Source organism: Deinococcus carri (assembly GCF_039545055.1).
Taxonomy (GTDB): domain Bacteria; phylum Deinococcota; class Deinococci; order Deinococcales; family Deinococcaceae; genus Deinococcus; species Deinococcus carri.
The window spans coordinates 111,434-165,000 of record NZ_BAABRP010000007.1; the positions used below are offsets into that span (position 1 = coordinate 111,434).

The following is a 53,567-nucleotide window of genomic DNA, read 5'->3' on the forward strand; positions in this document are numbered from 1 at the left end:
CGAGAAACAGGGGGACCGGGCGCGCCAGGCCGCCCTCGCCGCCCGCGTGAAGCCCTTTATCCTGCGCCGCGAGAAACGCGACGTGGCGAAGGAACTCCCGCCCAAGACCGAGATGCCGGTGCGCGTCACGCTCGACGGCGACCAGCGCGACCTCTACGAGACGGTGCGCGTGACCATGCTGGAGCGGGTGCGCGAGGAACTGGATGCACGCGGTCTGGCCCGCTCCACCGTCGCCATCCTCGATGCGCTGCTCAAGCTGCGGCAGGCCGTCACCGACCCGCGCCTGGTGAAGCTGGAGGCCGCCCGCAAGGTGAAGGGCAGCGCCAAACTCGACTGGCTGACCCAGAACCTCCCGCAGATGGTGGAGGAAGGCCGCCGCATCCTGATCTTCTCTCAGTTCGCCACGCTGCTGGGGCTGCTGGAGGAGACGCTGAAGGAACTGGGCATCGGCTACGCCAAGCTGACTGGGCAGACGAAGGACCGCGCCGCGCCCGTCGCCCGCTTCCAGGGGGGGGAGGTCCCCGTCTTCCTGATCAGCCTCAAGGCCGGGGGCGTGGGCCTGAACCTCACCGCCGCCGATACCGTCATTCACCTCGATCCCTGGTGGAACCCTGCCGCCGAGGCGCAGGCCACCGACCGCGCCTACCGCATCGGGCAGGACAAGCCGGTGTTCGTCTACAAGCTCATCGCGGCGGGCAGCGTCGAGGAGCGCATCCTGGACCTCCAGAACCGCAAGGCGGCGCTGGCAAAGGGCGTGCTGGACGGCGGCCTCAGCAGCGCCACCCAACTCACCTCCTCCGACCTCGACCTGCTGTTCGCGCCGCTGGAGGAGGCAGAGGAACCCGCACCTGCCTGACCGCCCAACGCTCTAGACTGGGGGCATGGCCCGTTTTCCTCTCGCCGCCCTGGCCTGCCTGTCCCTGCTGACGCTGAGTGCCTGTTCCCTGACTTCCTCCCGCCCGACCACCTTTGCCGCCGGTCAGAACTGGCTGGCCCAGGGCTACGAGGGTGGGCAGCTTACCAGCGCCGAGGTGACCACCGGCCGCTTCAGCACTTATGATATGGACCGCAGCGACGTGCCCGCGGGCAGCGAAAAGGCCAGCGTCAAGGTCCGCAGCAACCTCAACCCCGTGATGACCCTGCGCCTGCTGTTTCCCGGTGGGACGCCGATGCTGGTGCAGACCGTGAGCACCGGCCAGACCGATTTCCTCTGGAACGCGGGCACGGCGGGCGTGATGTACCGCTGCCGTGTGCAGGCGCGTGAGGCCGGGATCAACTACGTGTCGGGCGACTTCACGCGCGTGGAGCAGGGCCGCGAGGTGCCGCTGGGCACGTGCGGGGTGCGGCGGCGGTAACCCTTTCGTCAGAGGGGCCGGGGCATCCTGAGCGGGTGCGCTTCCTGCTTCCCCTCCTCCTCGCGGGCCTGCTGGGCAGCGTGAGGGCGGCCCCGGCCTCCGCGCCGCCCGCCGGCTACGTGCTGTCCGGGATGCCGCTCGTCCGCCAGACGTACAACGCCTGCGGCCCGGCGAGCATCACGCAAGTTCTCGGGTACTTCGGCATCAACGTCAGCCTCGCGGACGTGAGCCGCCTCACCCGCCCCAGCGAGCGGGCGTATATGACCGCGCAGGCCATCGTGGACTTCGCGCCGCAGGTCGGCATGGAAGCCCGGCTGTACCGCGGCGGCTCGCTGGATACCGTCCGCTCGGCCATCCGCGCCCGCCTGCCGCTGATCGCCCTGCAATCTCACATCACGGCCACCCAGACCATCCCCCACTGGCGCGTCGTGACGGGCTACGACGACGCCCGGCAGCAGGTCTACCTGATGGACCCCCTGCTGGGGTACGTCCGGATGAGCTACGCCGACTTCACGCGCGTCTGGGCCGACCATCAGGGGCAGTTCGCGGTGATGTATCCGCCGGAGTGGCGGGCCACGGTGCGGAAGGTGGTGGGGTAGGGAGAAGAGCGTGGGGAAGGTCGCCGGGTTGCTTCCCCCAGGGCGAGGCCGGATGATGCACCCGTGCCGGATGTGATGATTCGTGATGCCCGTGAGGAAGACCTGCCCGCGTTGCTGGCCCTGTACCACCAGCTCAGTGCGCGTGACCCGGCTACGGTCTCAGAGCGGCATCGCGCCGCGTGGGCGGCTCTGGCGAGGCAGGACATCACGCGCATCCTGGTGGCCGAAAATGGGGGAGAGGTCGTCGGCACCCTCGCCCTCAGCATCATTCCCAACCTGACCCGAGATGCCCGGCCTTACGCCCTCATCGAGAACGTCGTGACCTGTGAGGAGCGGCGGGGCCAGGGCATCGGCCGGCGACTGCTGGAGGAAGCGGAGCGGCTCGCCAGGGACCGGGAGGCCTACAAGCTGATGCTGATGAGTGGCAACGTGCGCGGCGAGGCCCATGCGTTCTACCGGCGTTGTGGCTTCAACGGAGAGACGAAAACGGCCTTCGAGAAACGGCTGGCTTAGGGGCTGCCCCCACTGGGACCTTCCCCTCTTGCGTCACTTTGGGTTCAGGCTCAGCGCCCGCCCCCGGCGGCTCATCCCAGGAACTGTCCCCCCTCCTGCATCACTTCCCCATCCAGGCTGAGGCGGCCACCCTGCCGCAGGTCGGTGATCAGGTCCCAGTGAATCGCGCTGCTGTTCACCCCGCCCGTTTCCGGGTAGGAGCGGCCCAGGGCGAGGTGGACCGTGCCGCCGATCTTCTCGTCGAAGAGGATGTTGCCGGTCGGGGTCTGGATGCCGAAGTTGGTGCCGATGCCCAGTTCGCCCAGCCGCCGCGCGCCGGGGTCGGTGGCGAGGGCCGCGCGCAGCACGTCCTCGCCCTCCTCGGCGCTGGCCTCCACGACCTCGCCCGCGCGAAAGACGAGGCGCGCGCCGCGCACCACCACGCCGCCGTAACTCGCGGGGACGGTAAAGGTGACCACGCCCTCCGCGCTCGTTTCAAGCGGGCCAGTAAAGACCTCGCCGCTGGGCATGTTGCGCTTGCCGTCGCTGTTGGCCCAGCTCCGGCCACCCACACGCAGGGTGAGGTCGGTGCCGGGGGCCTCGATGCGCACGGTATCGGCGCGGCTCAGGCGCTCGATCAGCCGCGCCTGCGTCGCCCGCACCTCGCCCCAGGCGGCCACCGGGTCGGGGCGGTCGAGGAACATCGCCCGCATCACGAAGGCCCCGAACTCCGCCTCGGTCATGCCCGCCTGTGCGGCGGCGTGCGGGGTGGGGTAGAGGGTGAGACTCCACTTCTTCTGCGCGCGGGCGGCGGCGATGGCGGCGCGTGCGGCAGTAAGGCGGGCGCGCCGCGCGGCGTCCCCGTCGGCCCCCGGTTCCGGCGTCAGAATCCGCAGGCTGCCGTCCAGCGCCTCCACGTCCGCGAGGTCGGCGGGGTGAATGGTGTCCAGCACGGCGTCGGCGGCCAGGGCGGCAAAGTCGTCGTCCTGGCCGGGGTAATCCAGGCGCACCACGGGCCTGGCCCCCCGCGTCAGCAGGGCACGCGCGACCTCGCGCACCAGGGGCAGCGCCGCCGTGCCCCCCGCCACCAGCAACCGCTCGCCGGGCTGGGCGTTCAGGCAGTAGTCGGCCAGCAGGGCCGCGTGCCGGGCCGGGTCGTAGCTCAGGTCATGGCTCAGGTCGGGCTTCCGGGGGGAGGCCGCCGCTTGATTCGTCTGCACGCGCCTGAGCCTAGCACCGCCGGGGGCGGCTATCCTGCCGGGGCATGACGGCCCCTTCTCCGAAGCTCGACCCCCTGAATACCGCCGTCCTGACCATCGCCTGCCCGGACCGGGGCGGCATCGTGGCGGCGGTGTCGCAGTTTCTCTTCAGCCACGGCGCGAACATCATCCACTCGGACCAGCACTCCACCGACCCTGCGGGCGGCACCTTCTTCATGCGGATGGAGTTCCACCTGGAGGGCCTCGACCTCGCGCGCGAGCCGTTCGAGCGGGCCTTTGCGCAGGTGGTCGCCGTGCCCTTCGGCATGGACTGGCGGCTGAGCTACACAGCCCAGCCCAAGCGGATGGCGATTCTGGTCAGCCGCTACGACCACTGCTTTCTGGACCTGCTGTGGCGCATCCGGCGGGGCGAGCTGAACGTGGACATTCCCCTGGTGCTCAGCAACCACGAGGACCTGCGCCGCGACGCGGAGATGTTCGGCCTGCCCTTTCACGTCGTGCCCGTCACGCGGGAGAACAAGGCGGAGGCCGAGGCCGAGCAGGTGCGATTGCTGCGGGAAGCCGGGGTGGAGTTCGCGGTGCTGGCGCGCTACATGCAGATTCTCAGCGGCGACTTCCTGCGCGCCTTCGCGCGGCCCGTCATCAACATCCACCACTCGTTCCTGCCCGCCTTCGTGGGCGCGAACCCCTACCGCGCGGCCTTCGCGCGCGGCGTCAAGCTCATCGGCGCGACCAGCCACTACGTGACCGAGGAACTCGACGCCGGCCCCATCATCGCCCAGGACGTGATTCCCGTCACCCACCGCGAGACGCCCGACACCCTGATGCGCCTGGGCCGCGACGTGGAACGCCAGGTGCTCGCCCGCGCCGTCAAGGCCCACGTGGAGGACCGGGTGCTGGTGCAGGGGAACAAGACGGTGGTGTTCTAGCGGCCAGCTTCCAGCCGCCAGCGCTTCAAGGCTCTTGCTGGTCGCTGGAAGCTGATGACTGGAAGCTCAATGCAACACCCGCGCCTCCCCCGGCAGGAACCCCAGCAGCGTTTCCAGGCGCTCCAGGACCGTCGGGGCTTCCAGGGCCTGCTCGCGTTGCCCGGCGTCGAGGGGCAGCAGCGCGGCGGCGAAACTGGCGATCAGGAGGGGGTCTTGCGGGGCGGCCTCGCGGAGGGCTGGCGCGTCGGCGGGGCGCAGGCGCAGCAGGTCGGACAGCAGGCGGCGGGCGGCGGCCTCCTCGGCGGGGCGGTCCAGGGGGGCGGGGTGGAGCGGCCAGAGGGTCACGTCCGCCGACAGGTAGGCGTGGGTCAGGTCGAAGGCCTGCACCCGGAAGCGCTCGCCGCCGGCCACCTGAATGCTGCTGGTGCCGTCCTCGTGCGTCTCGGCGCGCAGCAGGTGGGCGAGGGTGCCCACCCCGGCGACCCGGTCGTGCAGGGGCAACGGCGAGGTGTCGCGGGGCTGCACGATCCGCACGATGCCGAACGGCTCGCCGCTCGCCTGCACGCGCGCCAGCAGTTCCCGGTAGCGCCGCTCGAACACGTACAGCGGCAGCACCTGTCCGGGAAACAGCACGACGTTCGGGAGGGGAAACAGCGGCACGGGCATCCCCGTCATGGTGCGCCGTTTCAGGGCGCGACAAGTGGGCAAGGCATACAGAAGTCGCGGCTGGGCGTGATTTCCGGATAGGCTTTCCGGGCCGGGAATGTTCGGCTCCCGGTTCAGGCGTTGTCGGAGGCGGGCCGGGGCTTGCGCCGCCGCTTCGGGGGGGGTGGAGGCGGCGCACCCCACGCTTCCAGTTGCCCCGGCGTCACGCCGAGCGTGAGCAGATAGGCGCTGTCCTGCGGCGTCAGGCCCGCGTCCGGGAGCAGGTCGGGCCGCCGCGCCAGCGTCCGGGCCAGGGCCTGTTCGCGCCGCCACTGGGCGACCGCGCCGTGGTTGCCGCCCCTGAGCACCTCCGGCACCTGCTCGCCGCGCCACTCGGGGGGGCGGGTGTACTCGGGGTAATCCAGCAGGCCGCTGGAAAAGCTGTCGGCCCGGTGCGAGTCCTCGTCGCCCAGCACTCCCGGCAGCAGGCGCGCGACCGCCTCCAGCACGCAGGCCGCCGCCGCCTCGCCGCCCATCATCACGAAGTCCCCGAGGCTGAGTTCGCGGGTCACCAGCCCCTCCACCCGCGCGTCGAAGCCCTCGTAGCGCCCGCACAGGAAGGCGAGGTGCGACCGCGTGGACAGTTCCTCCGCCGTGCGCTGCGTGAAGCGTTCCCCGGCGGGCGTGAACAGAATCACCTCGTCGGCGGGGGGCAGGCTGCTCAGCGCCCGTTCGGCCACATCCACCCGGATGACCATGCCCGCGCCGCCCCCGTAGGGCGTGTCGTCCACCTTGAGATGCTTGTTTTCCGCGAAGTCCCGCATATTCACGAGGTTCACGTCAAGCAGCCCCCGCGCCCGCGCCTTCCCCACGATGGCCTCTGCCGCAAAGGGGGCCAGCAGCTCGGGAAAGAGGGTGAGAAAGGAGAAGGTCAGCACTCGGCCTCCGGCCGGGCAGAAGGCGGAAGGCAGAAGGCGGAAGGCCAGAAAGCCATCTGCCTTCTGCCATTTGCCTTCTGCGCCCTCCAGCCCCTCACGCCTCCTCGCCCTCCTCGTCCAGCAGGCCAGAGGGGGCGTCTTCCGTCAGGGTGATGGCGTCGGGGCGGCCCGCCTCGCCGGTGCGGACGACCACGTAGGGGGCTTGCAGGGGCAGGAAGCTCTCGCCGCCCGCGTGCGTGACCACCAGCAGGTCCTGGTGTCCGGCGTCCACCACGTCCGTGACCTCGCCCACCTGCTCGCCGTCCGCGTCATGCACCGGCAGGCCGCGCAGGTCGTGGTAGTAGTAGCGGCCCTCGTCGAGGGGGGGGAGGTCGGCGTCGGCGGCGTAGAGGTTCGCGCCGCGCAGCGTCTCGGCCCCCTCGCGGCTGGTGAGGCCCGCGAGGTGCAGGGCCACCCCCGGCACCAGGGGTTCGGCGCGGCGCACGCGCAGCCAGCCCCGGCCCTCCACCCACACGCGCTCCAGCGTGAGCAGTTGCTCCGGGTCGCCCAGCACGTACACCTTCACGCCGCCCTGAACGCCGTGCGGCCCCAGAAAGTACCCCAGCCGGGTCGTGTCTGCCGGGGCCGTCACGGCTTGCGCGGCGCGTCGAGGTCCACGTTCACGCGCTCGCGGGGGTCGCTGGCTGCCCGGACCAGCGTGCGGATGGCCTGAATCACGCGCCCCTGCCGCCCGATCAGGCGGCCTTCCTCGCCCGGCCCGACGCGTACAATCACCGTCGGCCCCCGCCGGGAGGCGCGCACCAGCGACGGCTGATCCACCACGCTCTGCGCCAGAAACAGCGTCAGTTCTACAGGGTCGGTCTTCATGGGGGGCATTGTAGAGGAGGGGTTGTGGGATGTGGGATGTGGGTTGTAGGAGGAGCTTTTCCCACACCCTACAACCCACAGCCCACGACCAAAAAAGAGGCCCCCGCAGGAGCCTCCTTTCGCAACTGCCTCCTCTCAGGCGGTCTTGATGCCCTGGGACTTCAGCAGGCGGCGGGCCGTCTGGGTGGGCTGGGCACCCTGGGAAAGCCAGTAGCTGGCGCGCTCGCCGTTGATGTTCAGGTAGTTCTCGCTGGTCTTGCGGGGGTCGTAGTGACCCAGGTTCTCGATGTAGCCACCGTCGCGGGGACGGCGGGAATCGGTAACCACGATGCGGTAGTGGGGGTTGTGGGCAGAGCCGAAACGGGACAGGCGAATCTTGACCATGTTCTGAAAACCTCGGGTTGGAATGTTGAGGGTAAACGCCCGCCTAGGTCGCGGGGTTCATGCGCCCGCAGCAGCCAACCGGAAGCGCACCGAAGAAGAGTAGCAGAGATGGAGGGAAGGGGGCAAGGGGAGGGTGTGGGGTATGGGAAAAGCTCCTCCTACACCCTACAGCCCACCACCCCTCCTCAGAACGACGGGGGCACCGGCCGGCGCGTGCCGCCGCTCACGCTGTTGACCTGAAAGGCCATGCGGCCCGGTCCGAAGATGGGGCTGCCGCCCACCGTCCCCAGGGGCGTGCCGCGGGCGACGCGCTGCCCGACCTGCACCCGTGCGTCTTGCAGGCCGAAATAGGCGGTCACGGTGGAGCCGTGGTCGAGCAGGACCACCCAGCCCAGGCTGGCGTAGGAGGTGGTGGCAATCACGTTGCCGTCGAGGGCCGCCACTGCCTGGCTGCCCTCCGTGCTTTGCAGGACGCTCCACTGTGCGCCGTTCGCGCCGTAGGGCTGGGACACGCTGCCGCCGGGCAGGGGAAAGCCCACCGGCCTCTGGACGGCGGGCAGGGGTGCGAGTTGCTGCTCGACCTGGACGGCGGCCTGCTGCACCTGCGTCTCGCGCTGGCGCAGCGCGGTCTGTTCCTGCTGAAGCTGGGCCTGACGCTGCCGCTGGCTGGCCTCGCGCGCGGCGTTGGCCTGGGCAGCCGCCTGCTCGCGGGCGCGGGCCTCTGCCTCGGCCCTGGCCCGTGCGGCCGCCTCTGCCTGGGCCTGTGCGCGGGCCTGCGCCTGTGCCCTGGCGCGGGCTTCGGCTGCCGCGCGGGCACGGGCCTCGGCGGCGGCGCGTTCGCGTGCCAGGCGGGCCTGCCGTTCCTGCTCGGCGCGGATGCGGGCCAGGCGCAGGGCTTCCTGCCGGGCGCGTTCCTGCGCCTCCCGGATGCGGCGCAGTTCGGCCAGGCGGCGCTGGCGTTCCTCCTCCAGGCGGCGTTGGCGTTCGGCCTCAATGCGGGCGCGTTCCTGCACGACCTGGCCTACCAGTTGGTCGATGCTCTGCGCCGTCAGCGCCTGCTGCGCCTGATTGCGCGCGGCCAGGGTGCGCTGGCCCTGCTCGCTGCGCTTGAGGCCCGCCAGCAGCCGCCCCTGCTCGGCGCGGCGGTCGCGCAGCTCGGTGAGGCGGGCGACGCGCTGCGTCTGGAGGGTCTGGAGGCTGGCCGTCTGCTGGGCCTGCTGGGTGCGCTGCAGCTCCAGCGTCTGGACCTCCTGCCGCAGCATCCGCGTGACCCGCACGTTGTACTGCCCGGCGATGTTGGCGTATTTCAGGCGAATCAGGAGGTCCGACAGGCTGCGCGACTGCGAGAGCAGTGCCAGGTAGCGCCCACTGCGCTCGCGGTACAGCGCCCCCAGCAACTCGCGCACGTCGCCCTGGAGCCGCGTCACGCGGGCCTGCGTCACCCGGCGCTGGGCGGTCGTGTCGGCCAGTTGATCCCGCGCCAGCCGCACCCGCGCGGCCAGGGTCGCCGTCTCGTTTTCCAAACTCGCGACCTGTCCGGCCAGTCGGTCGAGCCGCTCCAGCGTCTGCCGCTGCTGCGCGGTCAGGTTCTGGATGCGGGTGCGCAGGCGTTCCAGGTCCCGCTTCTGCCCGGCGCTCAGCCGCCGCTGCTGCTCCAGTTCGCGCTGAAGGTTTTCCAGCCGCTGGCTGGTCGTCGGCAGCACGAGGGGGGGCGCACCCGGCAGGTCGGGCAGGGGCGGGTCCGCCCGCGGGGTGTTCTGCGCGCCGGCCAGCAGCGCCGCCGACAGCAGGATCAGCGAAAGCGGGCGCTGACCCCACCGCCTTCCCCTCACTCCAGCTCCCGCAGGTAGCGCCGCGAGGCGAAGAGGCTGCCCGCCAGTCCGATCAGCACCCCCAGCAGGCCGATGCCGCCCAGCAGGGGCAGCAGGCTGGGCAGGTCGCGCACCACCGGGAAGACCGGGGCGAAAAGCTGTACCCGCGCGGCCAGCCCCAGGTACGCCGGGGTCAGTAGGGCCAGGGACAGCGCCGCCGCGGTCAGCCCCAGCAGCACGCCCTCAATCACGTGCGGCATGCGGATAAAGCCGCGGGTGGCCCCCAGCAGCCGCATCACGCTGATCTCGTTGCGGCGGGCGTACATGGCGACCCGCACGGCGTTCAGGATGTTAAAGAGGGTGCCCAGCAGCAGCAGGCCCACCAGCGTGTACCCCGCCCCGCGCACCGCTGTCAGCGTCCGCACCGTCTGGTCCACGTACCCGGCCCCGTACTCCACGTCCTCCACGCCCGCCAGGGCCGACACCGCCGCCGCCACCGTGCGCGAATCCTCCACCCGGCTCACCCGCATCCGCAGCGTGTCGGGAAAGGGGTTCCCGGCGAGCTCCGCCGCGTCGCGCGCATACGGGTAGTCGCGCGTCATCTCCTCCAGCACCTGCTCGCGCGTCGCCAGCGTGGCCTGCCGGACCTGCGGCAGCGCGCGCACCTGCCCCAGCAGCGCCTGCCCGTCCGCGCCGGGCCGCAGAAACGCCGCCACCTCCACCTGCGATTCGAGCTGTTCCAGCGTCCGGTCCACGTTCAGCGTGAGCAGCAGCACGAACCCCAGCATCAGCAGCGTCAGCGTCATGGTGGTCAGGGTCGCCAGCGTCGCCGTGAGGTTGCCGCGCATGGCGAGCAGGGCTTGGCGGAAGTGGTAGGTCACGGCGCGCCTCCGGCATGGCGGCAAAAGGCAGATGGCAGAAGGCAGATGGCTAAGGCCACCCTTGCCGTCAGCCTTCTGCCTTCCGCCTTCTGCACGCTGCACCCCCTCACAGCGCATACCCCCCATACGGGTCGTCCCGCACCAGCTTGCCCCGGCGCAGCGTCAGGGTGCGGTGGCGGAAGGTTTCCACGAGGTCGCGGGCGTGGGTGGCGACGATGACGGTGGTGCCGCGCAGATTGACGTTCTGGAGGACCTTGAGGACCTCGCGGCTGTGGTCGGGGTCGAGGTTGCCGGTGGGTTCGTCGGCCAGCAGCAGGGGCGGGTCGGCCACGATGGCGCGGGCGATGGCGACGCGCTGCTGCTCGCCCTGCGAGAGCTGCACCGGGAGGGCGTGTTTCTTGTGTTCCAGGCCCACGGTGCGCAGGGCGGTGGTGACGCGGCCCGGCCACTCGCGCCCCGGCACGCCGGTCACGCGCAGGGTAAAGGCCACGTTGTCGTAGGCGCTCAGATGGTCGAGCAGCAGGTTGTCCTGAAAGACGGTGCCGATGCGGCGGCGCAGCAGCGCGGTGCGGCGGCCCCGGTAGCGGGCCAGGCTCTCGCCCGCGATGTGCACCTCGCCGCGGGTGGGCAGCGCCCGCTTGAGCACCAGATTCATGAAACTGCTCTTGCCCGCCCCCGAATGCCCCACCAGATACACGAACTCGCCCTTGTGCACCTGAAGGCTCAGGTCGTCGAGCGCGAGGGTCCGGGTGACGGGGTATTCCAGCGTCACGTTCCTGAACTGGATCATGCCTGACCCCCGCCGGCCAGGGCGTCGGCGCGCGGCAAAATGTGCGGTTGCGTCATGCTCGCGGACCAGCATAGCCCAGCCTTCCCCCGGAGCGTGAAGAGGCCTTTATGGGCAGTGCCCAGAAAGGTTGTCGAACCTTGCTGGGCCGAACGAAGTGATACTGATTCCGATTGAAGGGTGTTGAAAACACCCGGAAATCCGACCAGAGGGAGAAGGAACAAGGACGGATTTCGGGAGATGGATGAACAGGCGGTGTCCTCCCGACTGTTCAGGAATTGGACGGAATCCGTATGAGAAACCGTGGTAAGGGCGGCGTGAAGTGGAGTTGCTGCCCGGGACACGCGGCAACGGAACGGAGCGCCGCCCTATGGGGCGCGGCCCGCCCATGCCGCCCTCCGTCACCTCCGCCTCAAATGCCCTTCACCCGCCCGCCCTATCCTGGGGCCGTGAACCGGAAACGCATGATGCTCGTGGCGGGCGCGCTCGCTGCCACCGCCGCCGTCGGGTACGCGCAGCTCGGCGGGTACACCCAGGCCGACCTGACCAAGACCGACACGGGCCGCACCCTCCTTCAGGTGATAGGTGCCCTCGACCGCTACTACCTCTACCCGGTGGACAACGAGAAGCTGCTGCGCGGCGCGATCAACGGGGCCATCGGCAGCCTGAACGACGAGTTCACGTACTACTCCGAACCGGCCAACAGCGCCATCGACAACCAGAACCTCAGCGGCGAGTTCGGCGGCATCGGCGTGACGCTGGTGGCCGCGAACGCCGACGGCACCGGCGGCAAGATCGACAACGTGTACAAGGGTGGGGCCGCCGCCAACGCGGGCGTGCAGATCGGCGACGTGTTCGTCAAGATCGGTGACCAGGATGTGCTGACCAGCAAGCTCGACGAGATCGTGCGGCTGGTGCGCGGCAAGGAGGGCACCACCGTCAACGTGACCTTTGCCCGCGACGGCAAGCCCTATACGGTCAAGATGGAGCGCCGCAAGGTCACCATCGTGAGCGTCGAGGAAACGATGCTGCCCGGCAATGTCGGCTACATCGCGCTAAACACCTTCTACAACGAGAAGGCCAGCGAGCAGTTCCGCGCGGCGGTCGCGGGCATGGAGAAGCGCGGCGTGCAGAAGCTGATCCTGGACCTGCGCGACAACGGCGGCGGCCTGCTGAACGCGGGCGTGGACGTGGCCGACCAGTTCCTCCAGAGCGGCAACATCGTCAGCCTGCGCGACCGCAGCGGCAAGACCGAGGTGTACGGCAAGGCCACCCGCAGCCCCGGCGACTACACCGGCAAGCTGATCGTGCTGGTCAACAAGAACAGCGCCAGCGCCAGCGAGGTGGTGTCGGGGGCGCTTCAGGACACCAAGCGGGCCACCATCGTCGGGGAGCAGACCTTCGGCAAGGGTGTGGCGCAGATTCCGCTGGACACGGTGGACGGCGGCAAGGTCGCCATCGTGGCGAACGAGTGGCTGACGCCGAACGGCCGCCAGATCCACAAGAAGGGCATCACGCCCGACGTGGTGGTGAAGGACACCCGCTACACCGTGCCCCTGAACTTCACGGGCGGCGGCGCGCAGCCCAACGCCAAGGTCACCATCACCGTGGACGGCAAGCCCGTGACCGTCACCGCCGACAAGGATGGCAAGTTCACCTATGCGGGCGAGGTCAAGCGCCCCACCCGCAGCGCCACCCAGGGCGAGGCGGTCGTGGACGTGCAGGGCGACGCGATTCTGAAGAAGGCGCTGGAAGTGCTGAAGTAGCGGCCAGCCACCAGCTCAGGAGAGCAGAAAAAGAGCCTCAGCGTTTGCTGGGGCTTTTGCTTTGCTGGCGGCTGGCCGCTGGAAGCTGGCCGCCCCCCTCAATCCCAGTCCCACTCGCGCCAGTCGCTGGCTTTGGCCTCGCGGCTGGCGCTCTTCTTCTTTTCCTCGGGGGCGGGATACCAGGGATACGCGGCGGCGAGGGCCAGGTGAAGCCGCTCCAGCAGCAGGGCACGCAGGGCAGCTTCCTCGCGGGGTGTGACCTTGCCGACGTCGCGGGTGAGGCGGGCGAGGGTGGCCTCCAGCCCCGGAAGGTATGGCTCGCGGGCCAGCCGGACGGCCCCCTTGCGCAGCGGCTGGGGGTGGATGGTGGGGACATAGCTTTCCGCCGCCGCCTGAAGCAGCGCTGCTCTCTTGGCCTCGCGCGTGGCCCTGGCCCGCTCAGCGCGCTCGCGGGCGTCGGCGGCGCGGGCCTGGGCGACCAGAAAGGCGTCGTCGCGTTCGGCCTCCTCCACCCGTTCCTCGCGGTAGAGCTTGACGGGGGGCAGGCGGCGGCGGCCCATCTTGAGGCCGTTCTCGCGCTCCTGGTCGTGCTGACCCAGAAAACGGGCGATCAGGCTGGCCGTCCAGCCGCGTTCCTTGAGGTCCTGGGTCGCCAGGAAGCCCGGCGGGTTGACGGGTTTGGGGCCTTTGGGGCGAGGGGTGTCCTGGCGCTTCTTCACGTCGGCGGCCTTCCGTTCGCCGTCCGCAGAGCGGGAGCGGTCATGCGGGCAGCCTAGAGCATCGGCCGGAACGAGGGCGACTGGATCAGGCTGCTGGCCTCTGGAAGCTGGCCGCCCTACCGTGCCTCCCACTCCCGGCGCAGCAGGTCCAGCCTCACACTGTCGAACCGCTGGCCCTCCACCACATAGGCCTCGCGCACCCGCGCGCACTCGCGCAGGCCCAGCCGCCGGGCGGCGCGGATCATGCGCTCGTTGCCGCCCCAGGTGCTGACCGTGACCACGTGGGCATTCGTCCACTCGAAGGTGTCGGCCACCCACAGGGCCAGCGCCTGGGTACCCACCCCGGCCCCCCAGTAGGCGGGGTTGTAGATCAGGATGCCCAGGTCCCACCAGCCGCCGCCCGCCGGTTCCTCCTCCGAGCGGTTGACCATGCCCACGCATTCGCCGCCCACGTCGATCACGCGCTCGTCGGCGTCCGGGCCGTTCTGGGTGAGGTAGGCGGCGTAGGCGCGCATCGTCTCGGTGGTGGTGGCGGCCGGGGTATAGGGGGCGTCCCAGCGCCGCCACTCGGCGCGGGGGTCGGTCAGCCAGCGGGTCAGCACCGGCAGGTCGCGCGGCTGGCGGTCGCGCAGCACCACCGGGGAGGTGGAAGGGACGTTCACGCCGCGCATGATGCCAGCTTCTCCCCGTGCCAGATGCCCCGCGGGCGCTTTCTGCGGGCATTTCGTCGCGTTAAAACACACTTCCTGGGCTAGGGTGACGCGCGTGAAGCGTTCTTTCGTGCTGACCATCCTGCTCGCCCTCACCCTGCCGACAGCCCTCGCCGCGCCTGCCCCGGCCCGCAGCAAGGCGCAGCAGATTGCCACCTACCGCGTGCATGCCCTCGCGCACGCCGCCGTCACGCCCGCCACCCTCGCGGCCAGCGGCGCGCCCGTGCAGGTCACGATTCCCAACGACTACCTGTACAAGCGCGACCTGCGCGTGAACGCCTACCGCCTCGACGACTTCCTGCGCGCCCGTCTCCCCGACCTCGATGCCCTGCTCGCGCGGGACGCGGTCGTGATGCTGTACTGCGCCGACGGTTACGCGCCGATGGCGAAGCTGCGCGACCTCGTGGGGGCGGGCGGCCTGATCGCCGTGGGCAGCCCCGAGACGGACGCGCAGACGCAGTGGCCTGCCGTGCTCTACAAGGACAAGCCCCTCCCCGCGGCTCAGATCGGCAACTACCTCGTGTGGGAGAACTTCCGCTACCCGCAGAAGCCCCAGCCCTGGGGCCTGGTGGACGTGTACGTGCTGCCCGCGGGGAGCGCGGTGAAGTAATACGGACTCCGACTTGAAAGGTTGACTTGTCAACCTGAAAATCCGACCGAAGGGAGAAGGAGAAACTACGGGTTCTGCGGTATGGAGCGGAACCCGTATAAATTACCCCTCGCCGCGTCGGGTCAGGTGCGTGTAGCGGTGCCCGGCCACCTCGCGCGTCCCGGCGGGGAGGAAGCCCTGCCGGGCATACAGCCGCGCCGCCGGGTTCCCTTCCTCCACCAGCAGGCCCAGCGTGGCGGCCTGTCTCGCGCAGCCTTCCAGCAGCACGCCGCCCAGCCCCCGCCCCCGCGCGTGCGGCGCGACCGCCAACGTGTCCAGGTACAGCTCGCCCGGCGTGGCCTCGGGGTCGATGCGGTCGGGGAGGCCCCGTTCGCGCAGCCGCGCCCGAAACGGTTCGTCCAGCGCGTCCGCCTCGGCACCGGGGTAGAGGACGGCCAGGCCCAGCGGCGTGCTGTCTTCCTCCAGAATCAGCGTGTTCTGAAAGCTCAGGCGGTTGCCCGGCTGCCCGAAAAAGGCCGCAATGACCCGCGCCGCGCCCTCGTTGTCGGCCTCGCCCGTCAGCGTGTGCCCGATGGAGCCGATAGTCGCCTGAATCAGCGGGGCGGCAAAGGCGGCGTCGGCGGGGGTGGCGGGGCGCAGGTGGGGAGGCATCCGGGGCAGGGTAACCCGCGGCGGCCCGGTACGCTGGGGCATGACCTCCCACCCCGTCACCGTCCTCTGGCGCGGCCTGGACCCGGCGCAGCCCCGCCTGGAACACCTTCACTTGACCCCCTGGACGCGGGCCGACGGCGTGGTGGTCGGCCTGAAGGACGGGCAGCCCTTCACCCTGGCCTATGGGCTGGAGGTCGGCCCGGACGGGCACCCCACCCGCCTGCACCTGAGCCTGCGGGACGGGCGCGGCCTGACCCTCTGCCGGGATGCGGCGGGGCGCTGGACGGATGGCGCGGGACAGCCCCGGCCCGAACTCGGCGGCTGCACCGACGTGGACGTGCAGGCCACGCCGCTGACCAACACGCTGCCCATCCGCCGCCTGGGGCTGGAGGTGGGTGAACACGCCGTGATTCGCGCGGCCTGGGTGGGCGTGCCCTCGCTGGAGGTGCGTGCGGTCCGGCAGCGCTATACCCGCCTGGCCCCCCGCCTGTACCGCTACGAGAATCTGGAGTCCGGTTTCGCGGCCAAGGTGGAGGTGGATGGGGCAGGACTGGTGAAGTATTACCCGGAAGCCTTCGAGCGGCTGGTCTGAAGGGCCTCCCACTCCCGCCGCAGCACGCACAGGCGCACACTGTCCCAGCGCTGGCCCTGCCAGAGCCGCGCCTCCGGCACCCGGCCGCATTCGCGGTAGCCGACGCGCTGCGCGGCGCGAATCATCCGCTCGTTGCCGCTCCAGGTCGTGAGCATCACCACGTGCGCCGCCGTCTCCTGAAAGGTCGCGGCGGTCCACCGCTCCAGCGCCCGAGTGCCCAGCCCGCCGCCCCAGTGCTGCGGGTCATAAATCAGGACACCGAGTTCCCACCAGCCGCCGCCCGTCGGGGCTTCCTCCCAGCGGCTGACCTGGCCGATGCACTCGCCCTCCAGCGCGATGATGCGGCTGTTGTCCGAAGGCGGCCGGGCCAGCAGCTTCTCCGTATAGGCTTCCAGCGAAAGCGTGGCGGGTTCCTCCTGCTCGTGAAAATAGGGGGCGTCCCAGAGCTTCCATTCGGGCCTGGTCTGGGCGTATTCCCAGTGCCACTGGATGGGGAGGTCTTCGGGCCGGCGTTCTCGCAGGGTGAGGTCGGGCATCCGCCCCAGCGTAGGCAGGCGGCGGGTGCATCACATCCGCCTTTTCACCTGCCGACTTCTGAAGAACGGCTGAAGCGTTCCCGCAGGCAGGCGTCCGCGCCGGTTGTTACGGTGACGTATGCCTTTGAAACCGGACCTTCCCCTGCCCGAAGCCGAGAAGCGCCGCGTGGGGTACGCCATTGTCGGCATCGGCGAGCTGAGCGCCGAGGAACTGATTCCCGCCGCCCGCACCAGCGAACACGCCTACGTCGCGGCCCTGGTGACGGGCGACCCCGAAAAGGGCCGGGCCTTCGCGCGCGCCTATGACCTGACCGAAGAGGACGTGTACACCTACGACCGCTTCGAGGAGCTGAAAGACCGCGAGGACGTGGAGGCCGTCTACATCGTCCTCCCCAACAGCCTGCACCGCGAGTACGTGGAACGCGCCGCGAAGATGGGCAAGCAGATTCTGTGCGAGAAGCCCCTCAGCGTGAACGCCCAAGATGCCCAGGCGATGGTGGATGCCTGCCGGCAAGCGGGCGTGCTGCTGATGACCGCCTACCGCTGCCAGTACACGCCCCAGCACTGGGCCGCCCGTGACGCCGTGCAGGGGGGCAAACTCGGCCCAGTCAAACTGCTCGACTCCATCCACGGCCAGGTGCAGGACGACCCGGAAGCGTGGCGGCTCAAGGCTGGCCTCGCAGGCGGTGGCCCCCTGGTGGACGTGGGCATCTACTGCCTGAACACCATCCGCTTCGTGCTGGGCACCGAACCCGAGTGGGTCTTCGCCACCCTGCACCAGCCGAAAGACGACCCGCGCTTCCGCGAAGTCGAGGAGTCCATGAGCTGCATGCTGGGCTTTCCCGGCAGCGTGGTCGCCAATTTCCTCACCAGCTACGACATCCAGAAGACCGCCACCCTGCGCGTGCTGGGAGAGGGCGGCACGGTGCTGATGGACCCGGCCTTCACGTATCAGGGCCTGGAACTGACCATTTCCGACAAACAGGGTGACTTCCAGCCCAAACTCCCCGACGAGGACCAGTTCGGCCTGGAAATGGACCACTTCGCCCAGTGCATCCGCCAGGGCAAGACCCCCTGGACCCCCGGTGAGGAGGGCGTGCAGGACCACCGCATCATGGACGCGCTGTACCGGAGTGCCCGGAGCGGTGAGGTCGTACGGCTTGACCCGGTGCAGGGCCAGGACGTCTTTCGAGGCGAGAAGCCCCAGGTGCCGGGCCAGAGCCAGGGCTGAGGCTTAGACAGGAGGGGCGGCGGGCGTTGAGTGGCCCGCCGCCTCACCCTTTATCCGCAGCGGAACGGAATGGGAACCGGCCCCAGGCAGCACACGCCCCGCGCCTCGACACTGGATCCGACCGCCAGAGGCGAGCCGCCGTGAATGGCGTTATGGGCGGCGCGGCACGCGGCAAAACGGGCGGCGATGCGTGGGCGGCCTCCCCGCACGCCGTCCTCCCGGATGATGCGGGCCACCGCCCCCGAGCAGGATTCCCTGCCGTGCAGCGCCGCGTGCGCGCAGCGGAAGCCCTTGCGTGGTGAGAGCCAGCGCTGGTAGAAGCGGATGCCGCGGAGGGTGAGGGTATCGAGGGGGGACATAGGCGCAGGGTAGGGGCGGGAGCGCCGCCCCCGGTTCCCGGTTGGCTGAAGGCGGCTCAATGGTTGACCGGGTGCCCTCCTTGCCAGGCGGGGCGCTACGTTCCCCGCCTGGCCCGTCGAGGCGCTGCTGGAAGCTGCCCGGTCGTTTCCCGGCGAATGGATCAACATACGTGGCTGGACGCTGAAGGTGTGTTCTTCCGCTTGTCAGCGGGCAGGTGCCCCCGTGTTAGCCTCATGTTCGTGAGTCGCTCGTGATGCTCGCTGTCATCGGCGTGGGCCTGCTCGCCGGGGTCCTCGGCGCGATTCTGGGGCTGGGGGGCGGCGTGGTGGTCGTGCCCGCGCTGGAGTTCGTGCTGCCGCATTTCGGGCGGGACATCACCATCGGGCAGGCGGTGGCCGTGAGTCAGCTCGGGGTGCTCGCGGTGGGCCTCAGCGGGGCGGCCAGCTACCTGCAACAGGGGCTGGTGCGCGCCCGCACCGGCTACCTGCTCTCGCCCTACACCATCATCGGCGGCGCGGTCGGCTCCTTTCTGGGGCTGGTGCTGCCTGCCAAGGTCGTCGCCACCGTCTTCGCGCTGCTGCTGCTGTACTCGGCCTACAACCTGCTGCGGGGCCTGAAACGGGTGGAGGTCGAGCGTGAACCCTCACGGCTGGTCCCGCCCGCCATGACCTTTGCGGGCATCATGAGCGGGCTGCTGGGCATCGGCGGGGGCACAGTGCAGGTGCCGGTGCTGAACCTGCTGGCCGGGGTGCCCATCCGGCAGGCGATTGCCACCTCCACCTTCATCATGGGCCTGACCGCCGTGGGCAATGCGCTGGTGTACCAGGCGGGCGGCCTGCTGGACGTGCGGTTGGCGGCGGGCGTGGCGCTGGGCGTGCTGGTGGGGGCGCGGGCGGGGGCCAGCCTGCAAAGCCGCATTCCCGCCGCGCAGCTCAAGCTCTTTTTCAGCCTGCTCCTGGTGTTCACGGCGGGGCAACTGCTCTGGAAGTACTGGGGGCACGCATGAAGGGCGAACAGAAGGACCGCTCCGAACTCGCGGGCCTTCCCGCCTGGCTGTACCCGGCGGGCTTCTGGGTGGGCGTGGTGCTCCTCGCGGTCGGCGTGCTGTTTCCCGGCCTGGCCGCCGTGGGCGTGACCTGGGTCGGCCTGGTCCCAGTGCTGGCCGCCCTCTGGGTTGCCATGACGGCCTGGAACCGCGACCGCCGCCTGAGCGTTGCCGCGCTGGCGGCGCTGGGAGGGCTGGCGGTGGTGTACGTGGTGAAGAGTTTTATTTAGAGGCGGCCAGCGATCGAAGGCTGAAGCTGCGGCTTGGCTTCCCTGGCTTGTTGTTGGCTCTGTCTCAGAGCGTGTTTTAAAAGAGTCTCCATCGCAGGCGGAGTGCGCTGGGAGGGCGTGCTCGTTCCCCCCTCCCAGCCTCCCCTGCAAGGGGGGAGGAGCTAACAGCTCGTGTTCTACGGCAAAATGAGGGTATCCGCCAAACTTTTAAAACAGGCTCTCAGTGCCTAGGGGAGTCTCCGCCTGAGGTTCTGCTGGCTGCTGGTCGCTGGCCGCTGCCCCCCAGCAAGAAACGCCCGTCCATAGAGCGGCGGGCGTTTCGGCATCTAGCCGCGTCTCCTTGCGGCTCTGGTGGGGCATGGGTTGTGAAAGGAACTGTGTCCACTGTACGGGCCAGCGGGGGTCACTTCCCGCCGGGTGAAGAACGGCTCAAAGGTGAGGTCGCGCCAGGGAAGACGAGTGGACAAACGCCCCGGCACGCCCTAAAATTGGACCGAGTTCAAGATTTTTGGCTTCATCTCAGGAGGTCGCATGAAGATACAGCCGTACCGCATTCAAAAAGCCGCTGTTATCGGCGCGGGCGTGATGGGTGCCGCCATCGCCGCGCAACTCGCCAACGCGGGCATTCCCGTGCTGCTGCTCGACATCGTGCTGCCGGACAACCCCGACCGCAACTTCCTCGCCAAGCAGGGGATTCAGCGCGCCCTCAAGGCCCGTCCCGCCGCCTTCATGGACCCGGCCCGCGCTTCCCTCATCACGCCGGGGAACCTGGAAGACGACCTGAAAAAGCTCAAGGACGCCGACTGGATTCTCGAAGCCATCATCGAGAAGCTGGACGCCAAGCGTGACCTGTGGGCGAAGGTGGAGGGCGTCGCCAAGAAGACGGCCATCATCAGCTCCAACTCCAGCGGCATCCCCATGCACCTCCAGATTGAGGGGCGCAGCGAGGACTTCCAGCGCCGCTTCGTGGGCGCGCACTTCTTCAACCCGCCGCGCTACCTGCACCTGCTTGAGGTCATCCCCACCCCCAAGACCGACCCCGAGGTGCTGAAGACCTTCGTGGAGTTCGGGGAACACGTGCTGGGCAAGGGCATCGTCATCGCCAACGACGTGCCCGGCTTCGTCGCCAACCGTATCGGCGTCTACGGCATCGTCCGCGCGATGCAGCACATGCAGGAAGCAGGCCTGACCCCCGACGAGGTGGACCAGCTCACCGGCCCCGCGCTGGGCCGCGCCAAGAGTGCCACCTTCCGCACCGCCGACCTCTCGGGCCTGGACATCATCTACCACGTGGCGAACGACCTCGGAAAGGCCACGCCGGAGGACGAGGACTTCAGCCTGACGGACACCTTCAAGAAGCTCGTCGAGGAGAAGAAGTTCCTGGGCGACAAGACCGGCAGCGGCTTCTACAAGAAGACGAAGGACGAGAAGGGCAAGACCAAGATTCTGTCGCTGAACCTCGACTCGCTGGAGTACGAGGACCGGGGTAAGGTCAAGGTACCCCTGGTCGAGAGTGTCAAGAACCTGCCCCTCGCCCAGCGCGTGAAGGCCCTCTACAACGCGGAAGGCAAGGAAGGCGACTTCCTGCGCGGCGTGATGAACGACGGCTTCTGGTATGCCGCCAAGATGGCCGGGAACGTGTCGAACCGCCTTCAGGACATCGACAACGCGCTGAAGTGGGGCTTCGGCTGGGAGGAAGGCCCCTTCGAGACGATGGACACCCTGGGCGTCCAGAACGTCATCGCCAACCTGGAAGGTGAGGGCCGTACCCTCCCGCCCCTCCTCCAGAAGATGAAGGAGACGGGCCGCGACCGCTTCTACCAGGAGGGCGAAACTGTCACCCCGGCGGGCGAGCCGACGCCGTACCAGGCCCCCTACCTTATCCTGACGGACCTCAAGAAGGACGCCACGAAGGTGGTCAAGAAGCGCCCCGGCGCGAGCATCGTGGATATGGGCGACGGCGTGCTGCTGGTCGAGTGGCACGCCAAGATGAACGCCCTGGGCGAAGACCAGCTCCGTGCCGTGCAGGACGCGCATAAGCTGGTGGGGGAGATGGGCTACGCGGGGTTCGTGCTGGGCAACCAGGGCGAGAACTTCAGCGCGGGCGCGAACCTGCCCCTCATCCTCTCGCAGGCGCAGGCCGAGGAGTGGGATGAGCTGGACGACATGGTCAAGCAGTTCCAGCAGGTCACGACCTCCATGCGCTTCTCGCCGCACCCCACCGTTGCGGCTCCCTTCGGCCTCGCGCTGGGCGGCGGCTGCGAGTTCAGCATCCACGCCGACCACATCGTCGCCAGTGCCGAGACGTACATGGGCCTGGTGGAAGTGGGCGTGGGCCTGATTCCCGGCGGCGGCGGCACCAAGGAAATGCTGCTGCGCTTCACCGACCAGCTCCAGCCCGGCCAGCCCCTGCTGCCCGCCGTGCAGCGCGCCTTTGAACTTATCGGCACGGCCAAGGTGTCCACCAGCGCCCTCGAAGCGCGCAAGCTGGGCTTCCTGCGCGACCACGACACTGTCGTGATGAACCGGGGCCACCAGCTTGAGGAAGCCAAGCGCATGGTGCTGGCCCTGGCCCCCGGCTACATCCAGCCCACCCCCCGCCAGGACATCCCGGTGATGGGCGAGGCCGCGGTGGCCGCCGTCAAGCTGGCCCTCTACGGCATGACGGAAGGCGGCTACGCGACCAAGTACGACGCCGAGGTGGGGATGCAGCTCGCCCGCGTCCTCAGCGGCGGCACCGGCAACAACCGCACCGCCAAGGTGTCCGAGCAGCATCTCCTGGACCTCGAACGCGAGGCCTTCCTGACGCTACTGGGCAAGAAGGGCACGCAGGACCGGATTGCGCACATGCTGAAGACGGGCAAGCCCCTGCGAAACTGAGTCATGACCGAACGCCCCGGCTTCCTCGAACGCCTTCGTTACCTGCCCAAGCGCCGCACCCTGGCCTGGGCCGCCCTGGCCTACGCCGTGCTGCTGGTGACCGGGGCGCTGGTGGGCGCGGACATCACCCTGCGGTCCAAGACGCGCTGGGTGAAGGGTGTGTTCATGCCGGTGGGGCGGCGGGGCAACACGGTGTGGCTGCCCGCCTCGCCGGAGACGCTCTCGCGCGGCGTGGTGGGGGTCGTCCCCCTGCGGCCCAACCGGGGCCATGCGCTGCTGGGGCCGCACCGCCTGGCGGGCACGCTGGTGCAGCGGCCCGTGCTGGAGGAACGGGGAGTGCTGCCGAACGGTTCCGTGGCCTGGGTGTCCACCTTCGTCTACAACGGCACCCCGGCCCAACTGGGCGTGGCCTACGAGGACACGGCGGTTCACACGCCGCTGGGCGACATGCCCGCGTGGCACATTCCGCCCACCTCGGGCGAGCGGGACGCCGTGGTTATCGTGATTCACGGGCACGGGGGGCAGCGGTCGCAGGCGCTGCGGATGCTTCCGGCCCTGCGGCGCACCGGGGCGGGGTCGCTCTTCGTGACCTTCCGCAATGCCTACGGCGCGCCCCGTTCGGAGAGCGGCTTCCACACGCTGGGCGACGAGGAGGCGGGAGACGTGGTGGCGGCCCTGCACTGGGCGCGGGAGGCTGGATACCGGCGGGCGGTGCTGTACGGCTTTTCCATGGGCGGCAACATCGCCATGAGCGTGCTGCGGCCCAGGTACGAGCCGCTGCCCCTGCCTGTCACGGGCGTCATGCTCGACTGTCCGGCGTTGGACTGGCGGGACGTGATTCGTTCGAATGGGCAACGGTACGGCCTCCCGGCCTTCCTGGCGCGGCACCTCGGGCGGGCGGTGCAGGCCCTCGTCACCCGGCGCAGCGGGCAGGATTTCGATGCCGTGGACCAGCTCGCCGCCGCCCCAGGCTTCAAGGTGCCCATCCTCCTGTGGCATGGCACCCGTGACCGTACCATTCCGGTGGGGCAGTCGGACGCCCTCGCCGCCGCCCGCCCGGACCTCGTGGAGTACCACCGCGTTGAGGGGGCCAAGCACATCCGCTGCTGGAACATTGACCCCCAGCAGTACGACGCGGCGCTGGAAAAGTTTATCCACCGGGTTCTGCCCGGTCTGAAACAAGGAGAACCACATGCGTGACGCTGTTATCGTTTCCGCCGTTCGCACCCCCGTGGGCCGCGGCGTCAAAGGCACCCTCGCCAACACCCGCCCCGACGACCTGGCCGCCCTCGTGCTCGACGAGGCTGTCAAGCGTGCGGGCGTGGACCCCAGCATCGTCGAGGACGTGTACCTGGGCTGCGCCATCCCCGAGGCCGAGCAGGGCCTGAACGTGGCCCGCATGGCCGCGCTGCGGGCCGGGATGCCCGACACCGTGGGCGGCGTGACGGTCAATCGCTTCTGCTCCAGCGGCCTCCAGACCATCGCCATGGCGGCGGCGGCCATCCAGACCGGCCAGGCCGACGTGATGCTGGCGGGCGGCGTGGAGAGCATGAGCATGGTGCCCATGACCGGCCACAACCCCAGCCCCAACCCTGACCTGGTGGACGACCGCCCCGGCGCGTACATCGGCATGGGCCTGACCGCCGAGAACGTGGCCGCCAAGTACGGCGTGAGCCGCGAGGACCAGGACCAGTTCGCCCTCCGCAGTCACCAGAAGGCGGCGGCGGCACAGGACGCGGGCCGCTTCGACGAGGAAATCGTGCCTGTGCCCGTGCAGGTGGACAAGCTCAAGGGCACCAAGCTGACCAGCACGACCGTCAACTTCGACAAGGACGAGCTGATTCGCCGGGACGCCAACCTGGAAGACATGGCGAAGGTCCGCCCCGCCTTCAAGGCCACCGGCTCGGTCAGCGCGGCCAACTCCAGCCCCTTTTCCGACGGTGCTGCCGCCGTGCTGGTGATGAGCGGCGAGAAGGCGCAGGAACTGGGCGTGAAGCCGCTGGCGAAGTTCCTGGGCTTCGCGGTGGCGGGCGTCGAGCCGGAGCTGATGGGGATTGGCCCGGTGAAGGCCATCCCCAAAGTACTGGCGCAGACCGGCCTGACGCTGGACGACATCGACCTGATCGAGCTGAACGAGGCCTTTGCCGCCCAGAGCCTCGCCGTCATCCGTGAACTCGGCCTCCCCGAGGAGAAGCTGAACGTGAACGGCGGCGCGATTGCGCTGGGGCACCCCCTCGGCTGCTCGGGCGCGAAGCTCACCACCACCGCCATCTACGAGCTGCGCCGTCGCGGCGGCGGCAAGGCGCTGATCACCATGTGCATCGGCGGCGGCATGGGCGCGGCGGGCGTGATCGAGGTCTACCCGGAAGAAGGGCAGGGCGAGCAGGCGGCGGACTGAGAGTGGAGGAAGACGGGAGAGAGGCGTTGAGCACGCGCCTCTCTCCCGTCCTGTTCATGGTCAGCGTTGGGCGGCGACCTTCCCGAAGACGGGCAACAGTTGCTGGAGAGAGCGGACAGGATCGGCATTGTTGAGGGTCTTGGCAGACGCGGCGAGAGCCGTCGCCTGCTGGGTGAGCTTTGCCACCTGAAGCTGGGTGGTGCTCTGGGCCGAGAGGTCGCCCGCCGGAGTGGCCAGGCCGCCGAGTGACGGCGTGGTGCTGATCTGTCCCATGCCAAACGCGACCGCCGTGCTCGCCGTAGCGGTGGAGCGCAGCTCGGCGTCGTCGTCAAAGAAGAAAGGCTTGCCCTGCTGGGTGCTGAGGGCGTTGTCATCATCGTCGGCCAGCAGGAAGATGTCTTCATTCTCCAGATCGCGGATGAAACGCACCTGCAACTGGTTGGCCGCCGTGACCGGTCCCATAAGGGTCAGGCCGTCCAGCACCACGTCACTCCTGGGGTCGCCGGGCGTCACGTCCTTCCCATATACGCCCAGGGCCAGGGTGCCGGTATTGGTGCTGCTCTGGTCGAAGAGGGTCGTCAGGCCCGAAGCCACCAGATTCCCGGCGTAATCGACCGCCACCCACACCCAGTCGCCCTGATACAACGTGTTGATGTTGATGCGGGTGTTCAGGCCGCCCTGACCGACGTTGCCCGCAGCATCGTAGGCCCGGGCAGTGAAGCTCACGACGCCGTTGTCGCGCTGATCCACCTCGACGGAGGCCGTGTAGGGAGCGGCCGTATCGGTTCCGATCAGCGTGCTGCCCCGGTAGAACTCGACCTTGGTGACGCCGACGGTATCGGTAGCGTTGGCGGTCAACGTGAAGTCGCCGGGTGTGGTGGGCGGGGTGCCCGTCAGGGTCACCGTGGGCGGCGTGGTGTCGGCGGTCGGTCGGGGGTCGCCCCCGCAGGCAGCCAGCAGCAGCGCGGCACTCAGGAGGGGCAGGGTAAGTCTGGTCATCCTGCCCACAGTAGGGGTTGTTCCCCGGCAACGTTGCCGCATGTGCGGCACAGTCCCCGCCGGACACCTGCGCTACCCTCCTCCCGATGGCCGATCTTCCCCCCACTTCCCCTGCCCGCCCCCGCCTGCGCCTGCGTGTGACGGCCCCCGCCGAGGCGCACCTGCGCGCGGGGCACCCCTGGCTGTACGAGAGCAGCGTGCGCGGGCAGAACCGGGAGGGCGAGGCCGGGGAACTGGCGGTGGTGTACGACCGCCGTGACCGCTTTCTGGCGATAGGCCTGTACGACCCGCACTCGCCGCTGCGGCTGCGGGTGCTGCACGTGGGGACGCCGATCACGGTGGACCGGGCGTGGTGGGCGCACCGCCTGGACGCGGCCCTGCTGCGGCGTGCCCCCCTGTTCGGTCCCGCCGCGCACGCGGGGGAGACCGACGGCTACCGACTGCTGAACGGCGAGTCGGACGGGTTCCCCGGCGCGGTGCTCGACCGCTACGCCGACACGCTGGTTCTCAAGCTGTACACGGCGGCCTGGTTCCCGCACCTGCCGCTGCTGCTGGAGCTGCTGGCCGAACGGTTTCCGGGCTTCCGGGTGGTGCTGCGCCTCAGCCGCAATGTCGCGGCGCTGGCGCAGGAGGCGGGCCTGCACGACGGCCAGACCCTGGTGGGCGAGGAGCCGGGCGGCCCGGTGGTCTTCCGCGAATCCGGCCTCCACTTCGAGGCGGACGTGGTGCGCGGGCAGAAGACGGGCTTTTTTCTGGATCAGCGCGAGAACCGCCGCCGGGTGGAGGCACTCGCGCGGGGGCGGCGGGTGCTGAACGCCTTTTCCTTTTCCGGGGGCTTCTCGCTGTATGCCGCGCGGGGCGGGGCGCGGGAGGTGGTCAGCCTGGACATCAGCGCGCACGCCCTCGCCAGTGCGGGGCGCAACTTCGCGCTGAATCCCGGCCTCACCGCGCGCCATGAGACGGTGCAGGCCGACGTGTTCGAGTGGCTGGCGCAGACGGGGCGCGAGTTCGACCTGATCATCCTCGACCCGCCCTCGCTGGCGCGGCGGGAGGCCGAGCGGGCGGGGGCCATCCGCGCCTACGGGAAGTTGGCGGCCGACGGCCTGCGCCGCCTCGCGCCGGGAGGCGTGCTGGTGAGCGCCTCGTGCAGCGCCCACGTCAGCGCCGAGGAGTTCTTCGAGGCGGTGCGGGGCGCGGCCCGGCGCAGCGGCCGCAAGTGGCGCGAGCTGCGGACCAGCCGCCACGCCCCCGACCACCACGCCAGCTTCCCCGAGGCCGAGTACCTCAAGGCGATCTACCTGCAACTCGACTGACGGCGGGGCGGCCAGGGGAGGGGAGTGGGGTGGGGCCAGACGGAAGGGGCACAGTGCCGCGCAAGATCATCCACGTGGACATGGACGCCTTTTATGCGTCGGTCGAACAGCGGGATGACCCCCGGCTGCGCGGCCACCCCGTCGCGGTGGCCTGGGGCGGCAAGCGCAGCGTGGTCCTGACCGCCAGCTACGAGGCGCGGCCCCACGGTGTGCGGAGCGCCATGCCGCTGTACCGGGCACTGGAACGCTGTCCGGACCTGCGGGTGGTCGAGCCGCGCTTCGAGGCGTACCGCGAGGTCAGTGCGCAGGTCCGCGAGATTTTCGCGCGCTACACGCCGCTGGTCGAGCCGCTCGCGCTGGACGAGGCGTATCTGGACGTGACCGACCCCCTGACCGGCGGGCCGAGTGCTACCCGCATCGCCGCGGGCATCCGCGCCGCCATTCGCGCCCGGACGGGGCTGACCGCCACGGCGGGCGTGAGCGTGAACAAGTTCCTCGCCAAGCTGGCGAGCGGCCTGAACAAGCCCGACGGCCTGACGGTGCTGCTGCCCGCCGAGGCCGACGCGCTGCTGGCCGCGCTGCCCACCGCCGACTTTCACGGCATCGGCCCCGCGACCGCGCGCAAGCTCGCCGCGCACGGGATTCACACCGGGGCCGACCTGCGCGCCGCCCCGCCGGGGGAACTGACCCGGCTGTTCGGGCGAATGGGCGAGCATTTTTCGCGCATCGCCCACGGGCAGGACGACCGGCCCGTGCAGCCTGACCGCGCGCCCCTCAGCATCGGGGCGGAGGAAACCTACGGCGAGGACCTCCGCACGGCGCAGCAGGTGCGGGCCGCGTTGCCGCACCTCGCGGCCACCGTCGAGCGGCGGCTGCACCGGGCCGATCGCGCCGGGCGGGTAGTGATTCTGAAACTCCGCTTTCACGACCGCACGCTGCTGACCCGCCGCGTCACGTTGCCCCAGCCGGTGCAGGCGGCGGAGGTGCTCGCACGGGTGGCCGCCCGCCTGGTCACCCCGGAACTGCTCGCGGGGCGCGGGGTGCGGCTGGTCGGACTGACGGCCGCCGGTCTGACGGCCCCAGTTCCGCCGCAACCGACCCTGTTCGGGGCGGCGTGGGAGGAACCGCGCCCCCGCTGAAGCCACCCGGCTGAAGAAAATCTCAACAGAGGTTGAGGCTGCTCCCCACACCCCGGCGGCAGGGGTCGGTAGCCTGAGCGGGCTGCTGGCAGGTCAGCGCTTGCGCCGCTGCCAGCCGTTCCATGCTGCCCCGTTGCCGTTTCTCCCCGAGTTACCGAAAGGTGCCCCATGAGCCAGTCCGACCCCCGGAGCACAGCTCCCGATGCCGCCCCGCAGTCCCAGGACGTGCCGTCTCCCGAAGTGCAGCCCCGCGAGGTGCAGGGCAGCAGCAAGCAGGCGCAGCTTGAGCCGCAGCGCAGGGACAGCACCGGCCAGTACCTCACCACCAACCAGGGCTTGCGCGTCAGCGACACCGATAACTCGCTGAAGGCGGGCGCGCGCGGGCCGACGCTGCTTGAAGACTTCCACCTGCGCGAGAAGATGATGCACTTCGACCACGAGCGCATCCCCGAGCGCGTGGTCCACGCCCGCGGCTCGGGCGCGCACGGCTACTTCCAGGTGTACGAGCCGCTCACCGAACTGACCAGGGCGAAGGTCTTTCAGGACCCTTCGGTCAGGACGCCCGTCTTCGTGCGCTTTTCCACCGTGGTGGGCTTTCGCGGCTCGGCGGACACCGTGCGCGACGTGCGCGGCTTCGCGGTGAAGTTCTACACCGAGGAGGGCAACTGGGACCTGGTGGGCAACAACATGCCGGTCTTCTTCATCCAGGACGCGATCAAGTTCCCCGACCTCGTCCACGCCGTCAAGCCCGAGCAGCCCGACCAGATGCCGCAGGCGTCGGCGGCGCACGACACCTTCTGGGATTTCATCTCGCTGATGCCGGAAAGCGCGCACGTCATCATGTGGGTGCTGTCCGACCGCGCCATTCCCCGCAGCTACCGCATGATGGAGGGCTTCGGCGTCCACACCTTCCGCTTCATCAACGAGGCGGGCAAGGCACGCTTCGTGAAGTTCCACTGGCGGCCCGTGCTGGGCACCGCCTCCCTGGTCTGGGACGAGGCGCAGAAGATCGCCGGAAAGGATCCGGACTTCAACCGCCGCGACCTGTGGGAGGCCATCGAGCAGGGCAACTTCCCCGAGTTCGAGCTGGGCGTGCAGATCGTGGAGGAGGAAGACGAACAGCGGTTCGACTTCGACCTGCTCGACGCCACCAAGCTCATTCCCGAGGAGCTGGTGCCGGTGCGCATCGTGGGCAAGCTGACCCTGAACCGCAACCCCGACAACTTCTTCGCGGAGACCGAGCAGGTGGCCTTTCACCCCGGCCACGTGGTGCCGGGCATCGACTTCACCAACGATCCCCTTCTCCAGGGGCGGCTGTTCTCGTACCTGGACACGCAACTGATTCGCCTGGGCGGCCCCAATTTTGCCCAGCTGCCCATCAACCGTCCCGTCGTGCCGGTCCACAACAACCAGCGCGAGGGTTACGGGCAGCAGGAGATTCACCGCGGCCGCGCGTCGTACTTTCCCAACTCGCTGGGCGGCGGCTTTCCCGCTCCCGCGCCGGAGGCCGAGGGCGGCTACGTCCACCACATGGAGCGCGTGGAGGGCCACAAGATTCGCCAGCGCAGCCCCAGTTTCGGGGACCACTTCAGCCAGGCCACCATGTTCTGGCAGTCGCTCACCCCGACCGAGCAGGAGCATCTGGTGGACGCCGCCCGCTTCGAGCTGGGCAAGTGCAAGGTCATGGCGGTGCGCGAGCGGATGGTCCACGAGTTCTTCAGCCGCATCAACCATGACCTGGCGGTGCGCGTGGCAGAGGGCATCGGCGTCGAGCCGCCCGCCGCCGACCTGAGCCAGCCCGTCCAGCAACTTGCCCCCGAGGTGGGCGTCGAGGCGCGCAAACGCACGGACGGCATCCGGACCCGCAAGATTGCTCTGCTGGCCGAAAATGGCGTGGACGTCGCCAGCCTGAACGCCATCCGGCAGGCCTTGCAGGAGGCGGGCGCGACCGCCGAGGTGATCTCGAAGTTCCCCGGCACCCTCCAGGGCGTGGGCGGCGAGGTGAAGGCGGACAAGGGCTTCCTGACCACCGCCTCGGTCCTGTACGACGCCGTCTTCGTGCCCGGCGGTGCCCAGAGTGCGGCGGCCCTGCTGCGGAACGGTGACGCGCTGCACTTCGTCACCGAGAGCTACAAGCACGGCAAGGCTATCGGCGCGCAGGGTGAGGGCGTGGAGCTGCTGCGAGCCGCGGCCCTCATCGGGGTGGCACTGGATGCGGGAGGCCTCCAGAGTCAGGCCGGTGTGGTGACCGCGCAGGGTCCGGACACCGCGCCGGACGCGCTGGCCCTGGCCTTTATCGAGGCCGTGGCCCAGCACCGCCACTGGAACCGCCCCGATCCCCGCGTTCCGGCCTGAACAGCGCCCCAGCGGGGGCAGGCAGGGGGGAGGCTGCGGCTTTCCCCCTGCCCCTTTCTGTTGCGGCCCTTTCCGTCATGGCGAGAGGCGCGCGCACTCCCTGTAAGAGCGCTGTTATCCGGCCCTCGTACTGTGAGTCATGCAAAGCCCAAGGGGTAAGAGGTTGAAGCAGGCTGTCCTCTCCGCGCTGCTGCTGGCGGGAACAGCGAACGCCGCGACCATCAAGATCGCCACCGTCAGTCCTCTCAGCGGCAGCCTGACGCCGATTGGCAGCGAGGTCAAACGCGGCGCGGAGCTGGCGGTACAGGAGCAGGCCGCGGCCTTCAAGGCCCTCGGCTACGACCTGGTGCTGACGCCGTATGACGATCAGGCCTCCGCCGTCCTGGGCGGGCAGGTCGCCAAGACGATCGTGGCGGATAAGGGCATCGTGGGTGTGGTCGGGGCGCTGAATTCCAGCGTGTCGAACGTGCTGGCGCAGGCGTTCGGCCCCGCTGGCCTCGCCACCATCTCGCCCGCCAGCACCAACGACCAGCTCACGCAAAACGACTGGGCGCACTTCAGCCGGGTCGTGGCCCCGGACGCCGCCCAGGGGGTCGCCGCCGCAAACTACATCGCGGATGAACTGAAGGCGCGCTCGGTGTTCGTGATTTCCGACAACACCGCTTACGGCAACGGCCTGACCCGCGTGCTGCTCAGCAACCTCAAGAAGCAGAAGGTGAACGTGGCGGCCTATGCCGGGGCCTCCAACGCGACCCAGATTGCCGACGTCGTGAAGAAGGTCAAGGGCAGTGGGGCCGACGTGGTGTATTTCGGCGGCACCGACGACACCGGCTCACAACTGCTCAAGGCGCTGCGGGCGGCGGGCATCACCGCGATCTTCATGGGTGGAGACGGCCTGGACTCCCCGAGTTTCCTCCAGCGCGTCGGCATCGCGGGGGCGGGCGTGGTGTACAGCACGGTCTTCGGGCCGGTGAGTTCCTTTTCCAACGCCCTGGACTTTACCGAGAAGTACCAGGCGGCCTACAAGAGCAAGCCCAGCGGCGTCGCCGTGTACGCCTACGACGCGACCAACACCCTCCTGGCCGCGGTCCGGGCGGCGGCGACCAGCGCCCGTGGTGTGCCCACCCGTGCCCAGGTCAGCGCCGCCGTCCGCAAGGTCAACCTCCCGGCCTGCTTCAACGCGGACAAGGCGCGCTGCACGACCATCACCGGGGCCATCGCCTTTTCCGGGAATGGCGAGCGCCAGCGCTCCCGCGTGCTGATCATGCGCTTCGACGACGTGCTTCAGCCGCAGGTCGCCAAGGTGCAGACGGTGACGGCCGAGAGCCTGAAGTGAGGTAGAGCGGCCAGCAGTCAGCTTCCAGCGGCCAGCACAGAAACAGGGACGATCCCCAGCCGGGACCGTCCCTGTTTCTGTGCTGTTTCTAGGGGGTTACGCCCGTGCCGTCTCGCGCTCCCCGGTCCCTTCGCCCGCCAGGTGCAGCCAGGTGCTCAGCACGCTGTCGGGGTTGAGGCTCACCGAGTCGATGCCCTGATCCATCAGCCACTGGGCGAGGGCGGGGTGGTCCGAGGGTCCCTGCCCGCAGATGCCCACGTACTTGCCCTGGCGCTTGGCGGCGGCGATGGCCTGGGCCATCAGCGCGAGCACGGCCTCGTTCTGCTCGTCGAACATGTCGGCCACCAGCCCCGAGTCGCGGTCGAGCGCCAGCGTGAGCTGCGTCAGGTCGTTGGAGCCGATGGAGAAGCCGTCGAAATGTTCGAGGAACTGGTCGGCCAGGATGGCGTTGGAGGGCACCTCGCACATCATGATCACCTTCAGCTCGTTCTCGCCGCGCGTCAGGCCGTTCCTTTCCAGAATCCCGATGATCGTCTGCGCCTCGCCCACCGTGCGGACGAAGGGAATCATCACCTGCACGTTGGTGAGGCCCATCTCGTCACGCACCAGGCGGATGGCCTCGCACTCCAGCGCGAAGGCCTCGGCAAAGTCGGCGGAGCGGTAGCGGGAGGCCCCCCGGAACCCGATCATGGGGTTCTCTTCCTGCGGCTCGTAGCCGGGGCCGCCGATCAGGTGGGCGTACTCGTTGCTCTTGAAGTCGCTGAGGCGCACGATCACGGGCTTGGGCGCGAAGGCGGCCGCAATGCTTGCCACGCCCTCGGCCAGCTTGTCGCGGAAGAAGTCACGCGGCGAGGCGTACCCGGCGGTCCGCTCCTCGATCTGCGCCTTCACGTCCTCCGGCACGTTCGGGTAGTCCAGCAGCGCGCGGGGGTGAATGCCGATCACGTTCGAGATGACGAACTCCACACGCGCCAGCCCCACGCCCTCGTTGGGCAGCGCCGCGAAGGAAAAGGCGCGGTCGGGCGAGGCCACATTCATCATGATCTTCATCGGGACGGCGGGCATGGCGTCGAGTTCGACCCGGTCCACGCGGAAGGGCAGTTCCCCCGCGTACACATAGCCGGTGTCGCCCTCGGCGCAGCTCACGGTCACGGCCTGACCGCTTTTCAGCTCGCGGGTGGCATTGCCGGTGCCCACCACCGCTGGAATCCCCAGCTCACGCGCGATGATGGCCGCGTGGCAGGTGCGCCCGCCGCGGTTGGTCACGATGGCGCTGGCCCGCTTCATCACCGGTTCCCAGTCGGGGTCGGTCATGTCGGCCACCAGCACGTCGCCCTCCTGCACCTGATCCATCTCGCTCACTTCGCGGACCACCCGCACCACACCCGCGCCGATGCGGTTGCCCACCGCGCGGCCCTCGACCAGCACCTCGCCGCTGCCCGACAGCTCGAAGCGCTCCAGCGTGCGCCCGGCACGGCTCTGCACCGTCTCGGGCCGCGCCTGGAGGATGTAGATCAGGCCGTCGCGCCCGTCCTTGCCCCACTCGATGTCCATCGGGCGGCCATAGTGCTCCTCGATGGTCACGCACTGCCGGGCGAGTTCGGTCAGGTCCTCGTCCGAGAGGCAGAAGCGCCGTTGCTCGGCCTGCGGCACATCCACACTCTCCACGCCCCCGCCCTCGGCGTAGATCATCTTGCGGGCCTTGCTGCCCAGAGTGCGGCGCAGCACCGCGCGTTTCCCGGCCTTCAGCGCGGGCTTGTACACGAAGAACTCGTCGGGGTTCACCGCGCCCTGCACCACCAGCTCGCCCAGGCCGTAGGCTGCTGTCACCAGCACCGCGTCCCGGTAGCCGCTCTCGGTGTCGAGGGTAAAGGCCACGCCGCTCACGCCCAGGTCGGTGCGGACCATGCGCTGCACGCCCGCCGACAGCGCGACCTCCGCGTGCGCGAAGCCGTGGTGGACGCGGTAGGAGATGGCCCGGTCATTGTAGAGAGAGGCGAACACCAGCCGGACGTGATGCAGCACCGAGTCGATGCCGCGCACGTTCAGGAAGGTTTCCTGCTGCCCGGCGAAACTCGCTTCCGGCAGGTCCTCGGCGGTGGCGCTCGACCGCACGGCCACGTCCGGCTCGGTGCCCCCGGCTTCCTGCGTCATCTGGGCGTAGGTGTCGCGGATGGCCCCTTCCAGCCCCGCGGGCAGTTCGCCTTCCTCGACCCAGCCGCGAATTTCCTTACCGGCGGCGGCCAGGGCCACCACGTCGTTCACGTCGAGTGAGGAGAGCCGGGCGTTGATCTTCTCCTCGATGCTGTTGTGGGTCAGGAAGGCGCGGAAGGCATCCGCCGTCGTGGCAAAGCCGCCGGGCACCCGCACCCCGGCCCCCGCCAGCCCCTGAATCATCTCGCCGATGGAGGCGTTCTTGCCGCCCACGACCTCCACGTCCGTCATCCTTAGTGTCTGGAACCAGCGAATCATGTCCATGCGTCTACTCCGTTCTGATGGGCTTTTCCCGTGTGGAAACGGCGGGAATTGGTGTGCTTAGGCTCCCACAGCTTACCCCGGAGATCCCGCGCCGTCTGCCACCTGTCTGGGGACAACCTTTATCCGTCTGGACAGCCCCCCACCCCGCCGTGTCAGGCTGCGGGCATGACGCCGCCTGCCCGCACCGTCCTGATTGTCAGCGACCACACCGGCCTGACGGCCGAGAACACCGCCCGCGCGCTGCTGGCCCACTTTCCGAACCAGCCCCTCAAGTACCTTCAGCGGCCCTTTGTCGCCAGCGTGGCCGCCGCGCAGGGGGTGGCCCGCGAGGTCGCGGCGCTGGCCTCCCGTGGCGAACGCCCCCTGATCTTCACCACCATCACCGACGCGGCCGTGCTGCGCGAACTGGAAGCCGCGCCCGCCCAGATGTTCGACCTGCTCGGCCCCGGCCTCAGTGCCCTGGAACAGGAGTTCGGGGAAAAGGCCGCCCGCAGCGTGGGCCGCCACCACGACATGCACGACCAGACCAGCTACCTGGCCCGCATGGACGCGCTGGATTTCGCCCTCGCCACCGACGACGGCCTGGGTGACCGCCAGTACGGTCTGGCCGACGTGATCCTGGTGGGGGTCAGCCGCGCGGGCAAGACGCCCACCAGCCTGTTTCTGGCCCTCCAGCACGGCATCCGCGCCAGCAATTACCCCCTGGCGGAAGACGACTTCGAGCGCGAGTCGCTGCCCATTCCCCTCGAACCCTGGCGCGCCAAGCTGCACGGCCTGACCATCGACCCCCGCCGCCTGCACGCCATCCGCACCCAGCGCAAGCCGAACAGCCGCTACGCCAGCTTAGAGCAGTGCGAACACGAGGTTCGCCGCGCCGAGCGCCTCTTTCAGCGCGTGGGCATCCCGGTGCGCGACACCACCAGCGCCAGCGTGGAGGAAATCGCGGCGGGGATTCTGGCGCAGGTGCGGCGGGGGTGAGGGAGGGAGCTTTCAGCGGTCAGCTTTGAGCAGCGGGGGCTGAAGCTCAGGGCTGATGTAAGTCGGAAGAAGAGTGCGTGTGGGACGTCATTTTTAGCTCCTCCCCCCTTGCGGGGGAGGTTGGGAGGGGGGTGGCAAGCGAAGCTTGCCCTCTGCATATATCTTTCCTTTTCTCCCCGCCCCGCTGCCCTATCCTGTCCACCGTGAGGGCCAGCCCTTGAACAACGACATACCCGTGCAGGACATCGGGCCGCAGGGCGAGGTGATGGCGCACGCGGTGGACGCCTGCGTGCATTGCGGCTTCTGCCTGCCCGCCTGCCCCACCTACGCTGTCCTGGGCGACGAGATGGACAGCCCCCGCGGCCGCATCGTGCTGATGAAGGAGGTGCTGGAGGGCGCGCTGCCCCTGGCGGACGCCGCCCCGCACCTCGACCGCTGCCTGGGGTGTCAGGCGTGCGTGACGGCCTGCCCCAGCGGGGTGCCCTACGGCGAACTGATCACCAGTTTCCGGGGCTGGAGCGAACCCCAGCGCGAGCGTTCGCCGCTGGCCCGGGCGGGGCGCGCCGCCATCCTGAAGATTCTCCCCGCGCCGAGGGTGTTCAGTCTGGCCGCGCGGGCGGGGCAGTATGCCAAGCCCCTCGCGCCCCTGCTGCCCGCTGCGCTGCGTGCGCCCCTGGACCTGCTGCCCGAGCATGTCCCGGCGATGCAGCCCAACCCGGAAGTCACGCCCGCACGCGGCAAACGGCGGGGCCGGGTGGCCTTCCTCGCCGGCTGCGCGCAGCAGGCCCTGACGCCCAACTTCAACGCCGCGACCCTGCGCGTGCTGGCCCGCAACGGCATCGAGGTGGTGATTCCGGAGGGGCAGGGCTGTTGCGGGGCCGCCGCGCTGCATACCGGCGCGCGTGAGGAGGCCCTGCGGCTGGTCCGTCAGAACCTCGCCGCCTTCAATCCCGACGACTACGACGCCATTCTCAGCAATGCGGCGGGTTGTGGCGCGGGCCTCAAGGAGTACCCGGTGGTGCTGCACGGCCTCCCCGACGAGGCCCAGGCGCGGGCCTTCGCCGCGAAGGTGCAGGACATCAGCGAGTTCCTGGCGGGGCTGCTGCGGGAAGGTGAACTCGAACCCTGCCTGCCCACCGCCCGTCCCCTCACCATCGCCTACCACGACGCCTGTCACCTCGCCCACGCGCAGGGCGTTCGCGCCGCGCCCCGTGAACTTCTGCGCGCGATTCCCGGCGTGACGGTGCTGGAGGTGCCCGAGGGCGACCTGTGCTGCGGCTCGGCGGGCACCTACAACCTGGAACAGCCCGAACTGGCGAACGAGCTTGGCGTGCGCAAGGCCAGAAATATCCTGTCCACCACGCCGGACCTGATCGCCAGCGGCAATATCGGCTGCCACACCCAGATTCAGAGCCACGTCCGGCGGCAGGGGAGCCGGGTGCCGGTGCTGCATACGGTGGAAGTGCTGGACCTGGCTTATCGGGGGGAGCTGTGAGGGGAGGGAGGCGGGACGCGGGACGCAGTGCGCGGTTGGTCTTTTCCCGTGCACCGCGCACCGCGTACTGCGCCCCCGAGGTCCACCCATGACCCCCCGCAAAACCGCCCTTTCCCCTGGTTCCCCCGCCCCCAAGCCCCGCTCGAACGGGAAGCCCGACAATGCCCTCGCTGCTGAACTCACCCGCCTGCTCGGCCCGCAGAAGGTTCTCTCCAACCTCTCCGAGCGGCTGAATTACCGCTACGACGCGATTCAGTTCGGGGCGACGCCGCTGGCTGTAGTGCTGCCGGAAAGTACGGCGGACGTGGTGACGGCGGTGCGGGCGGCGCGGGCGGCGGGCGTGCCTGTCGTGGGGCGCGGGGCGGCGAGTGGGCTGAGTGGCGGCGCGGCTCCGGCCCTACCCGGACTCGTCATCTCCTTTACCCGCATGACCCGGCTGGACATCTTCCCGGAGCGGCGGGAGGCGCGGGCACAGGCGGGCGTGGTGACGCTGGCGGTGACGGACAAGGCCAGACCGTTCGGCCTGATCTACCCGCCCGACCCCGCCAGCTTCCGCACCAGCACCATCGGCGGGAACCTGGGCGAGAACGCGGGGGGGCCGCTGTGCTTCAAGTACGGGGTGAGCGGCGACTACGTGCGGGGCCTGGAGTTCGTGGACGCGGAGGGCGAGGTGCATGAACTGGGCCGCGACGCCTACGACCTGGCCGGGTTGCTGATCGGTTCAGAGGGCACCCTGGGCCTCATCACCGAGGCCACGCTGCGCCTGACCCCGCCGCCCCGGTTCACCCGCACCCTGATGGCGAGTTTCGCGGAGGTGGGGGCCTGCGCCGAGGCGGTCAGCGCCGCGATTGCCGCCGGGGCCGTGCCGGGCAAGCTGGAATTCATGGATCAGGCCTGCACGAACGCGGTGGAGGACTACCTGCACCTGGGCCTGCCACGGGAGGCGGGGGCCGTGCTGCTGGTGGACACCGACGGCGACGATCTGGACACGGTGGAGGAGGAACGTGCGCTGGTGGAGGCCGCCTGCCTGGCCGCCGGGGGCACGGTGCGCCGCGCCGCCAGTGACGCCGAGAGCGCCGCGCTGTGGCAGGCCCGCCGCAGCGTCAGCCCGGCGCTGGGCCGCATCCGCCCGCAGCGCATGAACGAGGACATCGTGGTGCCGCGCAGCGTGCTGCCCGACGTGGTGCGCGAGATTCGCGCGCTGGGCGACGCCAGCGGCTTTCACGTCGTGCAGTTCGGGCACATCGGGGACGGGAACCTGCACCCCAACATCCTCTTCGACCCCCGGCGCGAATCGCCGGAAGCCGTCCACGACCTCGCCCACCGCATCGCCCTCGTCGCCATCCGGCACGGCGGCGTCCTCAGCGGCGAACACGGCATCGGCACCATGAAACGGCCCTTCATGCGCGAGGCGGTGGACCCGGTGACCCTCAGCGCACTCTGGGACGTGAAGCGGGCGCTGGACCCGGCAGGGGCGCTGAATCCCGGCAAGGTGCTGCCGGAGGAGGAGTGAGGATGGGAAGCGGGATGCAGTACGCAGGACGCAGGAAAAAGCACGCAAAGGCCACGACGCCCGCGCACCGCTTCCCGCGCACCGCGCACCAGCCGGAGGCCAGCCATGCCCATCCTTGACCTCTCCCCCCACGACCAGACCGTCACCGTCAGCGGCGATACCGGGCTGCTGGAGGTTCACGCCGCGCTGCCCGCCGGGCTGTATCCGCCCTTTCCGCGGGTGGAACTGCCGGGCGGGGTGGGCGGGCTGGTCGCGCGCGGCGGCTTCGGGCAGACCTTCTTCTTCGGGGCGGAGGTGCTGGGCGTGACCTTTCGCGCGCCGTCGGGCCGCGTGGTGCGGGCGGGCGGGCGCACCGTGAAGAATGTGCAGGGCTACGACCTCACCCGCCCCTTCGTCGGTTCCTTCGGGCTGCTGGGCGAGGCGCTGGAAGTGACCCTGAGGCTCCGCCCCGGCCTGAGCGTGCGCCACGTCGCGGCCCCCGGCTCGCTGGCGGCCCTGGGGCACCTGTCTGCCCGCTTTGCCTGGCAGGACGGCGGCGAGGTTCACCTGCTGCATTTCGGCCACGCGCGCGAGGTGGAGCGGGCGCTGGGCGTGCTGCCGCAGGCGCGGGAGGTCACGGGACCTCTCGACCTCACCTCCCGCTTTCCGGACGGCCTCGGGGTAGGGGAGGGTGCGGCGTTGCGCGACCGCCGCTTCGGTTGGGTGAACGGCGGGGGAGCGCCCCCGGTGCCCCCGCTGTTCGCGCGGGTGGCGGCCAGCCTCTGAAGAGGCAGATGGCAAATGGCAGAAGGCGGAAGGCCCTTTGTCTCTGGCCTTCTGCCTTCTGCCTTCCGCCCCCCAGCGTTCTATCCTGACCCATGACCAACATCGGAACCGGGCCGGGCCGGGCGCGGCAGACGCGGGTGTACGTGCGTGGCCTGGGCGGCGAGCGGCCCGCCGTGCCTGTGGCCCCGGAGCGGCTTCAGGCGGCGGCGCAGGCCAAACTGGGGGCGGCAGACTTCGCGTACATCGCGGGCGGGGCGGGGGCCGAGCGGACCATGCGCGCCAACCTGGCCGCCTTCGAGCGGGTCCGGCTGCTGCCACGCCGCCTGTCCGGTTCGCGCGAGCGTGACCTGGGCGTGGAGCTGCTGGGGCAGACCCTGGCCGCGCCCCTCCTCCTGGCCCCCATCGGCGTGCTGGAGGCGGCGCACCCGGAGGCCGACCTCGCGGTGGCCCGCGCGGCGGCGGCGGAAAACGTCCCCTTCATCTTCTCCTCGCAGGCCTCCGTGCCGATGGAGAGTTGCGCGGCGGCGATGGGTGACTCGCCCCGCTGGTTCCAGCTCTACTGGGGCACCGACGACGAGGTGACACGTTCCTTCGTGCGCCGGGCGGAGGCGTGCGGCGCGGGGGCCATCGTGCTGACGCTCGACACCACGCTGCTGGGATGGCGTCCGCGCGACCTCGACCTGGGAAGCCTGCCCTTCCTGCGCGGGCGCGGCATCGCGCAGTACCTCAGTGACCCGGTGTTCCGCTCGCGGCTAGACCAGGCTCTCCCCGCCCCCGCCGTGCAGCCGCCCCGCACGCCCGCCCTGCTGCGCGCCGGGGCAGAGCTGGCCGCGCGGGGCCGCAGGTTCGGCCTGAGCCTGGAGCAGATGCAGGCCGCCGCCGCCCGCTTCACCGCCACCTACACCCGCCCCGACCTGGGCTGGGACGACGTGAGCCGCCTGCGGGAGTGGACCGGCCTCCCCATTCTCCTCAAGGGCATCCTCCACCCCGACGACGCGCGCGAGGCGGCGTCCCGCGGGGTGAACGGCCTGATTGTCAGCAACCACGGCGGGCGGCAGATTGACGGCGAGGTGGGCGCGCTCGATGCCCTGCCGGGTGTGGTCGCGGCGGCGGGCGACCTCCCCGTGCTGCTCGACAGCGGTGTCCGCACCGGGTCGGATGTGGCCAAGGCGCTCGCGCTGGGCGCGCGGGCCGTGCTGCTGGGCCGCCCCTACGCTTACGGCCTCGCCATCGCGGGGGAAACGGGTGTGCGCGAGGTCATCCAGAACGTGCTGGCCGAGTTCGACCTCACGCTGGGACTGCTGGGCGTGCGGGCCGCGCGTGACCTGGGGCCGCAGCATCTCGCGCCGCCCACGCCGTCTACACAACCCTGCTAAAGCCGCGTATTCTGAGGGGCGTGCATAAGCAACTTGCCTTGATGGCCGCCCTGCTCCTGGGCGCGGCGGGCGCGCAGACCGTGGACCTGCGCATCCTCGAAACGACTGACCTGCATACCAACGCGCTGGGCTACGACTACTACCAGGACAAGCCGACCGGCGAGTTCGGCCTGGAATACGCGGCCACGCTGATCAAGCAGGCCAAAGGCGAGAAGCGCAACACGCTGCTGTACGACAACGGCGACCTGATCCAGGGCACGCCGCTGGGCGACTTCGTGGCGCGGGTGCAGCCGCTCAAGGCCGGGCAGATGCACCCCCTGCACGCGGCGATGCGCGTCCTGAAGTACGACGCCGGGAACCTCGGTAACCACGAGTTCAACTACGGCCTGCCCTTCCTCCAGCAGGTGGTCGCCGCCGCGCCGATGCCCTACGTCAGCGCCAACGCCTACAAGGATGACGGCACCGGCAAACCCGGCGAGAACGCCTTCACGCCCTACCTGATCCAGCGCAAGGTCGTGTACGACACCGAGGGCCGCCCCTACGTCCTCAACGTGGGCGTGATCGGCTTCCTGCCTCCGCAGATCGTCAACTGGGACAAGTCCAACCTCGACGGCAAGATCGTCACCACCGATATCGTGGAGGCCGCCCGCAAGTTCGTTCCGCAGATGAAGGCCCAGGGGGCGGATATCGTGGTCGCGGTCGCCCACAGCGGCATCAGCGCGGACTACCAGCCCGGCCAGGAGAACGTGGCCGCCGAACTCACCAAGGTCCCCGGCATCGACGTGGTGCTCAGCGGCCACAGCCACCAGGAGTTCCCCGGGCCGGTGTACAAGAGCATTCCCGGCGCGGACATCACCAAGGGGACCATCAACGGCAAGCCGGTCGTGATGGCGGGCTTCTGGGGCAACGACCTGGGTGTGGTGGACCTGAAACTGAACTACGACCGCAAGACCCAGAAGTGGACGGTCGCGGACAGCCAGACCAGCCTCCGCCCCATCTGGGACAAGACGGCCAAGAAGAACCTCGTCACGCCCGACCCGCGCATCGCCAACGCCGTCAGGCAGGCGCACGAGGGCACGCTGGCCTACGTGCGCGGCAAGGTGGCCGACCTCGCCGCCCCCATCACCTCCTACTGGGCGCTGGTGCAGGACGATCCCAGCGTGCAGCTCGTGAGCAACGCGCAGACCGCCTATGTCAAGGCCGCTTTGGCGGGCACCCAGTACAAGGACCTGCCGGTGCTGTCGGCCGCCGCGCCCTTCAAGGCCGGGGGCCGCGGCGGGGCCAGCTACTACACCGACATTCCCGCCGGGACGCTCGCCATCAAGAACGTGGCCGACCTGTACGTGTACCCCAATACCGTCCAGGCCGTCCTCGTGAACGGCGCGCAGGTGCAGGAGTGGTTGGAACGCGCCGCCGGGCAGTTCCGGCAGATTGACCCGAACAAGACCGAACCCCAGGCCCTGGTCGACGACAGCTTCCCCACCTACAACTTCGACGTGCTGGATGGCGTGACCTACGAGATCGACGTGACCCAGCCCTCCCGCTATGGCAGCAAGGGCGAACTGGCGAACCCCCAGGCCCACCGCATCAGGAATCTGATGTACCAGGGCAAGCCCATCGACCTGGGCGCGCAGTTCGTGGTCGCCACCAACAACTACCGCGCCTCGGGCGGCGGGAGCTTCCCCGGCCTGACCGGCAAGAACATCATCCTCCAGGCCCCCGACGAGACGCGCCAGGCCCTGATCTCGTACTTCCAGCAGCAGAAGACGGTGAACCCTGCCGCCGACGGCAACTGGAAGCTGACGCCCATCCCCGGCGTGACCCTGCTGTACGTCAGCAGCCCCAATGCCCAGAAGAACCTGCCCGCCGGGGCAACCCTGCTGCGCACACGTGACGACGGTTTCGCGGAGTACAGCATCAAGTTCTGAAGCACAAAGCAAACAGAAAGAGGCGGTGAACTGGCCGCCTCTTTCTGTTTGCTGGCCCCAGAGGTTTACTCGTCGCCGGTCTTGACGCCCTCGCTGGCAATGTGATCCGCCCGGACCGTGACCGCCTGGCCGCTGCTGCTGGTGCCGAAGAACTCGATGTCGGTCGAGCGCCCGACGCTGGCGTTGGTGGCGATGACGAGGTTCGCCAGTCCCCCCGCGAGGTTCAGGCGGTAGGGGCTGGAGGGTAGGCCCTCGGCGGGAACGACATCGTTCCGCTGGCCGCCCGTGGGTGTAAACATGGCGCAGGACTGGCTGCTGGTGCGCTCCGGGCAGGACCAGCCGGAGGGCACGTAGATGTCCAGCTTGTTGATGTCCGTCTTGCTGGTGTCCTCATAGTTGCCCGTTGCCGTGCTGATCACGTCGCGGACAATCCGGTAGCCGGTGATATGCACCGCGTCGGAGCCGGGCCTGCTGGTAAAGGTGAACTCCGCGTACCCCGGCGTTCCGGTGGTCCAGGTGGTCTTGGCAGGGACGGCGGGCACGGCGGGTGTGCCGGGATTGTCGCCCGAGGGCGGCACGGCGGGGATTTCCGGCGTGGCGGGGGTAAAGGTCTTGGTGACGGTCACGAACGAGCCGCCGTCAGAGACAGCCAGACCGACCGAGGCGCGGCTGCCCGAGAGCTGTCCGGGGGCGCTGCCGCAGGCACTCAGGGCAAGACCAAAAAGCAGGGCGAGGGGGGCGAGCTTCTTCATTCATTCTCCTCCGGTTCAGCACTGCTGAGATGGGGATTGAGGATATAAAAGGCCAGGCGCTTCATCCCGGCCAGGAAATCCACATTCTCCACAATCACAGCACGCCACTCGTCACTGATTTCTTGCTGGCCCGCCCGCTCCAGGGTGCGCGGCTGAATCACCACCGGGGCAAAGTTCAGGATGCCGCGCACGCCCGCGTCCGCGAGGCTCTGGGCGGCGTCCTGCGCCCGCTCGGGCGGCACGGCCAGAAAGCCCATGTCCACCCGCGTGGTCCGGGTAAACTCGCGCAGCTCGTCCACGTGGCGCACGGTCAGGCCGCGCACCTGCTGGCCGAGCAGTTCCGGGTTCACGTCGAACAGGCCCACGTACTGAAACTGGTAGTCGCTGGCCGCCGGGTAGTTGGCGATGGCCTGCCCCAGGCGGCCCACCCCGACGATCACCACGTTCCAGGTCTGGTTCAGGCCCAGCACCCGCATCAGCTCACGCTTGAGAATGGGCACGGTGTAGCCCATGCCGCGCGTGCCGAAGCGCCCGAAGTAGGCGAGGTCCTTGCGCACCTGAAAGGCGGTGACGCCCGCCCGCTCGGCCAGGTCGCCACTGCTGGTGCGGCTCACCTCCTGCGCTTCCAGCCCCTCCAGAATGCGCAGGTAGGTCACGAGGCGGCTGATGGTGGCCGTCGGGATGCCAGTCATCCGCCTCACCGCACCCGGAAGTGGTCGAAGCCGTTCGCGTCCAGCTTCTCCTCGGCGCTCGTCAGGGCCGCCCCGTTGAAGGGGCCGATCAGCACCGTCACCTTGCGGCCCTCGGGCGCATTGACGGTCGGCGCGTAGCCCTGCTCGCGCAGTTGCCCCACCAGATTCTGGGCGCTCTCGACCCGATCGAAGGCCCCCACCTGGAGGTAGACCGGACCGCTGGGCGCGGGTTGCGGCCTGGCCTCACTCGTGTCCGGGGTCGTGGCCGTGTTCTCGGACGAGGTATCGGGCGCGGTCGGGGGAGAGGAGGGAGCCGCCTCATTGTTGTCAGCGGCACCGGTGAGGCTGCGGTTGCGGGGGGGATACAGAATCGCGCCGGGGTAGGCCCGCTGGATGTCGGCCAGCGCCTGCCGGGCCGTGCCCTCATCCGCGAAGGGACCGACCTGCGCGACCACCTGACTCCCCAGGTCGATGGGGTAGACGGTGTACCCGAGGGCGCGGACGCCTGACGTGCGGCTCTGCGCCAGCGTTTCCGAGCCGAAGGTGCCCAGGCTGATGCGGTAATCGCTCCGCAGCGGCGTGCGCTGCTCGCTGGTGGCGACGGCTCCCCCGCTGCGGGGCGGGGCCGTGGGAGTCGCGGGCGTGCTGGCGTCCTGGGCGGGCTGGGGCTGGGCCAGCGTGGGGTTGGCCGGGGGTGTGGGCAGCGTGACCGCGGGGGCCGGGGGCGCACTCGGGGCCGCCGGGATGGGGTCGGCAGCCACCACCGGAACCGCGCCGGAGTTGCTGGGAGCCGTGGGCGTGGTCGGCGGGGTGGTCGTCTGACCCGGATCGGTGGGGTTCGCCGCCGGAGCCGTGGCCTGGGGCGGGGTGGTGGGGGTGGCCGCGGGGGCTGCCGGAGCGGTGCTGGCGGGCGGGTTCGCCTCCGGCGCAGGCTGATTCGCGGTGGCTGGTGCGGGGCTGACGGGAGCCGGGGTGGTGCTGGTTGCCGGGGTTTCCGGGCGGGTCTCTGTCTCCCCGCTGCCTGCTTCCCCTTCGCTGGGAGCAGGAGCCTCGGTGACGGGGGCGGCCGGGGCTGTGCTGTTGTCGGGCACGATGTCCGTACCGGGTGCGCCAGGAATGACGGGGGCCGGTTCGGTCGCGGCGGGGGCGGGGGCCTGGGCCACCTCGGCGCGGCGCTGGCCGAGCAGCAGCAGGGCAAAGCCGGCGAGCAGCAGCAGCACCAGCAGGCCGATCAGCAGGTCCGGCCAGCGGCGGGGGCGGGATTCGGCTCGGCTCATTTGAGCGCTCCCTTCGCGCGGGTGTTCCCCAGGTTGGCGGCGGTCTTGAGCGATTGCCGGGCCTCGGCCTCACGCGACTGGGCGCGCTGGGTCAGACCCAGCAGGTACCACGCCTCACTGTTCTTGGGCTGATCACTGACCAGGCCGCGCAGGATGGCCTCGGCCTCCGCGTAGCGGGCGGCGGCCAGCAGCGCCGAGGCGAGGTTCTGCCGCGCCATCGGCGTGGGGTCCAGTTTCACGCTCTCGGCCAGGGCAGTCCCGGCCCCGGCGTAGTCCTTCAGGGCGTAGGCGCTGAGGCCCAGCCACAGGTAGCCCTCGGCGCTGGGCAGGCTCGCGACGCTGGAGCGCAGGGCGGTGCGGGCCGGGCCGTACTGGCCCTGCCGGTACGCGGCGACACCCTGGACAAACTGCGTGCGGGCCAGCGTGCCCGCCTCCGGCTTCAGGCGCAGGGCCTGGGCCGCGTCGCGGACCGCTTCCGCGTTCTGCCCCAGCGCCAGGCGCACGGCGGCCTGACCCGCCCAGTAGGCAGCGTTCTTGGGGGCCAGGGTAGTGGCCTTCTGGTAGGCCGCGAGCGCGCCAGGGCGGTCGTTTCGCAGGCTGCGCAGTTCGGCCAGACGGGCGAAGGCCCCGGCATTGCGGCTGTCCTCACGGGTCGCGTCCTGGGCGGCAAAGACGGCCGCCCGCGTCTCCCCGCTCGCGGCCAGCACGTCGGCCTTGCGCAGCAGCAGCAGTGCGCGGTCCCCGCCGTTGGCGACGCGCCCGGCCGCCGCATCGAGTTCGCGCACCGCCCGGTCGGGCAGGCCCTGGCCCACGTAGATGTCCGCGACGAGCAGCGCGGCGTCCACGCGCGCCGGTTGCCGCTCCAGCACGGCATAGGTTCCCGGCAGCGCCGCCGCCCCCTGCCCGGCGAGCACCTGGGCCTGCGCCAGCCGGAACTGGGCCTCCACGTCGTTCGGGTCCAGGGTCACGATCTCGGCCAGGGTGGCGCTCAGGGCCGCGAAGTCCCGCGCGCGGACCTGCTCGGCGGCCAGGGCTTCCAGAATCTGCCGCTGGGTCGCCACGCCCGCCTTGCCGCGGGCCAGCCCCGCCGCCTCGCCGTACAGCCGCAGCGCGTCGGCGTAGCGGCCCTCGCGCGAGGCGATGACGCCCAGGTTGTACGGCCCCTCGGGACGCTCGGGGGCGAGGGCCACCAGCTGGGTGAACTCGAAGTTCGCGCCCTTCAGGTTCCCCAGCGCCAGCAGGGTCAGGCCCAGCCCGAAGTGCGGCTCGGGTTGCCGGTAGTTCTGGGCGATCAGGCTCTCGAACAGACCGCGGGCCTGCGGAAGCTGACCGCCTCCCAGCGCCGCACGGGCCTGGGCCAGCGTGGCTTCCTGGGCCGTGGTGAACGGGACCGGGGGCAGAACGGGGGCCGAAGTCGCGGCAGGGGGGGTGGTGGCCGGAGCAGGCGTTGTGCTGGCGGGTGCCGGGGAGGCGGCGGCCTGTCCCGCCCCCTGCCCGGACGCGGCCTCTCCGGTGGGCGGCCTGCCGTCCGGGCAGTATTGCGGCGCGAGGTTGCAGGCGTCGAAGTTCACGGTCATGGGGCCGCCCTGACTCTGTTGCAGGGTGTTCTGGACCGAGACGGCCGCCGAGGTGTCGAGCAGCGTCTGGGCAGCGGCGGTGGGCGTGGCGGCCAGCAGCAGGCCGAGCAGCACCTTCAAATTACGTTGGGTCACCGGAGGGGCCTCCTGAACGGGGGGAACGTGAAAATCCTAGCATCAGGCTCTTTCTGAACCCTTACGCGGTTTCGGGGCGCTGGGCGCTGTAATTCTCTCACGCCCCGGCGGGCGGTGTGGCAGGAAGCAGTTTCATCTTCCTCATGTGCCTCATGCCGCCGGGCTGCCCCTCCCCGCCAGCAAAGAGCCTCCCACGCGGGGAGGCCAGGTGGGGAGGCCAAATGAGGGGGGCAGCCGTCAGGCGGGAACGCCCGCGGCCGCGCCGGGCCGTTTCAGGGCGAGCTGTCCGCAGGCCGCCCCAGCGTCCTTCCCGCGCGAGCGGCGCACGCTGACATCCACGCCGCGCGCCTCCAGCAGGTCGTAGAACGCCTGAATCTGCTCCTCGGTGCTGCTCTCGAAGCCCGAGCCGTCCCACGGATTCATCGGAATCAGGTTCACGTGGCTGACCAGCCCGCGCAGCCGTTCGGCCAGCAGCTCCGCCTGCCAGAGATGGTCGTTCACGCCGCGGAGCATGGTGTATTCCAGCGTCACACGCCGTCCCGTCACCGCCTGGTAATCGCGGGCGGCGGCCATGATCTCCTCGATAGAGTTGGCGGCCCCGGTGGGAATGATGCGCTGCCGCGTCTCCTCGTCGGGCGCGTGCAGGCTGATCGCCAGCTTGATGCCCAGGTCATCCTCGGTGGCCAGTTGCCGGATGCCCTTCGCGATGCCCACCGTCGAGAGCGTCACGCGGCGTTTGCTCATGCCCAGCGCCTGCGGGTGCAGCAGGATGCGCGCGGCCTGCATGGTGTTGGCGTAGTTCAGCATCGCCTCGCCCATGCCCATGAACACCAGATTGCGAATCTCGCGCGGCGCGATCCCCTCGCCGCCCGCCACCGCCAGCACCTGCCCCACGATCTCGCCGGGCGTCAGGTTGCGCCCGAAGCCCATCGCCCCCGTCGCGCAAAACGAGCAGCGGGCCGGGCAGCCCACCATCGTGGACACGCAGATGGTCTTGCGGTCCAGGTAAGGCATGTACACTGCCTCCATCTGCCGCCCGTCGGGCAGGGTAAAGAGGTACTTGACCGACCCGTCCGCACTCCGCACCGTCTCGATCTCGCGGAAGGGATTGAGCGTGTAGCGGGCGGCGAGGTCGGCGCGGGCATCAAAGGGCAGGTTCGTCATGGTGCCAAAGGTGCCCACGCCCTGCACAAACACCCACTCCAGCAGTTGCCGCCGCCGGAAACCGTCAAGCGGATACTGGTCGGGGTGAAGGTCGAGGAGAAGCTGCATCAGGAAAGTCTACCGGGTCTGATGGGGTGGGGGAGGGGTGTGGGGCACGGTTGGGGCGGGATAGCCTGGGCCAGGAGGTTCCCCACAATGCGCTTACGCTTGCCCCTGACCCTCACGCTGCTCGCGGCCCTCGCCGCACCCGCTCTGGCGGGAGGAGCCAGTGCGCCGCCTCCGCTGATGCCCTTCGCCAACGCCGTGCGCTTTGCGGGTGAGGCCGTGCCCTTCACGGTGGACGTGAATCTCTCCCGCACCCGCACGCAGCCCGGCGGCCCGGTCCAGATTCTCGTGACGGCCATCACGCCCGGGGGAGAGGTCATCAATCTCAACAGTCGGCCCATTCGTGCGGGGGAGAAGCTGACGTGGACGGGCCGCCTTCCCGCACAAGGCACCCTGGTCATTCATATCCTGGACGATAACCGCACGGCCAGCAGCACGCTGCTTCACCGCGATTCCCAGCCGGTCCGTCTTGTCATCACCGGAGACGAGAAGGGGAACTTCGGCGTTAGTGATGGCCTCTGCCCCCCACGCACGAGTGGCGTCTGCGGCGGCCCCCGCTAGCTTCCTGCCCCACCCCTTACCCTGAAGGCATGGCGGACCCGAACCTCAGCGTCCTGACGGCGATGATCACGCCCGCCGTGCTGATCAGCGGCGCGGGCACCCTGCTCATGAGCACCAGCACCCGCCTGGGCCGCGCCACCGACCGCGTGCGGCACCTTACGGCGCGCTTCAAGGTGCTCGTGAGTGAGGAGGGGCGTCAGGAGGCCCTGGCCCGCCAGGAAAAGCAGATGATCATTCGCCAGCTTCCGCGCCTCACCCGCCGCAGCCGCATGCTCCAGCGGGCGATGACCTCGCTGTATCTGGCCGTCGCCCTGCTGGTGCTGACCAGCATCCTGATCGGCGCATCGTCGCTGCTGGAGCGGCCCCCCGGCCCCGCGCCCGTCATCCTGGCGCTGCTGGGCGCGGCGGCCCTGGCCTACGCCGCCCTGCTGCTGAGTTACGAGACTCGCCTCAGTGCCCGCACCACCCAGGAGGAAATGGGTTTCCTGGTGCAGATCGGCCAGCATTACGCGGAGCTGTACGGTGAGGGCGAGGACAGACCCTCCGGTAGGCTGCGTCATGAAACTTGAGTTCAGCAGCTCCCTCTGGTCCTGGCGAGGCCCGGCCCCCTGGTACTTCGTGACTGTTCCGCCTGCGGAGTGCCGCAGCCTGCAAGCCGCCTCGAAGCTGGTCACGTACGGCTGGGGCATGATTCCGGTCCAGGCCTGGATCGGTGAGACGGGGTGGCAGACTTCCCTGTTTCCCAAGGACGGCGCTTACCTCGTGCCGGTCAAGGCCAGTGTCCGCCGGGCAGAGGGCCTGGAGGAGGGCCAGGAGGTAACGATTCGCCTCCAGGTCGGATAGAGCAGCCTGTTCTGCTGGCCGCTGGAAGCTGGCCGCCCCCACAACGCAAAAGCCCCCACCCGTTTCCAGGTGGGGGCTTTGCTGTTCAGCCTCGGCTCAGTCGCCGTAGCTGGGGTTGATGGTGGTGCTGCCGGGCCGGGTGTCGTCGTACCGCTGGGTGCCGGTCACCGAGTCGGTGCTGGTGTTGCCCTCGCCGTACTTCTCCAGCGTGCGGTCGTCGCCCACCTGCATCTCGCGGACGGTGGTGAGGCCGGTGCCCGCCGGGATCAGCTTGCCGAGAATCACGTTCTCCTTCAGGCCGATCAGGTCGTCCACCTGGCCGCGCATGGAGGCCTCGGTCAGCACGTGGGTGGTGTGCTGGAACGACGCCGCCGAGAGCCAGCTCTTGGTCGTCAGGCTGCTCTTGGTGATGCCGAGCAGCACCGGCTTCCAGCTTGACGGGGTCTGTCCGTCGGCCAGGGCCTCGTTCGCCTGATCCACTTCCCAGCGCTCGACCGTCTGCCCTTCGAGCAGGTCGGTGTCGCCGCCGTCGGTGATCTCCACGTAACGCAGCATCTGGCGCACGATCACCTCGATGTGCTTGTCGTGGACCTTCACGCCCTGCGAGCGGTACACGCGCTGCACTTCCTCCACCAGGTACCGCTGGGCGGCGTCGGTGTCCTTGTACAGCAGCAGGTCGTGGGGGTTCACCGCGCCGCGCGTGAGGGGCTGGCCGGCTTCCACGCGGTCGCCGTCGCGCACGATCAGGCGCAGGCCCTTGCTGATCTTGGTCGCGGTCTTGGAGCTGAAGGCCTCGTCCTCGGCCTCGATGCGGACCAGGTAACGCTCCTCCTCCTCCTCGATGCGGACCACACCGTCACGGTCGGCCACGACCGCCTGGGTCTTGGGCTTGCGGGCCTCGAACAGCTCGATCACGCGGGGCAGACCCATCGTGATGTCGCCGCCGCCGGCCACACCACCCGTGTGGAAGGTACGCATGGTGAGCTGGGTGCCGGGTTCGCCGATGCTTTCTGCGGCCACCACGCCCACGGCCTCGCCCATGCTGACGGGCTTGGCCTGCGAGAGGTCGTAGCCGTAGCACTTCTGGCACACGCCCGCCTTCACGCGGCAGTTCAGCGGCGTGCGGACAAAGACTTCCCCGATGTTCTTCGCGTCACGGGTGATCGCCTTCACGTCCTCCAGACCCAGCATGGTGTCGGCGGGGATGACGCGCCCGTCCGAGAGTTCCACGTCGGCGGTGAGGGTGCGGCCGTAGATGCTGGTCTCGATCTCGCTGCCCTTGCGGGTGCGCCACTCGCCGGTGCGCTCGTCGGTCGCGCCCAGGGGCATGATGGTGTAGTCGGTGGTGCCGCAGTCCACGTCGCGCACGACGACCTCGTGGGCCACGTCCACCAGCTTGCGGGTCAGGTAGCCCGAGTCGGCGGTTCGGAGCGCGGTGTCCGCGCCACCCTTACGCGCGCCGTGCGTGCTGATGAAGTACTCCAGCACGGTCAGGCCCTCGCGGAAGGACGCCTTGATCGGCACCTCGATGGTGCTGCCGTCGGGGCGGGCCATCAGGCCACGCATCCCGGCGAGCTGGCGAATCTGCTGCGGGTTACCACGCGCACCCGACTGGCTCATGATCCACAGCGGGTTGAAGGGGTAGTTCTGCGAGAAGTTCTCGAACACCGCGTTCTTCACCTCGTCCGTGGTGTCGTTCCAGAGCTGCACGACCTGCTTGTAGCGCTCCTCTTCCGTCATGAAGCCGAACTCGTAGTTCTGCTCGATGGCGGCCAGCTTCTCGTCGGCCTCGGCCAGCAGCTCGGGCTTGTTGGGCGGCAGCACGATGTCGTCGATGCCGATGGTGATGCCGGAAGTGGTCGACAGCTTGAAGCCGCTGTCCTTCAGCGCGTCGAGCAGCCCCGCCGTCGCCTCGATGCCCAGCTCCTTGTAGCAGGCCATCACCATGTCCTTGAGGTGATCCTTCTCGTAGGCGGTTTCGAGGTTCACCAGGGTGTCCACCAGGTGACCCTGTGGCCCCAGCGCCTCCTGCACCAGGCGGCGGAACATCACGCGCCCGGCGCTGGTGTCGTACACCGTGCCGTTCAGGCGGATGCGGACGTGATCCTGGTAGTCGATCTCGCCGCGGTCCACGGCCATGATCGCCTCGTCGGGGGAGCTGAAGACGTACTTCAGGCGGCCGGGGCTGGTTTCCTGCCCGTTCACGGTGATGGGCGTGTTCAGCGCCACGCGGCCCTCGCTCAGGGCATTCAGGGCTTCCTGCTCGCTGGCGAACTCCGTGCCCGCCCCCAGGTTGTCGCGGCGGAGCTGGGTCAGCGTGAAGATGCCCAGGATGATGTCGCGGCTGGGCTTCACGTTCGGCTCGCCGTTCGCGGGCGAGAGCAGGTTGTGGGCGCTGAGCATCTGGATACGCGCCTCGGCCTGCGCCTGGGCACTCAGCGGCACGTGGATCGCCATCTGGTCGCCGTCGAAGTCGGCGTTGAAGGCCTCACAGACCAGCGGGTGCAGCTGGATGGACTGACCCTCGACCAGCACCGGCTCGAAGGCCTGGATGCCGAGGCGGTGCAGGGTGGGCGCGCGGTTGAGCAGCACGACCTTGTCCTCGATGACCTCTTCCAGGGCGTCCCACACGCTGTCGCGGGTGTCGCGGTAGCGCTCCAGCATCTTGCGGGCCTGCTTGATGTTGGTGACCTCGCCCTTTTCTTCCAGCACCTTGAACAGGAAGGGCTTGAAGAGTTCGAGGGCCATGCGCTTGGGCACGCCGCACTGGTGCAGCTTGAGCTGCGGCCCCACCACGATCACCGAGCGGCCCGAGTAGTCCACGCGCTTGCCCAGCAGGTTCTGGCGGAAACGGCCCTGCTTGCCGCCCAGCAGGTCGGTCAGCGAGCGCAGGCTGCGGTCCGAGCCGGGGTTGGTCACGGGGCTGCCGCGGCGGCCGTTGTCGATCAGCGCGTCCACCGCTTCCTGAAGCATGCGCTTCTCGTTGCGGATGATCATGTCGGGCGCGCCCTGGCTCATCAGCTTCTTGAGGCGGTTGTTGCGGTTGATCAGGCGGCGGTACAGGTCGTTGAGGTCACTGGTCGCAAAGCGCCCACCGTCCACCTGCACCATCGGGCGCAGATCGGGCGGCATCACCGGCACCGTCTCCAGGATCATCCAGGAGGGGTGGTTGCCGCTGCGCTTGAACGAGCGCGTGACTTCCAGCCGCTTGCGGGCCTTGGCGCGCTTGTGGCGGCTGTTGTCCTTCATCTGCTCGCCCAGTTCGGCCTCAAGCTGGTCGAGGTCGAGGTCGTCGAGCAGTTCCTTGACGGCCTCCGCGCCCATCTTGGCCTCGAAGTCGTAGGACTCGATCACGCGCACCTGCTTGCGCACGAGGTCGATCTCCACGCGGCCCGAGATTTCCGAGCGCAGGTTGCCGCTGTCGGCCAGCTCGTCACCCGGCTCCACGCGGTCCCCGTTCACGACCAGCGGCTCGTCCTGGTAGGAGTAGACCTTGGCCTTCGAGACGATGATGCTGGCGGGCGCGTGCAGGGTGATGACGCCGTCGGCCTCCGCGACGACTTCCTCTTCCTTGTCGATGGCGCCGACGACCTTCTGCCCGGCGCGAACTTCCGAGCCGTCCCCGACCAGCACGTGCATCGTGGGGTTAATGGGGTACTCCACGCGGCGGGTCCAGTGCGCCGTGACCTTCACGTCCCCCTTCTTCTTGGGGAAGGTGACGGCGGTCAGGCGGCTGTCGCGGCTCACGCGCAGGCGGTCCCCGGCCTCGGCGGTCGCCAGCACGCTGCCGGCCTCCACCACTTCGCCCTCGGCCACCTGCACGTTCATGCCGTGTGGGAGGTACACGCGGGCCAGCACCTCACCCTGGGCCGCGTCCTCGGCGGCGCTGTCGCGCAGCTCCACCATCACGCTGTCCTCGCCCAGGTCATGCAGGAAGGCGGTGCCGTCCACGGGGGCGGTGATGCTCACGTCACTTTCCAGCTCGGCCAGAATCTCGCCGGCGCGGAAGCTGTCCTGCTCCACCAGCACGTCGGCGGGCAGGGGCAGCGAGGCTTCCACCTGCTCGGCGTAGGCGATCTCGGCGCGGCGGGGGAAGCGGTACTGGGCCAGGCCGTCCATCTTGCTGACCACGTTGCCGCCCAGCGTCTGC

Annotated in this window: 49 protein-coding genes (2 of these 49 running past the window's edge); 27 read left to right on the plus strand and 22 right to left on the minus strand. The window is 69.6% G+C overall.

Going from position 1 to position 53,567, the window contains the following annotated elements:
- The 4 genes from ABEA67_RS10765 to ABEA67_RS10780 form a co-directional block, all read left to right on the plus strand.
- A protein-coding gene (locus ABEA67_RS10765; RefSeq protein WP_345464974.1) for a DEAD/DEAH box helicase crosses the window boundary here: on the plus strand, positions 1 to 856 show its 3' portion. It extends 2,543 nt beyond the left edge of the window; only the last 856 of its 3,399 coding nucleotides appear in the window; its start codon lies off the left edge, out of view; the stop codon is at positions 854 to 856.
- 25 nt (positions 857 to 881) lie between these two features.
- Positions 882 to 1,355 (plus strand): hypothetical protein, encoded by a 474-nt coding sequence (locus tag ABEA67_RS10770; protein ID WP_345464976.1) that lies wholly within the window; start codon positions 882 to 884, stop codon positions 1,353 to 1,355.
- Between the two features lie 35 nt (positions 1,356 to 1,390).
- Positions 1,391 to 1,954, plus strand: a complete 564-nt coding sequence (locus tag ABEA67_RS10775; protein ID WP_345464977.1) for a C39 family peptidase — start codon at positions 1,391 to 1,393, stop codon at positions 1,952 to 1,954.
- Positions 1,955 to 2,017: 63 nt separating this feature from the next.
- Positions 2,018 to 2,467 (plus strand): GNAT family N-acetyltransferase, encoded by a 450-nt coding sequence (locus ABEA67_RS10780; RefSeq protein ID WP_345464979.1) that lies wholly within the window; start codon positions 2,018 to 2,020, stop codon positions 2,465 to 2,467.
- A gap of 71 nt (positions 2,468 to 2,538) precedes the next feature.
- Here ABEA67_RS10780 and ABEA67_RS10785 read toward each other — a convergent pair whose 3' ends face one another.
- On the minus strand, positions 2,539 to 3,666 hold the full coding sequence (locus ABEA67_RS10785) for an aminopeptidase (protein WP_345464981.1): 1,128 nt from the start codon (positions 3,664 to 3,666) through the stop codon (positions 2,539 to 2,541).
- Between the two features lie 44 nt (positions 3,667 to 3,710).
- Here ABEA67_RS10785 and purU point away from each other — a divergent pair, with 44 nt between their 5' ends.
- Complete coding sequence (purU, locus tag ABEA67_RS10790) at positions 3,711 to 4,595, plus strand: formyltetrahydrofolate deformylase (RefSeq protein ID WP_345464983.1); 885 nt, start codon at positions 3,711 to 3,713, stop codon at positions 4,593 to 4,595.
- Between the two features lie 66 nt (positions 4,596 to 4,661).
- Here purU and ABEA67_RS10795 read toward each other — a convergent pair whose 3' ends face one another.
- From ABEA67_RS10795 to ftsE, 8 genes are all read right to left on the minus strand, one after another.
- A complete protein-coding gene (locus ABEA67_RS10795; protein ID WP_425557184.1) occupies positions 4,662 to 5,261 on the minus strand; it encodes an LON peptidase substrate-binding domain-containing protein in 600 nt (199 codons plus the stop codon).
- Positions 5,262 to 5,374: 113 nt separating this feature from the next.
- Positions 5,375 to 6,178: a tRNA (guanosine(37)-N1)-methyltransferase TrmD gene (gene trmD, locus ABEA67_RS10800; protein WP_345464987.1), complete on the minus strand. Its 804-nt coding sequence runs from the start codon at positions 6,176 to 6,178 to the stop codon at positions 5,375 to 5,377.
- 94 nt (positions 6,179 to 6,272) lie between these two features.
- A complete protein-coding gene (rimM, locus tag ABEA67_RS10805; RefSeq protein ID WP_345464989.1) occupies positions 6,273 to 6,809 on the minus strand; it encodes a ribosome maturation factor RimM in 537 nt (178 codons plus the stop codon).
- Positions 6,806 to 7,045, minus strand: coding sequence for a KH domain-containing protein (locus ABEA67_RS10810; RefSeq protein WP_345464991.1), 240 nt, complete (start codon positions 7,043 to 7,045; stop codon positions 6,806 to 6,808). Before ABEA67_RS10810 ends, rimM begins: the two co-directional genes overlap by 4 nt.
- A 135-nt stretch (positions 7,046 to 7,180) precedes the next feature.
- The gene (gene rpsP, locus ABEA67_RS10815) at positions 7,181 to 7,429 is read right to left on the minus strand and encodes a 30S ribosomal protein S16 (protein ID WP_345464993.1); all 249 of its coding nucleotides are present in this window, start codon (positions 7,427 to 7,429) and stop codon (positions 7,181 to 7,183) included.
- A 185-nt stretch (positions 7,430 to 7,614) separates the two neighbouring features.
- Positions 7,615 to 9,261, minus strand: coding sequence for a peptidoglycan DD-metalloendopeptidase family protein (locus tag ABEA67_RS10820; protein ID WP_345464994.1), 1,647 nt, complete (start codon positions 9,259 to 9,261; stop codon positions 7,615 to 7,617).
- On the minus strand, positions 9,258 to 10,121 hold the full coding sequence (locus tag ABEA67_RS10825; RefSeq protein ID WP_345464995.1) for a permease-like cell division protein FtsX: 864 nt from the start codon (positions 10,119 to 10,121) through the stop codon (positions 9,258 to 9,260). The genes ABEA67_RS10820 and ABEA67_RS10825 overlap by 4 nt, the downstream gene beginning before the upstream one ends.
- A 106-nt stretch (positions 10,122 to 10,227) precedes the next feature.
- The gene (gene ftsE / locus ABEA67_RS10830; protein ID WP_345464996.1) at positions 10,228 to 10,911 is read right to left on the minus strand and encodes a cell division ATP-binding protein FtsE; all 684 of its coding nucleotides are present in this window, start codon (positions 10,909 to 10,911) and stop codon (positions 10,228 to 10,230) included.
- A gap of 446 nt (positions 10,912 to 11,357) precedes the next feature.
- Between ftsE and ABEA67_RS10835 the strand changes: the two genes are divergently transcribed.
- Positions 11,358 to 12,674 (plus strand): S41 family peptidase, encoded by a 1,317-nt coding sequence (locus ABEA67_RS10835; protein WP_345464997.1) that lies wholly within the window; start codon positions 11,358 to 11,360, stop codon positions 12,672 to 12,674.
- A gap of 98 nt (positions 12,675 to 12,772) precedes the next feature.
- On the opposite strand, the gene ABEA67_RS10840 is transcribed toward ABEA67_RS10835, so the two are convergent.
- Positions 12,773 to 13,393 (minus strand): hypothetical protein, encoded by a 621-nt coding sequence (locus tag ABEA67_RS10840; protein WP_345464998.1) that lies wholly within the window; start codon positions 13,391 to 13,393, stop codon positions 12,773 to 12,775.
- 116 nt (positions 13,394 to 13,509) lie between these two features.
- Positions 13,510 to 14,064 carry a GNAT family N-acetyltransferase gene (locus ABEA67_RS10845; RefSeq protein ID WP_345464999.1) on the minus strand — a complete coding sequence of 185 codons (555 nt, stop codon included), beginning with the start codon at positions 14,062 to 14,064 and terminating at the stop codon, positions 13,510 to 13,512.
- A 94-nt stretch (positions 14,065 to 14,158) separates the two neighbouring features.
- Here ABEA67_RS10845 and ABEA67_RS10850 point away from each other — a divergent pair, with 94 nt between their 5' ends.
- Positions 14,159 to 14,713, plus strand: coding sequence for a hypothetical protein (locus ABEA67_RS10850; RefSeq protein ID WP_345465000.1), 555 nt, complete (start codon positions 14,159 to 14,161; stop codon positions 14,711 to 14,713).
- 102 nt (positions 14,714 to 14,815) lie between these two features.
- Here the strand turns inward: ABEA67_RS10850 and ABEA67_RS10855 are convergent, their stop codons facing one another.
- Positions 14,816 to 15,364, minus strand: coding sequence for a GNAT family N-acetyltransferase (locus tag ABEA67_RS10855; RefSeq protein ID WP_345465002.1), 549 nt, complete (start codon positions 15,362 to 15,364; stop codon positions 14,816 to 14,818).
- Positions 15,365 to 15,404: 40 nt separating this feature from the next.
- Between ABEA67_RS10855 and ABEA67_RS10860 the strand changes: the two genes are divergently transcribed.
- Positions 15,405 to 15,956: a putative glycolipid-binding domain-containing protein gene (locus ABEA67_RS10860; protein ID WP_345465004.1), complete on the plus strand. Its 552-nt coding sequence runs from the start codon at positions 15,405 to 15,407 to the stop codon at positions 15,954 to 15,956.
- On the opposite strand, the gene ABEA67_RS10865 is transcribed toward ABEA67_RS10860, so the two are convergent.
- Positions 15,926 to 16,492: a GNAT family N-acetyltransferase gene (locus tag ABEA67_RS10865; RefSeq protein ID WP_345465005.1), complete on the minus strand. Its 567-nt coding sequence runs from the start codon at positions 16,490 to 16,492 to the stop codon at positions 15,926 to 15,928. The two genes, ABEA67_RS10860 and ABEA67_RS10865, sit on opposite strands and share 31 nt — an antisense overlap.
- A 118-nt stretch (positions 16,493 to 16,610) precedes the next feature.
- Here ABEA67_RS10865 and ABEA67_RS10870 point away from each other — a divergent pair, with 118 nt between their 5' ends.
- Entirely contained in the window at positions 16,611 to 17,723 is a 1,113-nt protein-coding gene (locus tag ABEA67_RS10870; RefSeq protein ID WP_345465007.1) for a Gfo/Idh/MocA family protein, read from the plus strand.
- A 50-nt stretch (positions 17,724 to 17,773) separates the two neighbouring features.
- Here ABEA67_RS10870 and yidD read toward each other — a convergent pair whose 3' ends face one another.
- Positions 17,774 to 18,082 (minus strand): membrane protein insertion efficiency factor YidD, encoded by a 309-nt coding sequence (gene yidD / locus ABEA67_RS10875; RefSeq protein ID WP_345465009.1) that lies wholly within the window; start codon positions 18,080 to 18,082, stop codon positions 17,774 to 17,776.
- Positions 18,083 to 18,336: 254 nt separating this feature from the next.
- Here yidD and ABEA67_RS10880 point away from each other — a divergent pair, with 254 nt between their 5' ends.
- From ABEA67_RS10880 to ABEA67_RS10900, 5 genes are all read left to right on the plus strand, one after another.
- Positions 18,337 to 19,089: a sulfite exporter TauE/SafE family protein gene (locus ABEA67_RS10880; RefSeq protein WP_345465073.1), complete on the plus strand. Its 753-nt coding sequence runs from the start codon at positions 18,337 to 18,339 to the stop codon at positions 19,087 to 19,089.
- Positions 19,086 to 19,358 carry a hypothetical protein gene (locus ABEA67_RS10885; protein WP_345465011.1) on the plus strand — a complete coding sequence of 91 codons (273 nt, stop codon included), beginning with the start codon at positions 19,086 to 19,088 and terminating at the stop codon, positions 19,356 to 19,358. Before ABEA67_RS10880 ends, ABEA67_RS10885 begins: the two co-directional genes overlap by 4 nt.
- A gap of 531 nt (positions 19,359 to 19,889) precedes the next feature.
- Positions 19,890 to 22,238 carry a 3-hydroxyacyl-CoA dehydrogenase/enoyl-CoA hydratase family protein gene (locus tag ABEA67_RS10890; RefSeq protein WP_345465013.1) on the plus strand — a complete coding sequence of 783 codons (2,349 nt, stop codon included), beginning with the start codon at positions 19,890 to 19,892 and terminating at the stop codon, positions 22,236 to 22,238.
- Between the two features lie 3 nt (positions 22,239 to 22,241).
- Positions 22,242 to 23,438 carry an alpha/beta hydrolase family protein gene (locus ABEA67_RS10895; protein WP_345465015.1) on the plus strand — a complete coding sequence of 399 codons (1,197 nt, stop codon included), beginning with the start codon at positions 22,242 to 22,244 and terminating at the stop codon, positions 23,436 to 23,438.
- Positions 23,431 to 24,636 (plus strand): thiolase family protein, encoded by a 1,206-nt coding sequence (locus tag ABEA67_RS10900; protein WP_345465017.1) that lies wholly within the window; start codon positions 23,431 to 23,433, stop codon positions 24,634 to 24,636. The genes ABEA67_RS10895 and ABEA67_RS10900 overlap by 8 nt, the downstream gene beginning before the upstream one ends.
- A 60-nt stretch (positions 24,637 to 24,696) precedes the next feature.
- On the opposite strand, the gene ABEA67_RS10905 is transcribed toward ABEA67_RS10900, so the two are convergent.
- A complete protein-coding gene (locus ABEA67_RS10905; protein ID WP_345465019.1) occupies positions 24,697 to 25,635 on the minus strand; it encodes an Ig-like domain-containing protein in 939 nt (312 codons plus the stop codon).
- 86 nt (positions 25,636 to 25,721) lie between these two features.
- Between ABEA67_RS10905 and ABEA67_RS10910 the strand changes: the two genes are divergently transcribed.
- From ABEA67_RS10910 to ABEA67_RS10925, 4 genes are all read left to right on the plus strand, one after another.
- Positions 25,722 to 26,948 (plus strand): 23S rRNA (cytosine(2499)-C(5))-methyltransferase, encoded by a 1,227-nt coding sequence (locus tag ABEA67_RS10910; RefSeq protein WP_345465021.1) that lies wholly within the window; start codon positions 25,722 to 25,724, stop codon positions 26,946 to 26,948.
- A 53-nt stretch (positions 26,949 to 27,001) separates the two neighbouring features.
- The gene (dinB, locus tag ABEA67_RS10915) at positions 27,002 to 28,087 is read left to right on the plus strand and encodes a DNA polymerase IV (protein WP_345465022.1); all 1,086 of its coding nucleotides are present in this window, start codon (positions 27,002 to 27,004) and stop codon (positions 28,085 to 28,087) included.
- Positions 28,088 to 28,255: 168 nt separating this feature from the next.
- Positions 28,256 to 30,442, plus strand: coding sequence for a catalase (locus tag ABEA67_RS10920; RefSeq protein ID WP_345465024.1), 2,187 nt, complete (start codon positions 28,256 to 28,258; stop codon positions 30,440 to 30,442).
- Positions 30,443 to 30,605: 163 nt separating this feature from the next.
- Positions 30,606 to 31,778: a branched-chain amino acid ABC transporter substrate-binding protein gene (locus ABEA67_RS10925; protein ID WP_345465026.1), complete on the plus strand. Its 1,173-nt coding sequence runs from the start codon at positions 30,606 to 30,608 to the stop codon at positions 31,776 to 31,778.
- 96 nt (positions 31,779 to 31,874) lie between these two features.
- On the opposite strand, the gene ppsA is transcribed toward ABEA67_RS10925, so the two are convergent.
- A complete protein-coding gene (gene ppsA, locus ABEA67_RS10930) occupies positions 31,875 to 34,256 on the minus strand; it encodes a phosphoenolpyruvate synthase (protein ID WP_345465028.1) in 2,382 nt (793 codons plus the stop codon).
- A 165-nt stretch (positions 34,257 to 34,421) separates the two neighbouring features.
- On the opposite strand from ppsA, the gene ABEA67_RS10935 reads away from it, so the two are divergent.
- From ABEA67_RS10935 to cpdB, 6 genes are all read left to right on the plus strand, one after another.
- Positions 34,422 to 35,234 carry a pyruvate, water dikinase regulatory protein gene (locus tag ABEA67_RS10935; RefSeq protein ID WP_345465030.1) on the plus strand — a complete coding sequence of 271 codons (813 nt, stop codon included), beginning with the start codon at positions 34,422 to 34,424 and terminating at the stop codon, positions 35,232 to 35,234.
- A 217-nt stretch (positions 35,235 to 35,451) separates the two neighbouring features.
- Positions 35,452 to 36,729 carry a glycolate oxidase subunit GlcF gene (gene glcF, locus ABEA67_RS10940; protein ID WP_345465032.1) on the plus strand — a complete coding sequence of 426 codons (1,278 nt, stop codon included), beginning with the start codon at positions 35,452 to 35,454 and terminating at the stop codon, positions 36,727 to 36,729.
- Between the two features lie 88 nt (positions 36,730 to 36,817).
- Entirely contained in the window at positions 36,818 to 38,242 is a 1,425-nt protein-coding gene (locus tag ABEA67_RS10945; protein WP_345465034.1) for an FAD-binding oxidoreductase, read from the plus strand.
- Positions 38,243 to 38,347: 105 nt separating this feature from the next.
- The gene (locus tag ABEA67_RS10950) at positions 38,348 to 39,007 is read left to right on the plus strand and encodes an FAD-binding oxidoreductase (RefSeq protein WP_345465036.1); all 660 of its coding nucleotides are present in this window, start codon (positions 38,348 to 38,350) and stop codon (positions 39,005 to 39,007) included.
- 92 nt (positions 39,008 to 39,099) lie between these two features.
- Complete coding sequence (locus tag ABEA67_RS10955; RefSeq protein ID WP_345465037.1) at positions 39,100 to 40,383, plus strand: alpha-hydroxy-acid oxidizing protein; 1,284 nt, start codon at positions 39,100 to 39,102, stop codon at positions 40,381 to 40,383.
- Positions 40,384 to 40,424: 41 nt separating this feature from the next.
- Positions 40,425 to 42,311, plus strand: a complete 1,887-nt coding sequence (gene cpdB, locus ABEA67_RS10960) for a 2',3'-cyclic-nucleotide 2'-phosphodiesterase (protein ID WP_345465075.1) — start codon at positions 40,425 to 40,427, stop codon at positions 42,309 to 42,311.
- A 65-nt stretch (positions 42,312 to 42,376) separates the two neighbouring features.
- Here cpdB and ABEA67_RS10965 read toward each other — a convergent pair whose 3' ends face one another.
- The 5 genes from ABEA67_RS10965 to rlmN all read right to left on the minus strand — a co-directional run bounded on the left by ABEA67_RS10965 (position 42,377) and on the right by rlmN (position 48,016).
- Positions 42,377 to 43,063 (minus strand): hypothetical protein, encoded by a 687-nt coding sequence (locus ABEA67_RS10965; protein ID WP_345465039.1) that lies wholly within the window; start codon positions 43,061 to 43,063, stop codon positions 42,377 to 42,379.
- Positions 43,060 to 43,755, minus strand: coding sequence for a redox-sensing transcriptional repressor Rex (locus tag ABEA67_RS10970; protein ID WP_345465041.1), 696 nt, complete (start codon positions 43,753 to 43,755; stop codon positions 43,060 to 43,062). Before ABEA67_RS10970 ends, ABEA67_RS10965 begins: the two co-directional genes overlap by 4 nt.
- Before the next feature lie 5 nt (positions 43,756 to 43,760).
- Positions 43,761 to 45,032 carry an SPOR domain-containing protein gene (locus ABEA67_RS10975; protein WP_345465043.1) on the minus strand — a complete coding sequence of 424 codons (1,272 nt, stop codon included), beginning with the start codon at positions 45,030 to 45,032 and terminating at the stop codon, positions 43,761 to 43,763.
- Positions 45,029 to 46,744, minus strand: a complete 1,716-nt coding sequence (locus tag ABEA67_RS10980) for a tetratricopeptide repeat protein (protein WP_345465044.1) — start codon at positions 46,742 to 46,744, stop codon at positions 45,029 to 45,031. Before ABEA67_RS10980 ends, ABEA67_RS10975 begins: the two co-directional genes overlap by 4 nt.
- A 237-nt stretch (positions 46,745 to 46,981) precedes the next feature.
- The gene (rlmN, locus tag ABEA67_RS10985) at positions 46,982 to 48,016 is read right to left on the minus strand and encodes a dual-specificity RNA methyltransferase RlmN (RefSeq protein ID WP_345465046.1); all 1,035 of its coding nucleotides are present in this window, start codon (positions 48,014 to 48,016) and stop codon (positions 46,982 to 46,984) included.
- 87 nt (positions 48,017 to 48,103) lie between these two features.
- On the opposite strand from rlmN, the gene ABEA67_RS10990 reads away from it, so the two are divergent.
- Genes ABEA67_RS10990 through ABEA67_RS11000 form a run of 3 tightly spaced genes read left to right on the plus strand, consistent with a single transcriptional unit; the run spans position 48,104 to position 49,417 of the window.
- The gene (locus tag ABEA67_RS10990) at positions 48,104 to 48,574 is read left to right on the plus strand and encodes a hypothetical protein (protein WP_345465048.1); all 471 of its coding nucleotides are present in this window, start codon (positions 48,104 to 48,106) and stop codon (positions 48,572 to 48,574) included.
- 29 nt (positions 48,575 to 48,603) lie between these two features.
- Complete coding sequence (locus tag ABEA67_RS10995) at positions 48,604 to 49,143, plus strand: DUF2721 domain-containing protein (protein ID WP_345465050.1); 540 nt, start codon at positions 48,604 to 48,606, stop codon at positions 49,141 to 49,143.
- A complete protein-coding gene (locus ABEA67_RS11000; RefSeq protein WP_345465052.1) occupies positions 49,133 to 49,417 on the plus strand; it encodes a DUF1905 domain-containing protein in 285 nt (94 codons plus the stop codon). Before ABEA67_RS10995 ends, ABEA67_RS11000 begins: the two co-directional genes overlap by 11 nt.
- A gap of 96 nt (positions 49,418 to 49,513) precedes the next feature.
- Here the strand turns inward: ABEA67_RS11000 and ABEA67_RS11005 are convergent, their stop codons facing one another.
- On the minus strand, positions 49,514 to 53,567 hold the 3' portion of the coding sequence (locus ABEA67_RS11005; RefSeq protein WP_345465054.1) for a DNA-directed RNA polymerase subunit beta'. It continues 560 nt past the right edge of the window; only the last 4,054 of its 4,614 coding nucleotides appear in the window; its start codon lies off the right edge, out of view; its stop codon occupies positions 49,514 to 49,516.

Coding starts and splice junctions, on each gene's coding strand:
- ABEA67_RS10770 (WP_345464976.1), top strand. CDS start 882: ATGGCCCGTTTTCCTCTCGCCGCCCTGGCCTGCCTGTCCCTGCTGACG.
- purU (WP_345464983.1), top strand. CDS start 3,711: ATGACGGCCCCTTCTCCGAAGCTCGACCCCCTGAATACCGCCGTCCTG.
- ABEA67_RS10795 (WP_425557184.1), bottom strand. CDS start 5,261: ATGCCCGTGCCGCTGTTTCCCCTCCCGAACGTCGTGCTGTTTCCCGGA.
- ABEA67_RS10810 (WP_345464991.1), bottom strand. CDS start 7,045: ATGAAGACCGACCCTGTAGAACTGACGCTGTTTCTGGCGCAGAGCGTG.
- rpsP (WP_345464993.1), bottom strand. CDS start 7,429: ATGGTCAAGATTCGCCTGTCCCGTTTCGGCTCTGCCCACAACCCCCAC.
- ftsE (WP_345464996.1), bottom strand. CDS start 10,911: ATGATCCAGTTCAGGAACGTGACGCTGGAATACCCCGTCACCCGGACC.
- ABEA67_RS10845 (WP_345464999.1), bottom strand. CDS start 14,064: ATGCGCGGCGTGAACGTCCCTTCCACCTCCCCGGTGGTGCTGCGCGAC.
- ABEA67_RS10855 (WP_345465002.1), bottom strand. CDS start 15,364: ATGCCTCCCCACCTGCGCCCCGCCACCCCCGCCGACGCCGCCTTTGCC.
- ABEA67_RS10860 (WP_345465004.1), top strand. CDS start 15,405: ATGACCTCCCACCCCGTCACCGTCCTCTGGCGCGGCCTGGACCCGGCG.
- ABEA67_RS10865 (WP_345465005.1), bottom strand. CDS start 16,492: ATGCCCGACCTCACCCTGCGAGAACGCCGGCCCGAAGACCTCCCCATC.
- ABEA67_RS10870 (WP_345465007.1), top strand. CDS start 16,611: ATGCCTTTGAAACCGGACCTTCCCCTGCCCGAAGCCGAGAAGCGCCGC.
- yidD (WP_345465009.1), bottom strand. CDS start 18,082: ATGTCCCCCCTCGATACCCTCACCCTCCGCGGCATCCGCTTCTACCAG.
- ABEA67_RS10880 (WP_345465073.1), top strand. CDS start 18,337: ATGCTCGCTGTCATCGGCGTGGGCCTGCTCGCCGGGGTCCTCGGCGCG.
- ABEA67_RS10885 (WP_345465011.1), top strand. CDS start 19,086: ATGAAGGGCGAACAGAAGGACCGCTCCGAACTCGCGGGCCTTCCCGCC.
- ABEA67_RS10890 (WP_345465013.1), top strand. CDS start 19,890: ATGAAGATACAGCCGTACCGCATTCAAAAAGCCGCTGTTATCGGCGCG.
- ABEA67_RS10895 (WP_345465015.1), top strand. CDS start 22,242: ATGACCGAACGCCCCGGCTTCCTCGAACGCCTTCGTTACCTGCCCAAG.
- ABEA67_RS10900 (WP_345465017.1), top strand. CDS start 23,431: ATGCGTGACGCTGTTATCGTTTCCGCCGTTCGCACCCCCGTGGGCCGC.
- ABEA67_RS10905 (WP_345465019.1), bottom strand. CDS start 25,635: ATGACCAGACTTACCCTGCCCCTCCTGAGTGCCGCGCTGCTGCTGGCT.
- ABEA67_RS10910 (WP_345465021.1), top strand. CDS start 25,722: ATGGCCGATCTTCCCCCCACTTCCCCTGCCCGCCCCCGCCTGCGCCTG.
- ABEA67_RS10920 (WP_345465024.1), top strand. CDS start 28,256: ATGAGCCAGTCCGACCCCCGGAGCACAGCTCCCGATGCCGCCCCGCAG.
- ppsA (WP_345465028.1), bottom strand. CDS start 34,256: ATGGACATGATTCGCTGGTTCCAGACACTAAGGATGACGGACGTGGAG.
- ABEA67_RS10935 (WP_345465030.1), top strand. CDS start 34,422: ATGACGCCGCCTGCCCGCACCGTCCTGATTGTCAGCGACCACACCGGC.
- ABEA67_RS10945 (WP_345465034.1), top strand. CDS start 36,818: ATGACCCCCCGCAAAACCGCCCTTTCCCCTGGTTCCCCCGCCCCCAAG.
- ABEA67_RS10950 (WP_345465036.1), top strand. CDS start 38,348: ATGCCCATCCTTGACCTCTCCCCCCACGACCAGACCGTCACCGTCAGC.
- ABEA67_RS10955 (WP_345465037.1), top strand. CDS start 39,100: ATGACCAACATCGGAACCGGGCCGGGCCGGGCGCGGCAGACGCGGGTG.
- cpdB (WP_345465075.1), top strand. CDS start 40,425: ATGGCCGCCCTGCTCCTGGGCGCGGCGGGCGCGCAGACCGTGGACCTG.
- ABEA67_RS10965 (WP_345465039.1), bottom strand. CDS start 43,063: ATGAAGAAGCTCGCCCCCCTCGCCCTGCTTTTTGGTCTTGCCCTGAGT.
- ABEA67_RS10970 (WP_345465041.1), bottom strand. CDS start 43,755: ATGACTGGCATCCCGACGGCCACCATCAGCCGCCTCGTGACCTACCTG.
- ABEA67_RS10975 (WP_345465043.1), bottom strand. CDS start 45,032: ATGAGCCGAGCCGAATCCCGCCCCCGCCGCTGGCCGGACCTGCTGATC.
- rlmN (WP_345465046.1), bottom strand. CDS start 48,016: ATGCAGCTTCTCCTCGACCTTCACCCCGACCAGTATCCGCTTGACGGT.
- ABEA67_RS10990 (WP_345465048.1), top strand. CDS start 48,104: ATGCGCTTACGCTTGCCCCTGACCCTCACGCTGCTCGCGGCCCTCGCC.
- ABEA67_RS10995 (WP_345465050.1), top strand. CDS start 48,604: ATGGCGGACCCGAACCTCAGCGTCCTGACGGCGATGATCACGCCCGCC.
- ABEA67_RS11000 (WP_345465052.1), top strand. CDS start 49,133: ATGAAACTTGAGTTCAGCAGCTCCCTCTGGTCCTGGCGAGGCCCGGCC.